The organism is Sphingomonas arabinosi (genome assembly GCF_036663715.1).
GTDB lineage: Bacteria > Pseudomonadota > Alphaproteobacteria > Sphingomonadales > Sphingomonadaceae > Sphingomonas.
Window position 1 is genome coordinate 115,344 of the sequence record NZ_JAXOJN010000005.1, and the last position, 56,308, is coordinate 171,651.

The 56,308-nt window shown below is 65.6% G+C and carries 52 protein-coding genes and 3 tRNA genes (1 of these 55 running past the window's edge); 30 read left to right on the top strand and 25 right to left on the bottom strand.

The features are described 5' to 3' along the window. Positions 1–193: 193 nt before the first annotated feature. The 3 genes from U1708_RS10445 to lon form a co-directional block, all read right to left on the bottom strand. A tRNA-Val gene (locus U1708_RS10445) sits at positions 194–268 on the bottom strand. Positions 269–476: 208 nt separating this feature from the next. After that, positions 477–773 (bottom strand): HU family DNA-binding protein, encoded by a 297-nt coding sequence (locus U1708_RS10450; RefSeq protein ID WP_268795398.1) that lies wholly within the window; start codon positions 771–773, stop codon positions 477–479. A gap of 103 nt (positions 774–876) precedes the next feature. Continuing rightward, a complete protein-coding gene (gene lon, locus U1708_RS10455; protein WP_332745366.1) occupies positions 877–3,270 on the bottom strand; it encodes an endopeptidase La in 2,394 nt (797 codons plus the stop codon). A 322-nt stretch (positions 3,271–3,592) separates the two neighbouring features. Between lon and U1708_RS10460 the strand changes: the two genes are divergently transcribed. The 3 genes from U1708_RS10460 to U1708_RS10470 are packed head-to-tail and all read left to right on the top strand — an operon-like array spanning position 3,593 to position 6,014. Further along, complete coding sequence (locus tag U1708_RS10460) at positions 3,593–5,317, top strand: M1 family metallopeptidase (protein WP_332745368.1); 1,725 nt, start codon at positions 3,593–3,595, stop codon at positions 5,315–5,317. Further along, on the top strand, positions 5,314–5,631 hold the full coding sequence (locus U1708_RS10465; protein ID WP_332745370.1) for a hypothetical protein: 318 nt from the start codon (positions 5,314–5,316) through the stop codon (positions 5,629–5,631). The genes U1708_RS10460 and U1708_RS10465 overlap by 4 nt, the downstream gene beginning before the upstream one ends. Continuing rightward, the gene (locus U1708_RS10470; RefSeq protein WP_332745372.1) at positions 5,628–6,014 is read left to right on the top strand and encodes a c-type cytochrome; all 387 of its coding nucleotides are present in this window, start codon (positions 5,628–5,630) and stop codon (positions 6,012–6,014) included. The genes U1708_RS10465 and U1708_RS10470 overlap by 4 nt, the downstream gene beginning before the upstream one ends. Before the next feature lie 2 nt (positions 6,015–6,016). On the opposite strand, the gene U1708_RS10475 is transcribed toward U1708_RS10470, so the two are convergent. Beyond that, complete coding sequence (locus U1708_RS10475) at positions 6,017–7,141, bottom strand: calcium:cation antiporter (RefSeq protein ID WP_332745374.1); 1,125 nt, start codon at positions 7,139–7,141, stop codon at positions 6,017–6,019. A gap of 100 nt (positions 7,142–7,241) precedes the next feature. Here U1708_RS10475 and U1708_RS10480 point away from each other — a divergent pair, with 100 nt between their 5' ends. Further along, positions 7,242–7,487 (top strand): hypothetical protein, encoded by a 246-nt coding sequence (locus tag U1708_RS10480; RefSeq protein ID WP_332745376.1) that lies wholly within the window; start codon positions 7,242–7,244, stop codon positions 7,485–7,487. A gap of 523 nt (positions 7,488–8,010) precedes the next feature. Here the strand turns inward: U1708_RS10480 and clpX are convergent. The 5 genes from clpX to U1708_RS10505 all read right to left on the bottom strand — a co-directional run bounded on the left by clpX (position 8,011) and on the right by U1708_RS10505 (position 13,293). After that, positions 8,011–9,276, bottom strand: a complete 1,266-nt coding sequence (gene clpX, locus U1708_RS10485; RefSeq protein ID WP_056048170.1) for an ATP-dependent Clp protease ATP-binding subunit ClpX — start codon at positions 9,274–9,276, stop codon at positions 8,011–8,013. 123 nt (positions 9,277–9,399) lie between these two features. Continuing rightward, positions 9,400–10,089, bottom strand: coding sequence for an ATP-dependent Clp protease proteolytic subunit (locus U1708_RS10490; RefSeq protein ID WP_332745381.1), 690 nt, complete (start codon positions 10,087–10,089; stop codon positions 9,400–9,402). A gap of 232 nt (positions 10,090–10,321) precedes the next feature. After that, on the bottom strand, positions 10,322–11,248 hold the full coding sequence (locus U1708_RS10495) for a glycosyltransferase family 2 protein (protein WP_332745383.1): 927 nt from the start codon (positions 11,246–11,248) through the stop codon (positions 10,322–10,324). A gap of 237 nt (positions 11,249–11,485) precedes the next feature. Further along, positions 11,486–13,141, bottom strand: a complete 1,656-nt coding sequence (gene tig / locus U1708_RS10500) for a trigger factor (RefSeq protein WP_332745385.1) — start codon at positions 13,139–13,141, stop codon at positions 11,486–11,488. Positions 13,142–13,208: 67 nt separating this feature from the next. Continuing rightward, a tRNA-Leu gene (locus U1708_RS10505) sits at positions 13,209–13,293 on the bottom strand. Positions 13,294–13,415: 122 nt separating this feature from the next. Here U1708_RS10505 and U1708_RS10510 point away from each other — a divergent pair. The 3 genes from U1708_RS10510 to U1708_RS10520 all read left to right on the top strand — a co-directional run bounded on the left by U1708_RS10510 (position 13,416) and on the right by U1708_RS10520 (position 14,491). Next, positions 13,416–13,571 carry a hypothetical protein gene (locus U1708_RS10510; protein ID WP_307085924.1) on the top strand — a complete coding sequence of 52 codons (156 nt, stop codon included), beginning with the start codon at positions 13,416–13,418 and terminating at the stop codon, positions 13,569–13,571. A gap of 2 nt (positions 13,572–13,573) precedes the next feature. Further along, complete coding sequence (locus U1708_RS10515) at positions 13,574–13,792, top strand: hypothetical protein (protein WP_332745389.1); 219 nt, start codon at positions 13,574–13,576, stop codon at positions 13,790–13,792. A gap of 135 nt (positions 13,793–13,927) precedes the next feature. After that, entirely contained in the window at positions 13,928–14,491 is a 564-nt protein-coding gene (locus U1708_RS10520; protein ID WP_332745391.1) for a retropepsin-like aspartic protease family protein, read from the top strand. Between the two features lie 335 nt (positions 14,492–14,826). On the opposite strand, the gene gatB is transcribed toward U1708_RS10520, so the two are convergent. The 3 genes from gatB to gatC are packed head-to-tail and all read right to left on the bottom strand — an operon-like array spanning position 14,827 to position 18,167. Then, positions 14,827–16,308 carry an Asp-tRNA(Asn)/Glu-tRNA(Gln) amidotransferase subunit GatB gene (gatB, locus tag U1708_RS10525; RefSeq protein ID WP_307085928.1) on the bottom strand — a complete coding sequence of 494 codons (1,482 nt, stop codon included), beginning with the start codon at positions 16,306–16,308 and terminating at the stop codon, positions 14,827–14,829. A 1-nt stretch (position 16,309) separates the two neighbouring features. Then, positions 16,310–17,806: an Asp-tRNA(Asn)/Glu-tRNA(Gln) amidotransferase subunit GatA gene (gene gatA / locus U1708_RS10530; protein ID WP_332745394.1), complete on the bottom strand. Its 1,497-nt coding sequence runs from the start codon at positions 17,804–17,806 to the stop codon at positions 16,310–16,312. 58 nt (positions 17,807–17,864) lie between these two features. After that, complete coding sequence (gene gatC, locus U1708_RS10535; RefSeq protein WP_332745396.1) at positions 17,865–18,167, bottom strand: Asp-tRNA(Asn)/Glu-tRNA(Gln) amidotransferase subunit GatC; 303 nt, start codon at positions 18,165–18,167, stop codon at positions 17,865–17,867. Between the two features lie 480 nt (positions 18,168–18,647). On the opposite strand from gatC, the gene U1708_RS10540 reads away from it, so the two are divergent. Beyond that, the gene (locus tag U1708_RS10540; protein ID WP_332745398.1) at positions 18,648–19,757 is read left to right on the top strand and encodes a DUF3089 domain-containing protein; all 1,110 of its coding nucleotides are present in this window, start codon (positions 18,648–18,650) and stop codon (positions 19,755–19,757) included. After that, the gene (gene ruvX, locus U1708_RS10545; RefSeq protein ID WP_332745401.1) at positions 19,754–20,221 is read left to right on the top strand and encodes a Holliday junction resolvase RuvX; all 468 of its coding nucleotides are present in this window, start codon (positions 19,754–19,756) and stop codon (positions 20,219–20,221) included. Before U1708_RS10540 ends, ruvX begins: the two co-directional genes overlap by 4 nt. Here ruvX and U1708_RS10550 read toward each other — a convergent pair. Beyond that, positions 20,218–21,741, bottom strand: a complete 1,524-nt coding sequence (locus U1708_RS10550; RefSeq protein WP_332745402.1) for a hypothetical protein — start codon at positions 21,739–21,741, stop codon at positions 20,218–20,220. The two genes, ruvX and U1708_RS10550, sit on opposite strands and share 4 nt — an antisense overlap. A 121-nt stretch (positions 21,742–21,862) precedes the next feature. Between U1708_RS10550 and U1708_RS10555 the strand changes: the two genes are divergently transcribed. Continuing rightward, entirely contained in the window at positions 21,863–22,849 is a 987-nt protein-coding gene (locus tag U1708_RS10555) for an aspartate carbamoyltransferase catalytic subunit (protein ID WP_332745404.1), read from the top strand. Further along, complete coding sequence (locus U1708_RS10560) at positions 22,846–24,066, top strand: dihydroorotase (RefSeq protein ID WP_332745407.1); 1,221 nt, start codon at positions 22,846–22,848, stop codon at positions 24,064–24,066. The genes U1708_RS10555 and U1708_RS10560 overlap by 4 nt, the downstream gene beginning before the upstream one ends. A gap of 406 nt (positions 24,067–24,472) precedes the next feature. Here U1708_RS10560 and U1708_RS10565 read toward each other — a convergent pair whose 3' ends face one another. Beyond that, entirely contained in the window at positions 24,473–24,880 is a 408-nt protein-coding gene (locus tag U1708_RS10565) for an SPOR domain-containing protein (protein ID WP_332745409.1), read from the bottom strand. A 138-nt stretch (positions 24,881–25,018) separates the two neighbouring features. Then, positions 25,019–25,798 (bottom strand): tetratricopeptide repeat protein, encoded by a 780-nt coding sequence (locus U1708_RS10570; RefSeq protein ID WP_332745411.1) that lies wholly within the window; start codon positions 25,796–25,798, stop codon positions 25,019–25,021. 378 nt (positions 25,799–26,176) lie between these two features. On the opposite strand from U1708_RS10570, the gene U1708_RS10575 reads away from it, so the two are divergent. The 3 genes from U1708_RS10575 (at position 26,177) to U1708_RS10585 (ending at position 28,006) form a co-directional block, all read left to right on the top strand. After that, positions 26,177–27,184, top strand: a complete 1,008-nt coding sequence (locus U1708_RS10575) for an SPOR domain-containing protein (RefSeq protein WP_332745413.1) — start codon at positions 26,177–26,179, stop codon at positions 27,182–27,184. Positions 27,185–27,226: 42 nt separating this feature from the next. Continuing rightward, positions 27,227–27,436 (top strand): hypothetical protein, encoded by a 210-nt coding sequence (locus tag U1708_RS10580; RefSeq protein WP_332745415.1) that lies wholly within the window; start codon positions 27,227–27,229, stop codon positions 27,434–27,436. Positions 27,437–27,523: 87 nt separating this feature from the next. Further along, positions 27,524–28,006, top strand: coding sequence for a hypothetical protein (locus U1708_RS10585; RefSeq protein WP_332745417.1), 483 nt, complete (start codon positions 27,524–27,526; stop codon positions 28,004–28,006). Positions 28,007–28,136: 130 nt separating this feature from the next. Here the strand turns inward: U1708_RS10585 and serB are convergent, their stop codons facing one another. Then, positions 28,137–29,018, bottom strand: a complete 882-nt coding sequence (serB, locus tag U1708_RS10590; protein WP_332745419.1) for a phosphoserine phosphatase SerB — start codon at positions 29,016–29,018, stop codon at positions 28,137–28,139. On the opposite strand from serB, the gene miaA reads away from it, so the two are divergent. The 6 genes from miaA (at position 29,011) to leuA (ending at position 36,501) form a co-directional block, all read left to right on the top strand. Beyond that, positions 29,011–29,958, top strand: a complete 948-nt coding sequence (gene miaA, locus U1708_RS10595) for a tRNA (adenosine(37)-N6)-dimethylallyltransferase MiaA (RefSeq protein WP_332745421.1) — start codon at positions 29,011–29,013, stop codon at positions 29,956–29,958. The genes serB and miaA overlap by 8 nt on opposite strands. Positions 29,959–30,040: 82 nt before the next feature. Next, a complete protein-coding gene (locus U1708_RS10600; protein ID WP_332745423.1) occupies positions 30,041–31,789 on the top strand; it encodes an acetolactate synthase 3 large subunit in 1,749 nt (582 codons plus the stop codon). Positions 31,790–31,932: 143 nt separating this feature from the next. After that, positions 31,933–32,448: an acetolactate synthase small subunit gene (gene ilvN / locus U1708_RS10605; RefSeq protein WP_254685964.1), complete on the top strand. Its 516-nt coding sequence runs from the start codon at positions 31,933–31,935 to the stop codon at positions 32,446–32,448. Between the two features lie 108 nt (positions 32,449–32,556). Beyond that, positions 32,557–33,576 (top strand): ketol-acid reductoisomerase, encoded by a 1,020-nt coding sequence (gene ilvC / locus U1708_RS10610; protein WP_332745429.1) that lies wholly within the window; start codon positions 32,557–32,559, stop codon positions 33,574–33,576. A gap of 466 nt (positions 33,577–34,042) precedes the next feature. Further along, positions 34,043–34,648, top strand: coding sequence for a YceI family protein (locus U1708_RS10615; protein WP_332745431.1), 606 nt, complete (start codon positions 34,043–34,045; stop codon positions 34,646–34,648). Between the two features lie 194 nt (positions 34,649–34,842). Further along, positions 34,843–36,501: a 2-isopropylmalate synthase gene (gene leuA, locus U1708_RS10620; protein WP_332745433.1), complete on the top strand. Its 1,659-nt coding sequence runs from the start codon at positions 34,843–34,845 to the stop codon at positions 36,499–36,501. Positions 36,502–36,618: 117 nt separating this feature from the next. On the opposite strand, the gene U1708_RS10625 is transcribed toward leuA, so the two are convergent. The 3 genes from U1708_RS10625 to folE are packed head-to-tail and all read right to left on the bottom strand — an operon-like array spanning position 36,619 to position 38,370. Continuing rightward, positions 36,619–36,969 carry a dihydroneopterin aldolase gene (locus tag U1708_RS10625; protein WP_332745435.1) on the bottom strand — a complete coding sequence of 117 codons (351 nt, stop codon included), beginning with the start codon at positions 36,967–36,969 and terminating at the stop codon, positions 36,619–36,621. Beyond that, positions 36,962–37,732, bottom strand: coding sequence for an SDR family NAD(P)-dependent oxidoreductase (locus tag U1708_RS10630; RefSeq protein ID WP_332745437.1), 771 nt, complete (start codon positions 37,730–37,732; stop codon positions 36,962–36,964). Before U1708_RS10630 ends, U1708_RS10625 begins: the two co-directional genes overlap by 8 nt. Further along, positions 37,732–38,370: a GTP cyclohydrolase I FolE gene (gene folE, locus U1708_RS10635; protein ID WP_332745439.1), complete on the bottom strand. Its 639-nt coding sequence runs from the start codon at positions 38,368–38,370 to the stop codon at positions 37,732–37,734. The genes U1708_RS10630 and folE overlap by 1 nt, the downstream gene beginning before the upstream one ends. 203 nt (positions 38,371–38,573) lie before the next feature. Between folE and U1708_RS10640 the strand changes: the two genes are divergently transcribed. Further along, a complete protein-coding gene (locus tag U1708_RS10640; protein WP_443030034.1) occupies positions 38,574–41,768 on the top strand; it encodes a TonB-dependent receptor in 3,195 nt (1,064 codons plus the stop codon). 109 nt (positions 41,769–41,877) lie between these two features. On the opposite strand, the gene fghA is transcribed toward U1708_RS10640, so the two are convergent. The 3 genes from fghA to U1708_RS10655 are packed head-to-tail and all read right to left on the bottom strand — an operon-like array spanning position 41,878 to position 44,212. Next, complete coding sequence (gene fghA / locus U1708_RS10645) at positions 41,878–42,711, bottom strand: S-formylglutathione hydrolase (RefSeq protein WP_332745441.1); 834 nt, start codon at positions 42,709–42,711, stop codon at positions 41,878–41,880. Continuing rightward, complete coding sequence (locus U1708_RS10650) at positions 42,711–43,094, bottom strand: VOC family protein (RefSeq protein WP_332745443.1); 384 nt, start codon at positions 43,092–43,094, stop codon at positions 42,711–42,713. Before U1708_RS10650 ends, fghA begins: the two co-directional genes overlap by 1 nt. A gap of 11 nt (positions 43,095–43,105) precedes the next feature. Then, positions 43,106–44,212: an S-(hydroxymethyl)glutathione dehydrogenase/class III alcohol dehydrogenase gene (locus U1708_RS10655; RefSeq protein ID WP_332745446.1), complete on the bottom strand. Its 1,107-nt coding sequence runs from the start codon at positions 44,210–44,212 to the stop codon at positions 43,106–43,108. 119 nt (positions 44,213–44,331) lie between these two features. On the opposite strand from U1708_RS10655, the gene U1708_RS10660 reads away from it, so the two are divergent. The 3 genes from U1708_RS10660 (at position 44,332) to U1708_RS10670 (ending at position 45,121) form a co-directional block, all read left to right on the top strand. Continuing rightward, entirely contained in the window at positions 44,332–44,535 is a 204-nt protein-coding gene (locus U1708_RS10660; RefSeq protein WP_307085981.1) for a hypervirulence associated TUDOR domain-containing protein, read from the top strand. A gap of 47 nt (positions 44,536–44,582) precedes the next feature. Beyond that, positions 44,583–44,843, top strand: a complete 261-nt coding sequence (locus tag U1708_RS10665; protein ID WP_056411383.1) for an SWIB/MDM2 domain-containing protein — start codon at positions 44,583–44,585, stop codon at positions 44,841–44,843. A 201-nt stretch (positions 44,844–45,044) separates the two neighbouring features. Then, positions 45,045–45,121 (top strand) — tRNA-Arg (locus U1708_RS10670). Positions 45,122–45,183: 62 nt separating this feature from the next. Here the strand turns inward: U1708_RS10670 and U1708_RS10675 are convergent. Further along, positions 45,184–45,840 (bottom strand): UPF0149 family protein, encoded by a 657-nt coding sequence (locus U1708_RS10675; protein ID WP_332745450.1) that lies wholly within the window; start codon positions 45,838–45,840, stop codon positions 45,184–45,186. A gap of 230 nt (positions 45,841–46,070) precedes the next feature. Here U1708_RS10675 and treF point away from each other — a divergent pair, with 230 nt between their 5' ends. The 3 genes from treF to U1708_RS10690 all read left to right on the top strand — a co-directional run bounded on the left by treF (position 46,071) and on the right by U1708_RS10690 (position 50,248). Beyond that, a complete protein-coding gene (gene treF / locus U1708_RS10680) occupies positions 46,071–47,597 on the top strand; it encodes an alpha,alpha-trehalase TreF (protein ID WP_332745736.1) in 1,527 nt (508 codons plus the stop codon). A 71-nt stretch (positions 47,598–47,668) separates the two neighbouring features. Beyond that, the gene (locus tag U1708_RS10685; protein ID WP_332745452.1) at positions 47,669–48,568 is read left to right on the top strand and encodes an exonuclease domain-containing protein; all 900 of its coding nucleotides are present in this window, start codon (positions 47,669–47,671) and stop codon (positions 48,566–48,568) included. Positions 48,569–48,676: 108 nt separating this feature from the next. Then, the gene (locus U1708_RS10690) at positions 48,677–50,248 is read left to right on the top strand and encodes a carboxylesterase/lipase family protein (RefSeq protein ID WP_332745455.1); all 1,572 of its coding nucleotides are present in this window, start codon (positions 48,677–48,679) and stop codon (positions 50,246–50,248) included. Positions 50,249–50,250: 2 nt separating this feature from the next. On the opposite strand, the gene U1708_RS10695 is transcribed toward U1708_RS10690, so the two are convergent. Both U1708_RS10695 and U1708_RS10700 read right to left on the bottom strand, forming a co-directional pair. Further along, on the bottom strand, positions 50,251–51,363 hold the full coding sequence (locus tag U1708_RS10695) for a lactonase family protein (protein WP_332745457.1): 1,113 nt from the start codon (positions 51,361–51,363) through the stop codon (positions 50,251–50,253). 67 nt (positions 51,364–51,430) lie between these two features. Then, positions 51,431–54,526 (bottom strand): glycosyl hydrolase family 28-related protein, encoded by a 3,096-nt coding sequence (locus U1708_RS10700; RefSeq protein WP_443030035.1) that lies wholly within the window; start codon positions 54,524–54,526, stop codon positions 51,431–51,433. A gap of 116 nt (positions 54,527–54,642) precedes the next feature. Here U1708_RS10700 and U1708_RS10705 point away from each other — a divergent pair, with 116 nt between their 5' ends. The 3 genes from U1708_RS10705 to U1708_RS10715 all read left to right on the top strand — a co-directional run. Continuing rightward, entirely contained in the window at positions 54,643–55,239 is a 597-nt protein-coding gene (locus U1708_RS10705; protein ID WP_443030036.1) for a gluconokinase, read from the top strand. A 71-nt stretch (positions 55,240–55,310) separates the two neighbouring features. Next, positions 55,311–56,195: an alpha/beta hydrolase gene (locus U1708_RS10710; protein WP_332745461.1), complete on the top strand. Its 885-nt coding sequence runs from the start codon at positions 55,311–55,313 to the stop codon at positions 56,193–56,195. Then, on the top strand, positions 56,195–56,308 hold the beginning of the coding sequence (locus U1708_RS10715; protein ID WP_332745463.1) for a Gfo/Idh/MocA family protein. 984 nt of this gene lie beyond the right edge of the window; the window shows 114 of its 1,098 coding nt (coding positions 1–114); its start codon is at positions 56,195–56,197; the stop codon falls past the right edge of the window. Before U1708_RS10710 ends, U1708_RS10715 begins: the two co-directional genes overlap by 1 nt.

Consider the following 56,308-nt stretch of genomic DNA (forward strand, 5'->3'; position numbering starts at 1 on the left):
GCGAGGGGTTGGGGGTGGGTAGGCCCGCTTGTGCCGCAACCGTCCGCCGATACGGAAGCCGACCCACCCCCAGCCCCTCCCTTTCAGGGAGGGGGGAAGAAGGAGCGCCTTCCTAGAAGCAAACGACGAAGGGTGACGCCGTGGCCAGAGACAGAAACGCCGGTCCCTTCGTGCGAAGGAACCGGCGTAAATCTGGTGGGCGCGACAGGGATTGAACCTGTGACCCCACCCGTGTGAAGGGTGTGCTCTACCGCTGAGCTACGCGCCCGAAACTCGTTCGGAAGCGGGCGTTTAGGCAGACGATGCCTGCCTGTCCAGCCCTTAAGTGGTTACCCTTTCGATCCGCCCCCACAAGGGGGCGCCGTAGGCGACGGAGGGGGAGGACATCGAACCTAAGTCGTCCGCTGCCCCCCCCCTTCCGTCTGGAAAGCGCCAGCAACCTTCCCCAGCCGGTAGAGGAATACGGGCGTGTCGCTTTAATTAACCGCGTCCTTCAGGCCCTTGCCGGCCTTGAACTTCGGCTGGGTCGAGGCCTTGATCGTCATCGGCTCGCCCGTGCGAGGGTTACGGCCGGTCGACGCTTTACGTTTCGAGATTGAGAACGTGCCGAAGCCTACCAAGCGAACCTCGTCGCCCTTCTTCAGCGATGCCTCAATGGCATCGAACACGGCCTCGACCGCCTTAACCGCGTCAGCCTTCACTAGTCCGGACGTGTCGGCAACCGTCGCGATCAGCTCCTGCTTGTTCATATAATCCCCCGGGAAAACTCGAATCAGCCGCGATGGACTCGCGGCCGCAATCAGCGCGCAATAATGCGGCGGCCCCGTCTGCTGTCAAACGAAACCACCGCGCTATCGCTTACGATCCAAACATGGATCAGTGGTGAAGGCCACCCCCGACCGGCGTAATCGGTGCCGGCGGCAGGGCCGCCAGCTCGTCGGCATCGGTCCACTCGATCGCTTCGAGCGGTTCGGTCAGTGCCAGCCGAAGCACCTCGTCGACATGCTTGACGGGAATGATCTTGAGCCCCGCTTTTATGTTCGCCGGAATCTCCACGAGGTCCTTCTCGTTCTCGGCCGGGATCAGCACCGTCTCGATCCCGCCCCGCAGCGCAGCCAGCAGTTTCTCCTTCAGGCCACCGATCGGGAGCACCCGGCCGCGCAGCGTCACCTCGCCGGTCATCGCCACCTCGCGCCGGATCGGCACGCCGGTCAGCGTCGAGACGATCGACGTGACCATGCCGATGCCCGCCGACGGACCGTCCTTCGGCACCGCACCTTCGGGCAGATGGATGTGGATGTCCTTGCGCGCGAACAGGCTCGGCTTAATCCCGTAGCTCGGCGCACGGGCTTTTACATAGCTGAACGCGGTCTCGATCGACTCCTTCATCACGTCGCCGAGTGTGCCGGTGAGCTTGGCCTGGCCCTTGCCCGCGACCGTCACACTTTCGATCGTTAGCAGCTCGCCGCCGACCTCGGTCCAGGCAAGCCCGGTGACCGCGCCGATCTGGTTCTCGGTCTCGCCAAGGCCGTGGCGATACTTCTGCACGCCCGCATATTCGCCGACGTTCTCGGGCGTGATCGTGACGCTGGTCGTCTTGTTCTCAAGGATCTGCCGCAGCGCCTTGCGGCACAGCTTGGCGATCTCGCGTTCCAGCGTACGTACGCCAGCCTCACGCGTATATTGCTGGATGAGCGTACGAAGCCCCTCCTGCGTCAGCGTGAACTCACCGGGCTTCAGGCCGTGCGCCTCGATCTGCTTCTCGATCAGATGCCGCTCGGCAATCTCGACCTTCTCGTCCTCCGTGTAGCCCTCCAGACGGATGATCTCCATGCGGTCGAGCAGCGCCTGCGGCAGGTTGAGCGAGTTCGCCGTGCAGACGAACATCACGTCCGACAGATCGATATCCACCTCGAGATAATGATCCTGGAACTTGCCGTTCTGCTCCGGGTCGAGCACCTCCAGCAACGCCGACGCGGGATCGCCGCGGAAATCCTGGCCGAGCTTGTCGATCTCGTCGAGCAGGAACAGCGGGTTGGACGTGCCGGCCTTCTTGAGATTGGTCACGATCTTGCCCGGCAGCGAGCCGATATACGTCCGGCGATGCCCACGGATCTCGGCTTCGTCACGCACTCCGCCCAGCGACTGGCGGATGAACTCGCGCCCGGTCGCCTTGGCGATCGACTTGCCGAGCGAGGTCTTGCCGACGCCCGGAGGGCCGACAAGGCACAGGATCGGCCCCTTCAGCTTGTTGGTGCGCGCCTGCACGGCGAGATACTCGACGATCCGGTCCTTGACCTTCTCCAGCGCGTAATGATCCTCGTCCAGCGTCACCTGCGCGGCGGCGATGTCCTTCTTGACTTTCGACTTCTTGCCCCAGGGGAGCCCGAGCAGCACGTCGAGATAATTGCGCACGACGGTTGCCTCGGCGCTCATCGGCGCCATCGTCTTCAGTTTCTTCAGCTCGGCTGTGGCCTTGGAGCGCGCTTCCTTGCTCATCTTGAGCGTGGCGATCTTCTGCGTCAGCTCGGCGATTTCGTCGCCTTCGCCCTCGCCGTCCTCGTTACCCAGCTCGCGCTGGATCGCCTTCAACTGCTCGTTGAGGTAATATTCGCGCTGCGTCTTTTCCATCTGGCGCTTGACGCGGCTCTTGATCTTCTTTTCGACCTGCAGGACGCCCAGTTCGCCCTCCATAGCCACCATCGCCATTTCGAGACGCTTCGACGGGTTGGTCTCGATCAGCATCGCCTGCTTCTCGGCGACCTTGATCGCGATGTTGGCAACGACCGCATCGGACAGCTTCGACGCGTCCTCAATCTCCGACATCTGGACCGCGGTCTCGGACGCAAGCTTGCGATTGAGCTTGGCGTAATTCTCGAACTGCTCGACCACCGATCGCATCAGCGCGGTGACCTCGGCGCCTTCGACCTCGGCATCGGCGACCGTCTCGACCGTGGCGGTCAGGAAGTCGCCCGACTCGTCCAGCGTTTCCAGCGTCGCACGCTGCTTGCCCTCGACCAGCACGCGGACGGTGCCGTCTGGGAGCTTCAGCAGCTGGAGGACGGTCGCGGTCACGCCCATCGAATACAGGTCGTCGCGCGCGGGATCGTCCTCGGCCGGGTCGACCTGCGCGACGAGATAGATCTCCTTGTCCGCCGCCATCGCCGCTTCGAGCGCGGCGACGGACTTATCGCGGCCGACGAAGAGCGGCACGATCATGTGCGGAAAGACGACAATGTCGCGAAGGGGAAGGACGGGGTACTGGGTCATGAACGCTCCGGTGGGTGCCTGCATGGGGGCATAGTCTGTAGCTTATATGGTGAGGATGAAGCGTCCATCAATTGGTTGGCGGTTGGAACGATATCTGGAGGGGGCGACAATGCCTCGCCCGCTCCGTCCCCCGGGTTTGTTCGATGCCCATGCGCAGCGTGCTTATACCCCGCCGTCATCCCCGCGAAGGCGGGGATCCATATCCTCAAGGGTGCGTGATCATGCTGCAAGGCCAGCCGGTATGGGTTCCCGCCTCCGCGGGAATGACGACGAATATGGGCTTACCGCTTGTATCGCTCCCACCTCCGCGCGAGGATACACCATGATCTCGCGTCTCCTCCTCGCCGCCAGCGCCACCGCGCTCCTCGCCGCCGCGCCACTCCCAAAAAAGGGCGAACCCGCGATCACCGCGCAGACGCAGCGGTCCGGCGGGGTGCTCACGCCCGAGCAGACCGCGCTCCGGTTCGACAGCGCCGACCTCGCGTTCGAGGTGCTGCCGGAGACCGAAAGCTTGAACGGGGTGGCAACGCTGGTCTTTACCGCCAAGGCCCCCCTCGCCCGGCTGCCGATCGACCTCGATCGCAATCTGCCGGTCCGTGCGATCGCGATCGACGGCGCGCCGCTCGCGCCGGCCGCGTGGAGCAATCCCGAGGGACGGCTCATGATCACGCTGCCCAAGCCTGTCCCCGCCGGCGGCAAGGTGACCGCGAAGATCACCTATGGCGGCACGCCGCACGTCGCGGTGAAGGCGCCGTGGGACGACGGCATGGTCTGGTCGAAGGCGCCCGATGGCCGCACCTGGTTCGCGACGACCGCGGAAGGCTATGGCTGCGACCTGTTCTGGCCGTGCCTCGACTTCCCGACCGGCGAGCCCGCGCTGGTGACGCTGCACATCACCGTGCCGAAGGGGTTGAAGGCCCCCTCGAACGGCGTGCTGCTCGGCGTCGATACGCTCGCCGATGGCCGGACGACGTGGAACTGGCGCGCCAAGCGCCCCAACACCTATGGTATCGCGCTGAACGTCGGGCCGTATGAGGAGATCAGCGGCACCTACAAGAGCCGCTTCGGCAACAGCATTCCGATGCATTACTGGTATCTGCCGGGCGAGAAGGCGCAGGCGGAAAAGCTGTTCGCCGAGTTCGCGCCGACGCTCGATTTCTTCGAAAGCATGATCGGGCCCTACCCGTTCGGCGACGAAAAGCTCGGTGTGGTCGAGACCCCGCACAAGGGCATGGAGCACCAGACGATCAACGCCTATGGCAACGACTACGCCAAGGCGCCTGAGGGCTTCGACTGGCTGTTCCAGCACGAATTTGCGCATGAATGGTTCGGCAACCAGCTGACCGCCGCCAACTGGGACGATTACTGGCTGCACGAGGGCTATGGCACCTACATGCAGCCGCTCTACGGCCAGTGGCGCGAGGGCCGCGCGCGCTATGCGGCGATGATGCAGGGCGAGCGCACCTCGATCATGAACCTCAAGCCGATCACGCAGCAGCGCGTCACCACCGAAGAGGAGGTGTACGAGCTCGACAAGGGCGGCGCCGGGCAGGACATTTATTACAAGGGCTCGTGGATGCTCCACACGCTGCGCGGGCTGATCGGGGACAAGGCGTTCTTCGACGTCACGCGGCTCGCGGTGTACGGACGCGCGGATCCGAAGCCGGGGAATTTCGCGCCGCGGTTCGGCTCGACGAAGGAGTATGAGGGGCTGGTGCAGAAGGTTACGGGGAAGGACTATAAGTGGTTCTTCGACGTGTATCTTCGTCAGGCGGCGTTGCCCGAACTGGTCGAGACGCGGACGGGGAATACGGTGTCGCTGGCGTGGAAGGTGCCGGGTAATGGACCGTTCCCGCTGCCGGTCGAGGTGCAGATCGATGGGAAGACGCGGACTTTGCCGATGACGGACGGGAAGGCGAGCCTGACCGTCCCGGCTGGCGCGCATATCGTGATCGATCCCGATGCGCTGGTCCTGCGGCGTAGTGTCGCGCTGGAAGACGTGGCCGCCTGGAAAGCCGCGCAAGCTGCGAAGGCCAAGCCACAATGACCTCTTCATCGTTCCCCGGCGAACGCGAGGGCCCAGGGTTCCAGGAGACGGCGCTCGAGACTCCCGGACTACCGCGGGCGCAGGAGAACGGCCCGTGGCCTTCCCGCGCGGCGGAAATGGCCGCGATCTTCATGGTCGGGGACGGCTTGATCGGCCTGCTCCAGCCGCGCCGGCACGTCGATCTCTGGAAGGACGATGCGCTTGGGACCGAAAAACTGGTCGCGCCGTTCGTCGATCGCCCCGGTCGGCGCCGGCTTTATGCGGTGGTGCAGATCGCCGCAGGCCTCGCCTTGGCGGCACGCCAAAGACGATGAAGGCGGCGGGCTGGCTCCTGCCGGTGCTAGCGCTCGCCGGGTGCGGTTCGGGCCCGGACGCCGGCACGACCGACCAGATCGCGCGGGGCAAACGCGTGTTCGGTCGCTGCACCGCCTGCCACACGATCGGGCAATATGCGGGCGATACCGACGGCCCCAATCTCTACGGGGTGATGGGCGGGCCGATCGGCGAGCGCCGCCCGCGCTTCTCGTACACCGCCGGACTGAAGGCGCTCGGCGGCAACTGGGACGCGGAGCGCATGGACCGGTGGCTCGCCAACCCGCGCCGGATGGTGCCCGGCACGACGATGGCCTTCGCAGGCGTGCCCGACCCGAAGGATCGCGCCGACGTCATCGCCTATCTGTCGACGCAAGGCCCCTGAGCTCAGGGCACCACCGTCGTGAACAGATAGGCGGCGAAGATCACGAGGTGGACGACGCCCTGCAACACCGTCGTCCGCCCGGTACCGAGCGACAGCGTCGCGACGAACAACGACAGCGCGAGCAGCGTCATGCTCTTCGCATCGATGCCGAGCGCAATCGGCAGGTCGAGCACCAGCGACACGATTGCGACGCTCGGGATCGTCAGGCCGATGGTGGCCAGCGCAGAACCGAGAGCGAGGTTGAGACTGGTCTGCAGCCGGTTGCGCCGTGCGGATTTGTACGCGGCGAGGCTTTCGGGCGCGAGCACCAGTGCGGCGATGATCACGCCGACCACGGTCAGCGGCAGGCCGGCGCCGATGACTGCGGCTTCGATCGTCGGCGACAGCGTCTTGGCGAGCAGCACCACCGAGACGAGTGCGACCAGCAACGCGGCGAACGCGATTCCGGTCGCGCGGCCCGATGGCGGCGCGGCATGATCGTCCTTGTCGTCGGTCGAGGGCAGGAAATAGTCGCGGTGGCGCACCGTCTGGACCAGCACAAACGTTCCGTAGAGGACCAGCGACACTACCGCGACGAAGATCAACTGCGACGATGCGTAGGTCGGCCCCGCCGTCGACGAGGTGTAGTTCGGCAGGATCAGCGATAGAACCGCCATCGCCGCGAGCACGCCGAGCGCCGCGGTCATGCCCTTCAACGTGAAGCGCTGCTCATGATGCCGAACCGCACCCGCCAGCAGGCAGAGGCCGATGATGAAGTTGAGGATGATCATGATCGCCGCGAACACCGTGTCGCGCGCGAGCGTGGCCGCGTCGCCGGCGTTGGACAGCATCAGCGAGACGATCAGCGACACTTCGATCACGGTGACCGCGATGGCGAGGACGAGCGTGCCGAACGGTTCACCGACCTTATGCGCGATGACCTCGGCGTGATGGACGGCAGCGAGGACGCTACCGATCAGGACAATCACGGCCGCCGCGGTACCGAGCGTGCCCATCTTGGCGAGCCCGATCAGGACCGCGACGAGGCCAAGCCCCGGGGCGATCAGCGTCCAGATCGGGAGCGCCAGGCGGTCCGGCATCGTCTCCGCCACGTGTTCTGTCGGTCGGTCGGCCACTTCGATCGTCATGCATGCTCCCTCGTTCCACTTGGATAACGAATGCGTGACGGGCGATAAGGGTCCGAGTCGGGGCGATTGCGGTTCCAGGGCGATTGGATAGGTTGCGGTGATGTTGGCTCCCGATCTTCGCGAAACGCTGGTCAAGGTGGCGGCGGCGATGCGTGAAGCGCAGGACCCGTGTTGGATAATTTCCAGCGCGGCGGTGGCGCTCCACGGTGTCGAGCCGGTCGAGGTTGGCGATGTCGATGTGGTGATGAGCGTGGGCGATGCCCGGCGACTCATGGATGGGCTCGGGGTCGCTCCGATCGAGGATGGCGCGAGTTCGCTTGTTCGGTCGACCCTGTTCGGGCGGTAGAAAACTCCGCCCTTGGTCGTCGAGATCATGGCGGGGTTCCATGTTGCTACGTCGGCTGGGTGGACGAAGGTTTTACCGAGGACGCGCGTACCGATCTTCGTCGAAGGGTGCGCTGTCTATGTGTAAGAGCGCGCGGAGTTAGCCGGGATGCTCAGGCTGTTCGGGCGTCCGAAGGATCTGGAGCGGGATCGGCTTTTGACCTGAGCACCGTAGTGGCGGCGCCGGCCGCACGCGGGTCACGACGTCGTCTCCGCGGACTCTACAAGGTCCCCTAGATAGAAGGGATGCCAATGGCGTTGTGGGTGAAGACGGAGCGTATCGACCGTTCTTCATGGGTCAGGTCACATCCTACCGTTCCCCCGCGAAAGCGGGGGTCCAGGAGTCACGACCGCTATCGCTTGGTACCCTGGGCCCCCGCCTTGGCGGGGGAACTGTCAGAAGAGTAGCCAGCACTTGAGCGGCAAAACGAAAAAGGGCGCCGATCGCTCGACGCCCTTTCCCGTATTTCGAACCAACCCCGCGCTTAAGCAGCGTCGCCGGTCTTCTTCTTCTCGGCATAGACGCGGATCGGTTCCTTGCGACCTTCGATCACGTCCTTGTCGATCATCACCTCGTCGACGCCGTCCATGCCGGGCAAGTCGAACATCGTGTCGAGCAGAATGCTCTCCAAGATCGAGCGAAGCCCGCGCGCGCCGGTCTTGCGTTCGATGCCCTTCTTGGCGACCGACACCAGCGCGTCGTCGGTGAAGCCGAGCGCGACGTCCTCCATCTCGAACAGCTTCTGGTACTGCTTGACCAGCGCGTTCTTGGGTTCCTTGAGGATCTTCACCAACGCGTCGACATCGAGATCCTCGAGCGTCGCGATCACCGGCAAACGGCCGACGAACTCGGGGATAAGCCCGAACTTCAGCAGATCCTCGGGCTCGACCGACTTCAGCGTCTCGCCCGTCTTGCGCTCGTCCGGCCCCGCGACATACGCGCCGAAACCGATCGACTTGCCCTGGAGACGATCGCCGATGATCTTCTCGAGGCCCGAGAACGCACCGCCGCAGATGAACAGGATGTTGGTCGTGTCCACCTGCAGGAATTCCTGCTGCGGATGCTTGCGCCCGCCCTGCGGAGGAACCGAGGCCGTCGTGCCTTCCATCAGCTTCAGCAGAGCCTGCTGTACGCCCTCGCCCGACACGTCGCGCGTGATCGAGGGGTTCTCGGCCTTGCGCGAGATCTTGTCGATCTCGTCGATGTAGACGATGCCGCGCTGCGCCCGCTCGACGTTGTAGTCGGATGCCTGGAGCAGCTTGAGGATGATGTTCTCGACATCCTCGCCGACGTAACCGGCTTCGGTCAGCGTCGTCGCATCGGCCATAGTGAACGGGACGTCGAGGATGCGGGCGAGCGTCTGCGCGAGCAGCGTCTTACCGCAGCCGGTCGGGCCGACCAGCAAGATGTTCGACTTGGACAGCTCGACATCGGCACCCTTGGCGCCGTGGTTGAGCCGCTTGTAGTGATTGTGCACCGCCACCGACAGCACGCGCTTGGCGCGCTTCTGGCCGATCACGTAATCGTCGAGGACGTCGCAGATCTCCTGCGGAGTCGGCACGCCGCCATCCTTCTTGGACACCAGCGCGGACTTCGTCTCCTCGCGGATGATATCGTTGCAAAGTTCGACGCACTCGTCGCAGATGAACACGGTTGGACCCGCGATCAGCTTGCGTACCTCATGCTGCGACTTGCCGCAGAACGAGCAATAGAGGGTGCTCTTCGAATCGCCACCGCTCAGCTTCGTCATTCAATCACCTCTCGCGCATGTCGGTGCACGTGCCGTTTCCGGGGCCGCTACCGTAACGCACCCCGGAGTTCCTACAATCAAATAAACCGGCAGGGTTTACGATTCGCCCCATGCCGGTGTCGGTTAAGCGGGTTTTGCCGCATCATCCGCTGGTGCCGGACGCTTGTCGAACACCTCGTCGACCAGGCCGAAATCCTTCGCTTCGTTCGCTTCGAGGAACGTATCGCGGTCCAGCCGGCGCTCAATCTCCTCGATCGGCTGGCCGGTATACTGCGAATACAGCTCGTTCATGCGCTTGCGGATTCGCAGGATCTCGCGAGCCTGAATCTCGATGTCGCTGGCCATGCCCTGTGCACCACCCGATGGCTGATGGATCATGATCCGCGCGTTGGTCATCGCGACGCGCATGCCGGGCTCGCCGCTCGCGAGCAGGAAGCTGCCCATCGAGGCTGCCTGGCCGATGCACACCGTGCCGACGCGCGGACGGATGTACCGCATCGTGTCGTGGATCGCCATGCCCGCCGTGACGACACCGCCCGGCGAGTTGATGTACATGAAGATGTCCTTCTTCGGGTTCTCCGACTCGAGGAAGAGCAGCTGTGCGGTGATCAGCGAGGCCATGCCGTCCTCGACGCCGCCGGTCACGAAGATGATGCGCTCGCGGAGCAGGCGCGAGAAGATGTCGAACGAACGCTCGCCGCGGTTCGACTGCTCGATGACGATGGGAACCAGGCCTGCTTGCGTCTGCTGCAGGCCGAGCCCGGCGCTGACCAATGGGCTCGCAAAGTCGCCGGTCTCGAACGGATTATGCATGAAAATCTCTCTTATGCCCCAATGAACCGCTAACATCGGCGGTCGCGGTGGGGAGTTCAAGCCCCGCTTAACCGTGTGCCGGGACAGCTTTCCCTTGCCCCTCTGGGGAGAGGGAGGGACCCGCACGCACTTGCGGGTGGGAGGGTGAGGGGATGTTGGGATCCGCCAACCACCCCTCACCCTCCCGTCGCCAACTGGCTCCTCCTTCCCTCTCCCCGCAGGGGCGAGGGACTTAGATGCCTGGTGCGGGGTGCCCCAGATAGGCGAGGCGCCGTACCTCGCGACGGCCGCGAACGACCGTGTCGAGAATCAGGCCGGTGAATACGTTGAGCGCCGCGAAGATGCCGAGGCCGGTGATCAGGATCGCGGTCGGGAAACGTGGCACCTGATGGATCTCGATATAGGTCAACACCAGCGGGATGCCGAGGATCAGCGCGAGCAGTCCGAACACGGTGCCAATCGCGCCGAAGAACCACAGCGGCCGCTCGATCCGGTACAGCGTCATGATCGTGCGGAGGATGCGCCATCCGTCGACATAGGTGCTGAGCTTCGATTCGGAGCCTTCTGGGCGCGCGTAATAGGGCGTCTCGACCTCGCCGATCGGCATTTTGAGTTCGAGCGCGTGGACGCTGATCTCGGTCTCGATCTCGAAACCGGCGGACAGCGACGGGAAGCTCTTCACGAACCGGCGCGAGAACACGCGGTAGCCGGAGAGGATGTCGGTGAAGCTGCGGCCGAACAGGCGCGCGAGCATGCCGGTGAGCAGCGCGTTACCGAAGCGGTGGCCGCGGCGATAGGATTCCTGGACCTGGCTGATGCGTGAACCGACGACCATATCAAGCTGCTCTTCGAGTACGCGCTCTACTAGGTTCGGGGCGGAGGCGGCGTCGTAGGTCGCGTCGCCGTCGGCCATGACGTAGATGTCGGCGTCGATGTCGGCGAACATGCGGCGGACGACCGCGCCCTTGCCCTGAATCCGCTCGGTCCGGACTACGGCACCGGCGGCGCGCGCGACCTCGATCGTGCGATCGGCGCTGTTGTTGTCGTAGACGTAGATGGTGGCGCCCGGCAGCGCGCCGCGGAAGCCGGCGATCGTCTGGGCGATCGCGGCTTCCTCGTTGTAGCACGGGAGCAGGACGGCGATTCTCGGTTCGGTCATGCCCTGCCCCACGGAGTTGAAAGACGACATCGGAGATCGAGCAGCGGTCGAAACGTCAGTCAACGCACCATCCCAAAACGCACTTCCCCGGCGGAGGCCGGGGCCCAGTTGGGGAGGGTCCATAACGGAGCATTGCGCGCCGTTACAGCTACCTTTCCAACTGGGCCCCGGCCTGCGCCGGGGAAGTAGCCCGATTAGGGGTCGAGCGCCTCAGCCATGAGGCGCTCGGAGAAGGCGTTAAGCCTCAGTCTTCGTCGCGGCCTTCTTGGCAGCTGGCTTCTTCGCGGCCGGCTTCTTCGCCGGTGCGTCGGCGGCCTCGGTGCCCTCTGCGTTCTCGGCAGCAACCGGCGACGATTCCGTCACGGCCGTCTCGGCCTCGACAGGAGCCGCCTTCTTCTTGGCAGGTGCCTTCTTCGCAGGCTTAGCGTCTTCCGCTGCGTCCGAGGCAGGCGCCTCTTCCGTCACGGCGTCGTCCGAAGCAGCGGTCTTTTTCTTGGCGGCAGCCTTCTTCTTCGGCTTGTGATTGTCGTGATCATGCGTGTGCGTGCCGCTCGCGAACCCGTCCTCGCTTTCGATCGCAGCCTCAAGCTCCTCGCGCGTGGCTTCGCGGTCGGTGATCTCGGCCTTCTCGAACAGGAAGTCGACGACCTTGTCCTCGTACAGCGGCGCACGCAGCTGGGCGGCCGCCATCGGCTCCTGCTGGACGTACTGCACGAACTGCTGGCGCTGCTCGGCGGGATACTGCTGAGCCGCCTGCGCGAGCAGACGCTGCATTTCCTGGTTCGAAACCTCGACGCCGTTCGCCTGGCCGATCTCGGACAGGAGCAGGCCGAGGCGCACGCGACGCTCGGCGATCTTGCGGTAATCGTCGCGCTCGCCTTCCATCTCGGCCATCGCGGCCTCGGGGTCGGCCTCGTGCGTGGCTTCGTGCTGGAGCTGCGACCAGATCTGGTTGAACTCGGCTTCGACCATCGACGGCGGAACCTCGAAGTCGTGCCCTTCCGCGAGCTGGTCGAGCAGCTTGCGCTTCATGTGCGTGCGCGTGAGGCCGTTATGCTCCTGCTCGATCTGACCCTTGAGCAGTCCCGTGAGCTGCTCAAGGGTCTCGAGACCCAGTGACTTGGCCAGATCCTCGTCGATCTTGCTCTCGCCCGCGGTCTTCACCGACTTGACGGTGATGTCGAACGTCGCCGGCTGGCCTGCGAGCGACTTCTCCTGATATTCCTCGGGGAAGGTCACGTTCAGGACCTTGTCGTCGCCGGTCTTCACGCCGACGAGCTGATCCTCGAAGCCGGGGATCAGACGCCCCGCGCCCAGCTCGACGCCCATGTCGGTGCCGGTGCCACCCTCGAACGCGACGCCGTCGGCGGTCTTGCCGACGAAATCGACGGTGACGAGGTCACCCATCTTGGCGACATAATCGTTAGCGGCGTCGTCCCACTTCTTCTGCTGATCGGCGAACTTCTGGAGCTGCTCGGTGACCGCCTCGTCGGCGACGGGCACGGTCAGGCGCTCGAGCTTCAGGCCGTCGATCGCGGGAGCGGGGACCTGCGGCAGGACCTCCATCTCGACCTTGACCACGGCGTCCTTGCCGAGGTCATAGCCGTCTTCCAGCTCGACCGAAGGCTGCATCGCGGGGCGAAGCTGCTTCTCGGCGACGAGCGACTGGACGCCCTCCTGGATCGCTGCGTTCAGCGCGTCCTGGGTCAGCGCCGGGCCGTGCATCTTGCGGATGAGGTTCGCCGGCACCTTGCCCGGACGGAAGCCCGGCATCTTCATCTGCGGCGCGAGGCGCTTCAGCTCGACATCGACCTTGGCATCGATATCCTTCGCGGTGATGGTGAGCGTAAAGGCGCGCTTGAGGCCCTCGTTCAACGTCTCGACAGTCTGCATGTCCGGCCTTTGTTATAAGAGCATTCGGGATAATTCGTCGGGCGGTCGCCTCGCCTGCGCGGCGGGCTGGTGCGGGCGAAGGGACTCGAACCCCCACATCTTGCGATACTTGGACCTAAACCAAGCGCGTCTACCAGTTCCGCCACGCCCGCACAGGACATCGCCGTAGCGGGCGCGTCTATACCAACGATGTATGCGGGGGCAAGTACATAGGCAACTTCCCGAGGCAACCGTGCTCGATTACGGGCGTTGAGCATCCAGAAGGAGAGACATCATGGCTACCCAACCCCCGGCAGAGTTTCCGACGCCCACGTCGCCCGTCGAGCCGACCGCGCCGCCGCCCGAGTTTAATCCGCCCGCACCGGACGTCGACTTTCCTGCGCCGGGCACGCCGTCGAACGATCCCGCACCCGTCCAGCCGGAGTTTTGACCGTGAGTGATCCGCATTCCGGCACGAACCCCGAAACGCTCCCCGAGGAGCGCGACGAGGATACCCGTAGCGACATCGAACAGGCGGTCGAGTCCCGCTCCGACGCGGTCGAGCGCGGCGAAGGCGGCGACGAACCCGAGACGTTCACCGACAGCGGCCTGCACGATGGCGTCGGTGGCACGGGCGGTGTCGTGAAGAACCAGGACAACGACGCGCAATAAGCCTGCGTCAGCAACCATACAGGCGGGAGTGGCTATCCATACGGCGTCACTTCCGCCAGTCAGGACCCGATAATCTCCCCCATTCCCAACTTCGCCGAGCACCAGAGCCTTTATATAGCGCTCGGGGTCGCCGTATTGCTGCTGATCGTAGCGCAGCGCATCCTCATCATCCGAACGCTCGTCAACGTCGCGATGACGCTGGTATTGGTCGGAATGCTGTTCATAGCAGTCGACCAGCGGCGCCAGTTCGATCCGTACATCGGCAAGATCGCCCGGTTCCTGAAGATCGAGGACCAGCAGGTGGTGGGCGGCGAGGTTCGCATCCGCATGTCGCCGGATGGGCATTTCTGGGCACGCGCGACGATCGACGGGGTGAGCCAAAGGCTGCTGATCGACAGCGGAGCGACGATTACCGCGATCTCGGACAAGACGGCGGAGGCTGCGGGGATCGACGCGCGGGTCGGGCTGGTGCCGATCGTGTTGCAGACCGCCAATGGGGCTATCGCGGCGAAGACGGGGAAGATCGCCGAACTGTCGCTGGGCGCTATCGTTGCGCGGGACTTGCAGGTCGTGGTGTCGCCGGCGTTCGGCGCGACGAACGTGCTGGGGATGAACTTTTTGTCGCGGTTGGCGTCTTGGCGGGTGGAGGGGGATACCCTGATCTTGGTGCCGCATCATCCTCAGAAGGTTGAGGGGTAAGGCTGGTTAAGCCCTGCCCTCTCCCTCGCCATCGTTTTGAATCCGACTGACCCAAGAGTACCACCACCCCGGCGGAGGCCGGGGTCCAATTGGAAAGGTCGTAGTAACGAGGCGTCGCCCTCCGTTAGCGACGTCCCCCATTTGGGCCCCGGCCTTCGCCGGGGTGGGGCGTGTTGGAGATAGGCGAACTACACTTTTGCTAGTTCCCTCGCGAACGCGGGGGCCCAGGAGTCAAGCAGCGCGGCGCGTCGTTACCCTGGGCTCCCGCCTTCGCGGGAGAACAGGGGGGGCGGGAAAGCGGAAGGGCGGGAGCGGTTGGGCCTCCGACTGCCGGCTTACGGAGCCACCGACTCCCCTAGCGCGCCCTTCAGTACCTCGTTCACCACGGCGGGGTTGGCCTTCCCCCCCATCGCCTTCATCGTCTGGCCGACGAAGAAGCCGAACAGCTTGTCCTTGCCGCCGCGATAGTCGGCGACCTTGTCTGCATTCGCCGCCATCACCTCGGCAATGACCTTCTCGATCGCGCCGGTATCGCTGGTCTGCTTCAACCCGCGATCCTCGACCACCTTGGCGGCGCCGTCGCCGGTTTCGAGCATCACTTCGAACACCTGCTTCGCCAAGCTGCCCGACAGCGTGCCGTCCGCGATCAGCCCCAGCAGTTCCGCTGCCTGAGCAGGCGAGACCGGTGAGTTTTCAATGTCCTTGCCGGTCCGGTTCAATGCTCCGAACAGCTCCGACGTCGTCCAGTTTGCGGCCGCCGCCGGCTTCGCGCCTGCGTCGAGCAATGCGTCGAACCAGCGTGCCGCCTCGACCTCGGCGGTCAGAACGGTCGCCTGATACGGCGCTATCCCGAGCGCCTCGTACCGCGCGCGCTTTGCGTCCGGCAGTTCCGGCAGCGACGCGCGGCACTCGGCGAGGAACGCGTCGTCGAGAACCAGCGGCAACAGGTCGGGATCGGGGAAGTAGCGGTAATCATGCGCATCTTCCTTCGACCGCATCGAGCGCGTTTCGTTGCGATCGGGATCGTAGAGCCGCGTTTCCTGGACGATCTTGCCGCCCGCCTCGAGCACCTCGACCTGGCGCTTGGCCTCCTGCTCGACCACTGCCATCACGAAGCGCACCGAGTTGACGTTCTTCGTCTCGGTCCGCGTACCCAGTTCGTCGCCGACCTTCCGCACGCTGACGTTGACGTCGGCGCGCATCGAGCCCTCTTCCATGTTGCCGTCGCACGATCCGACATAGCGCAGGATCGATCGCAGCTTTCGCAGGTAAGCGCCTGTTTCGGCTGGCGATGCCAGATCGGGCTTCGAAACGATCTCCATCAGCGCGACGCCCGAGCGGTTCAGATCGACATAGGACTGGGTCGGATGCTGGTCATGCATCAGCTTACCGGCATCCTGCTCGACATGGATGCGCTCGACGCCGATCCGCTTGCCGGCGGCGTCGGGGTTCTTGTCGTCGAGGCTGATGTCGATCGCCCCCTCACCCACGATCGGATGGTAGAGCTGGCTGATCTGATAGCCCTGCGGAAGATCGGCGTAGAAATAGTTCTTCCGGTCGAACCGCGACCATTTGTTGATCTGCGCCTCGATCGCCATGCCGGTGCGAACCGCCTGGCGGATGCACTCGCGGTTCGGCACCGGCAGCATGCCCGGCATCGCCGCATCGACCAGCGACACCTGGGTGTTGGGCTCCGCGCCGAACGCGGTCGCCGCGCCCGAGAAGAGCTTGGCGTTCGACGTCACCTGCGCGTGCACTTCGAGGCCGACCACGACCTCCCACTCGCCGGTTTCGCCCTGGATACGATAGTCGCTCATGTTACCACCAAGCCTCTGGTCGCGCGGTAAATCCTGCCCGCTGTTCGATCGCGAGCCCTGCGTTCAGCACGCCTTGTTCGTCGAGCGGCTTGCCGATGATCTGAAGCCCGAGCGGCAGCCCCTGCTTGTCGAGACCACCCGGCACCGACATCGCCGGCAGCCCTGCGAGCGACGACGGCACGGTGAAGACGTCGTTCAGATACATCGCGATGGGATCGGCCGACTTCTCGCCGAGCGCGAACGCTGCGGAAGGCGCGGTCGGGGTGAGCAGGACGTCGCATGTTTCCCACGCCCGTTCGAAATCGCGCGCGATCAGCGTCCGGACCTTCTGCGCCTGCGTATAATACGCGTCGTAGAAGCCGGCCGACAGCACGTACGTGCCGATCATGATGCGGCGCTTCACCTCGGGGCCGAAGCCGTCGGCGCGCGTCGCGGCGTACATGTCCTGTAGGCCGGCGCCGGTCGGCAGGTCGCGGAGCCCGTAGCGGACGCCGTCATAGCGCGCGAGGTTCGACGACGCCTCGGCGGGGGCGATGATGTAATAGGCGGGCAGCGCGTATTTGGTGTGCGGGAGCGAGACCTCGACGATCGTCGCGCCGGCGTCCTTCAGCCAGGCGATGCCCTGCTGCCAGAGCGCCTCGATCTCCTCGGGCATCCCGTCGACGCGATACTCCTTGGGAATGCCGACGCGCAGGCCATTGAGATTGGCGGACAATCCTGCTTCCCATTTCGGCACGTCGAGCTGCAACGAGGTGCCGTCCTTCGCGTCGAACCCGGCCATCGCCTCGAGCAGGATCGCGCAATCCTTGACGTCGCGTGCCATCGGCCCGGCCTGGTCGAGCGACGAGGCGAACGCGATCGTTCCCCAGCGCGAGCAGCGGCCATAGGTGGGCTTGATCCCCGAGATGCCGGTGAAGGCGGCGGGCTGGCGGATCGAACCGCCGGTATCGGTGCCGGTCGCGCCGGGGCAGAGCCGCGCCGCGACTGCCGACGACGAGCCACCCGACGAACCGCCGGGGGCGAGCGAAGCGTTGTCCCCCACTCCGTTGGCCCCGTTACGCTTCCACGGGCTGATCACGTTGCCGAACGCCGACGTTTCGTTCGACGAGCCCATCGCGAACTGGTCCATGTTCAACTTGCCGAGCATCCCCGCGCCCGCGTCCCATAGGTTCTGCGAGACGGTCGACTCGTAGGTCGGCGTGAAGCCTTCGAGGATGTGGCTCGCCGCGGTCGTCGTGACTCCCTTTGTGCAGAACAGGTCCTTCATGCCGATCGGCACGCCGGCCAGCGGCTTTAGCGTTTCGCCGGCTTCGCGCGCGGTGTCGGCGGCGGTGGCGGCGGCGATCGCGTGGTCTGGCGTCTCGACAAGAAACGCGTTCAACGCCTTGGCCTGGCTGACTTTCACGATGAACGCGTCGGCGACTTCGCGCGCCTTGAAGGCGCCATCGCGGACGCCGTCACGGATCCCTGCGATGCCTAGATCTGTGAGGTCGGTCATGCTTTTGATTCCTGGATCCCCGCCGGCGCGGGGATGATCGAATGATAACGTACCGTGATCATTCGATCACCTTCGGCACGGCGAAGAACCCGTGCTCTGCCAAGGGCGCATTCGCGAGGACCTGCTCGCGGATGCCGCCGCCGGTCAGCGGGTCGGCGTTGACGACGTCGTCGCGCAGCCGCAGCGTGTTGGGGATGACGGCGGTCATCGGCTCGACGCCGGTCGTATCGACCTCGCCCAGCATCTCGATCCAGCCAAGGATGTTTCCGAGTTCCGGCGCCATGCGGGCGGCGTCCTCGTCGGTGATCGCGATGCGCGCAAGGCTCGCGATCCGCTTCACGGTTGCAGTATCTACGGACATGGCCTGCGGCTAGCACCGCGCAGCGCGAGGGCGCAACATCTTTGGCGTGGGTGCTTCAGGCTGGCCGATTGAAATAGAGGGCGTTCGCAGTTCTTCTCCCCTCCCTGGAAGGGGGGCGGGGGTGGGTCGGCCCGCTCGTGTCGCCGACGTTCGATGATACGGAACCCTACCCACCCCCAGCCCCTCCCTTTCAGGGAGGGGAGAAGAGTTGCGACCATGATAACCGATGCGCGCGTGCAGAATGTTGCCGCCCTTCTGCGTATCCTCCCAGTTCGCCGGAGCGGCGCTCCCCTCCCTGGAAGGGAGGGGTTGGGGGTGGGTCGGTCCGCTCGTGTCGCCGACGTTCGATGATACGGAACCCTACCCACCCCCGGCCCCTCCCTTCCAGGGAGGGGAGAAAAACCGCGACAGAAACGCACCGATTGCAACCTTCACCCGCTTACGGCACGGGAGCCCCAACGCCTGCACGGAAGGTCCCGCTTGGCCCGCAAGTTTCTCTATTTCGTCGCCGCGATGATCGTTCTCGCGATCGCCGCTCTGCTCGCCTACCGCCTGTTCGGCACGCAATTGATGCGCGCGGTCATGGTCCCGAGCGAGACGTTCCAGGCGCAACGCGAAGCTCCGCGCAACATCTATGCGCGCAAGATCATGTGGCTCGCGCGTCCCGACGCGCCCGGCAATCCCGCGCTCTGGACGCCGCCCGGCTACACGGTCGGAACGCCCGGCAAGGGCGCGGCGATCTTCTTCATCCACCCGACCTCGTACATCAATCGCGACCACTGGAACGCGCCGATTGACGATCCGGAAACCAACGCGCGGGCGGAACTCTTCCTGCGAGGGCAGGCGAGCGCGTTCAACGAGGCCGGCGACATCTGGGCGCCACGCTATCGCCAGGCGACGTTCGGCGCGTTCCTGACGAGCGTCGCGGATAGCGAACGCGCGCTGGCGCTGGCGTATGGCGACGTCTCCGCCGCGTTCGACCGGTTCCTCAAGGAAGCCGGCCCGACGCGCCCGATCATCCTCGCCGGGCATAGCCAGGGCGCGCTGCACCTGACCCGCCTGCTCCGCGACCGCGTCGCCACCGACCCTAAACTGAAGGCGCGGATCGTCGCGGCCTATGTCGTCGGCTGGCCCGTCTCGCGCGCGACCGACCTGCCGCGCATGGGCCTGCCCGAATGCCGCGCCGTCGACCAGACCGGCTGCATCCTGTCGTGGGAAAGCTTTGCGGAACCGGCCGATCCGTCGCTGATCGTCGAAACCTACGACCAGACCACCGGCTTTAACGGCCAACCGCGCAAGGGCACGCCGATCGTCTGCACCAACCCGCTGACCGGCACCGCCGACGCGACCGCGCCCGCCACCGCGAACCTCGGCACGCTCGTTCCGTCCGCCGACCTCAGGACTGCGACGATGGCGGTCGGCAACGTTCCCGCCCGCTGCGCCGACCGCGGTTTCCTGCTGATCGGCGAAGGGCCGAACCTCGGGCCGTACGTGCTGCCGGGCAACAACTACCACGTCTACGACTACAGCCTGTTCTGGGCGAACATCCGCGCCGACGCCAACCGACGCCTGAAGGCTTTCGCGCAATGATTACGCTTTCCGCCGCGCAGTTCCGCGACGCGCTCCCGAACGGCGGCCGGCTGATCGGGCTCGATGTCGGCAGCAAGACGATCGGCACCGCGCTGTGCGACGCCGGGTGGTCGTTCGCGAGCCCCGCGCTCCTGATCCGCCGCACCAAGTTCCAGAAGGACAAGGCCGCGCTGGCGGAGATCATCAAGGCGCAGGCGGTCGTCGGGCTGGTCATCGGCCTGCCGATCAACCTCGACAGCAGCGAGAGCCCGCGGTCGCAATCGACGCGGGCCTTCGCACAGAATCTCAAGGACATGGGGCTCCCGATCCTGCTCCAGGACGAACGCTGGTCGACCGTTGCGGTCACCCGCACGCTGATCGAACAGGATGCGAGCCGCGCCAAACGCGCCGAACTCGTCGACAAGATGGCTGCCGCGTACATCCTCCAGGGCGCGATCGACGCGCTGGTGACGGCGCAGATCTAGCGGGCGACGCGGTAGAGCGTGGAGTTGCCGTTGGTCCATATCACGCGGAGATCGCGTGTTTTCGCGGCACCGGGCGGGAAGCCGATCGTCCATACGTGCGTGAACGCCGCGCGCGGGAAATGTGCGATCGCGGTCGCGAAGTCGGACCCGATCTCCGGACAGATCGACGGGTAGACGCTCTGGCTGGGGTCGACGGTATAGGGTGCGGCGACCGCGTATTGGATATGCAGCGCCTGCTGACCGTCGATCGCCCATTGCTCGTTGGTGAACGCGTCGCGTCGGACGATCGCAAGCCCGGGAAGATGATCGCGCCGCAGGTCGGTCCACGCACCGCCGCAGGGGCGCGCGACCAACGACAGCACCGCGGCGCCGTGGGGCATGGTTGCGATGGCGCCCAACTCGCGCTGTTGCTCGGCGGAGCGTTCGACGAAGCTCAGCGTCGTGCCGGCCAGGCGCAGCATCATGAATGCGGTGGCCATCACGGCCAAGGTGCGCGCCGCGGTGACGTCCCGCGGCGCGATCGCGATCAGTCCCAGCATCGCGGCCGTGGGGGCGATCCGCATGTCGACATAGGCGCCTCCCATCAGCACCCGCGGGAGAACGACGAACGCCGCCAGACACAGCAGAGCGGGTATGCCGAGCAGCGGCGAGAACCCCAGACGGGGACTGCGCATCCCGGCATACAGCATGCCGATCACCGGCAGCAGCGACAGCAGGTCGAACCACTGCCAGCGATCGCGGAACAGCGACAGGAGCCATATCATCTTCACCGGCGCGTCGAACCAGTCCTCGGCTCCGAGCCCGCCCCCTGCTCCCGCGGACATGAGCATGACGAGGAGCGGTGCCGTCAACGACAGGCACTGGACCGCCGCGCCGACCAGCGCCGCCGGCCAGCCACGCCCCGCCGCACGCAGCCGCGCGACATCGGCGCCTGCCGCCATCAAACCCAACAGACCCCAGCCGAAGCTGTGTGAAATCCACACGGCACAGGCGATCGGTACGAACGATATCGCTCGCGCGATCAGACGATCCTGCCGCCCCAGCCGGATCCACAGCGCCAGTCCGCAGAGCGCCAACGCCTGCGACAAGGCGAAATTGACGAAGCCGAACTGGAATGGCCATGCATAGGCGAGCGGCAGTGCGAACATCGCGGTCGGCGGCACGCGGCCATGCGCCTCGCGTGCGGTCCACAACAGTCCGCCGACAGTGAGCACCGGGATCGCGATCACCGCCAGCTTGGTCGCGACTTCGAACGGGAACAGGTGCGACAGCGCCGGGACGAGCAGGTCCATGCCGAGATTCGGGATCAGCGCCCAGCGATAGGCGTAATAGCGCTGGAGATCGGGCGAGGTCGGCAGCGCCATCGCGATATGCCAGCGGCCCATATGCCCCGGCAGGTCGCCAAGCGGAGGCAGCGCGGGCCATAGCAAGGGCACCGCGGACGCCATGACCAGCGCCAGCGCGAACCACCGCGTTTCCCACCATCGCCCCATCGTACGCGCCGCCGTATCGTGCATCATGCCCCCGTTCGCCTCCGCCGTGCCATGCCCGAGCTAAAATTCGGGTTAACCACGACGAATGGAACCGACCGCATCGGTGGCGCTTGCCCCCTGCCCCCGCCCCCACTATCCCGCAGCTTTAATGCGAACCTCAGATCACCGCCCCGCCGCCCTCATCGAAGGCGGCGCCGTCTTCCCGCACCGGCACCTCACCGGTATCGACGGGCTTCAGCCACACGAGATCGCGTTCCTGCTCGACGAGGCGGAGACGTGGGTCGAGGCGAACCGCACGCATGCGACGCCGGACAAGCGGCTCGCGGGTCTTACCCAGATCAACGCGTTCTTCGAAAACAGCACGCGCACGCTGCTGTCGTTCGAAATCGCCGGCAAGCGGCTGGGCGCCGACGTCGTCAACATGCACGCGGCGCAGTCGAGCGTGAAGAAGGGCGAGACGCTGATCGACACCGCGATGACGCTCAACGCGATGCGCGCCGACGTGATCGTGATCCGGCATATGTCGAGCGGCGCAGTGCGGCTGATCGCGGACAAGGTCGATTGTCCCGTCCTGAACGCGGGCGACGGGCGCCACGAGCATCCGACCCAAGCTTTGCTCGATGCGCTGACGATCCGCCGCCGTAAGGGCGCCATCGCCGGCCAGCGCGTCGTGATCTGCGGGGACCTGCTGCACAGCCGGGTCGCGCGGTCTAACATCCTGGCGCTCACCGCGCTCGCCGCCGAGGTCCGCGTGTGCGCGCCCTCGACGCTGATGCCGCCGATGATCGAGCGGATGGGCGTCACCGCGTTCACCGATTTTGACAAGGCGCTGGAGGGTGCGGACGTGGTGATGATGCTCCGGCTCCAGAACGAGCGGATGGACGGGGCTTACGTGCCATCGACGCGCGAATATCGTCTCCGCTACGGCTTGACGCTCGACCGGCTGGCGAAGGCCGCGCCCGATGCGTTGGTAATGCATCCCGGCCCGATGAACCGTGGCGTCGAGATCGACTCCGCCGTGGCGGACCACGCACGCTCGGCGATCACGGAGCAGGTCGAGATGGGGGTTGCCGTCCGCATGGCCTGCCTCGACGTGCTGACCCGAAGAGCACGCGGCGTGGAGGGTTGGGCATGATCCTCGCAATCACCAACGCAACGCTCGTCTGCCCCGTCGGCGGCGTGTCGAAGGGCAACATGCTCATTCGCGATGGCGTGATCGTCGCGACCGGTATCGTCGACATCCCGTCGGACGCCGAGATCATCGACTGCGCGGGCAAGACCATCGCCCCCGGGATCGTCGATCTCGGCGTGGCGAAGGTCGATCGTGCGGCTTTCCGCGCAGGCGGGATCGTGCGGATCGGCCTCATGCCCGATCAGTCGCCGGTGCTGGACGACCCCGGCATCGTCCAGCGCGCCGCGTTGATCGGCAAGCCCGACCTCTGGATCCACCCGATCGCCGCCGCCACGCGCGGGCTCGAAGGCCACGACCTTGCCGAAATGGCGATCTGTCTCTCCGCAGGCGCCAAGGCGGTCGGCACGGGCAAGCACTGGATCGCCGACAGCGGGGTGATGCGCCGCGTACTGGCTTATGCACACGACCTGGACGTGACGGTGATCGCGCACGCCGAGGATGGTGGACTGACGGCAGGCGCGGTTGCGACCGAGGGCGAGACGGCGACGCGGCTCGGCCTGCCCGCCGCGCCGGCGGTTGCCGAGGCGCTCGCGATCGCGCGCGACCTGATGCTCGCCGAGGATACCGGCGCGCGTATCCACATCCGCCAGGTGACCACGGCGGCCGGGTTCGACCTGATCCGTGCGGCCAAACGTCGTGGCGTCGCGGTAACGTGCGGCATCACGCCGGCGCACCTGCATCTATCGGAGATCGCGGTCAGCGACTTCCGGTCGTTCGCGCTGCTATCGCCGCCGCTGCGTGCCGAGCATGATCGACGCGCGGCGCTGGACGCCATCGCCGACGGGACGATCGACGTGCTGTGTTCGGGACACGAGCCGCGCGGCCCGGAGGAGAAGCGGCTGCCGTTCACCGATTCGAGCAGCGGGATGGCCGGTGCGGAGACGTTGCTGCCGCTCGCACTGATGCTGGTGCGCGACGAATTGCTGACATTGGAACGCCTGTTCGCGTTGCTGGCCAGCAACCCGGCGCGGGTACTCGGCCTCGATACGGGGACGCTGGAGGCAGGGAAGCCGGCCGACCTGATGCTGTTCGACCAGCAGGCTCCATGGCAGATCGTCGGGGATGCGTTCGAGGCCGAGGCGGGTAATACGCCGTTCGATGGCCTGCCGGTGCAGGGGCGCGTGTTGCGCTTGTGGAAGGGTGGACGCGAGGTTCGGTAAGGCCATACTAGACTTCAGCGCTGACGTGCCACCCCGGCGGAGGCCGGGGCCCAATTGGTGAGGCTGGAGTAACGGCACGCAGCGCTCAGTTAACAACGTCTCCCAATTGGGCCCCGGCCTTCGCCGGGGTGGTGTGAAGGGCGGGCGGTGCGTTCGAGGCGGAAGCGGGGAATACACCGTTCGATGGCTTGCCGGTGCTGGGGCGCGTGTTGTGCTTGTGGGAGGGTGAGCGCGAGGTTCGGTGGGGACACCCTCACGGGCCACAGTGCACCACCCCGGCGGAGGCCGGGGCACAATTGGCAAGTCGGCGTAACGATGCGTCGCCTTCTATCAGGGACGTTTCCCAACTGGGTCCCGGCCTTCGCCGGGGTGGTGTTGGTCGAAGCGGTGGGACGAACAGCCGCCCTTACCGCGACGCCATCTGTGCCATCTGCATCCCGGGTTTGCGCAACCACTGCGCCATTACGTCGCCCGCGCCCTGGCGGACGAAGCAGGCGCCGCCCTTGGCACGGTACTGGCGGCACAGGGTTTCCGCCGTCGAACGACTGAACCCTCCGACCGAGGGGCGGTAAACATCCTCGCCGTTCGCCTTGAACGTCATGCCGTTCGGCGAATGCCCGGTTAGCATCGGGAACCGGCGCGAGGCGCGGTTCCAGGCGTCCTTGGCCACGCTTGCGCTGTCGAACGCACCGCGCTGGACGTACCAGGTGCCCGTCTCCGGTGCCTTCACCTGGTATGCCGCGGTCGCCGTGCCGCTTCCGGGCGACGCGGACGCTGATGCGAGCTTGACCGGGTCACCCGCCGGACGGAGCATGATCGCGGGCAAGGCTTGGACGATCCCCTGTCGCGGTCCGAGCGATATTTTCGAAAGACCGGCAGCGGAGGCCGAAACGACCCCGACCGGGGCGGCTCCGACCTGCGCAACGACCGGATCCGCCGCCGCCAAGGCTTGTTACGGAACACTGGGCCCGGCCGGTGCACCGCGGTTCAACGCAAGCGCGACCGGCTGCCCCGTGTCCGCCACCGCCCGTACGCCGAGCAGGGATGCTACCTGATCCGACGCGGTCGTCGGCTGTGCGAACAGCGCCCATTGCTCGATGCGCGCATCGACGTCCGCGGGTGCCAGGTCGGCCTCCGCGACGACGCGCGCCTCCTGCCAGCGACCGGCCAGTGCATAGCTCAGCGCGAGATTCTGACGGACCTTCGCACTCGTTGCGGGCGAACGAGCGACTTCGGTCAGCAACGCGATGCCGCCCGCCGTATCCCCCGACAACGACAGCGCCAGGCCACGATCGATCGCCGGAACGGTCGCCGCGTTGGCCTCGAGCGTATGCCGGGCTGCCTGCCAATCCCCGGTTGCGACCTGCGACAGGGCAAGGTTGAGCGCGGCTTTGCCGTTGCCCGGCGATAGCTCCAGCGTATCCGCGAAGGCGCGCAACGCCGACGTGAAGCGGCCGCCCTGCAGATAGCTCTGGCCGAGCAGCATGCGATACGTCGCGGACAGCGGCGCATGCGCCACCGCGCGCTCGGCATAGCCGATCGCGACCGCAGCCTCGCGGCGGGCGAGTGCCGTCTTCGCCTTACCGGCGTCACGTGCCACGGCTCTGGCGGCAAGCGCGTTGCTGCGATCGCTGACCGATGCAATGCGGTCGCTATTGGCTGCACAGCCGACCATCGTGCCACCGAGCAGGAGGGCGGAAATGCCACCAAGAAGAAGCGCGCGCGTGTTCATCGGGAGGATCCCTGTTCTGACGAATAGGCCTGTCTGACGAATAGGCTTGGTCGGCGGCAGTAGCGCGACGCGCGAACCCATTTCCGGCAAGGATTGGAGAAGGACGTCGAGTGCCGTTCAAGCCGACGCTCTGCCTGGACCGCGAGATGACCGGTCATGTCTTGCGCGATCCTCCCCTGTACGATGCAAACGCCAGAACGCGCATAAGTCCCCGACCTCCGGTATTCTCACGCCGGTTGCCATGGCGGGGTCTAAGAAGCGGTTAACGCGACTTCATAACGACTTACCGACCGAAGATGGTCCGCGAGGGAACGGTCGCCCTTTGCCTTGCGGGACGAACGACGGCATGGTGACGGTCGGACGGTATGAGGGATGGCGATGACGGTTGGGCGTAAGCTTTTGGTGGGTGCGGTCGCGTTGAGCGGGATGCTGGCCGCCGTCCCTGCGTCTGCCGATGTGCAGGCTGGCGATGTGAAGGCTGGGGTCGATGCCTGGGCGAAGGGCGACTATCCGCGCGCGATCACCGAGTGGCGCCCGCTGGCGGTGGCGGGCGATGCCGATGCGCAGTTCAACCTGGCGCAGGCGTACAAGCTCGGTCGCGGCGTCCCGCTCGATCCCGCGCTGGCCGAGAGCTGGTTCCGCAAGGCCGCGCTGCAAGGCCATGTGCAGGCCGCCGACAATTACGGCCTTGCCCTGTTCCAGGCGGGCAAGAAGACGGATGCGCTGCCCTGGTTGCAGAAGTCGGTCGCGCACGGGGAGCCGCGGGCGCAACTCGTGCTGGGGACGATGCTGTTCAATGGCGATGCCGTGTCGCGCGATTTTCCGCGGGCCTATGCGCTGATGACGCGGGCCTCGGCGTCGGGGCTGCAACCCGCCTCCCAGGCGCTGGCGCAGATGGACGAGTATATCTCGCCGACCGACCGCGAGAGGGGCACTGCGCTGGCCCAGCAATATGCGGTGCAGTCGACGCCCCAGGGACCGGGCGAGGGACCGGCCCAGGGGACGGCTCGTGCGACGATCGGGCAGACGCCGGTGGCGCCCTCACGGATCGTCGACACGCCTCGCCCGTCCAAGCTGCCGCCGAGTTCGCTTCCTGCTCGCGTTCCCGGGCCTACGCGGGAGGCGGCACCGGCTAGGCAGGCGCAGTCCGGGCTTGCGCCTGTGCGTCCGACGGGCAATTGGCGCGTACAGCTCGGCGCGTTCCGGGATCAGGGCAATGCGGAGACGCAGTGGAGCAAGGTTCGCGGCAAGCTGCGCGGTGCACAACCCTTCTACGCAAAGGCCAACGGCGTCACGCGGCTCCTGGCTGGCGGTTTCGCGTCGAAGGCGGACGCGACGCGGGCCTGCTCGGCGGCGGGCGTGCCGTGCGTGATCGTCGCGCCCTGACGGGATGCGCTGGAATCTCATACTCATAGCGAGGATGTGCGAATGTTCTTCCTGACCCTGGCGCTGGTGTCCGCGTCACCGAGCTGTACCGAGATCAAGCAGCAATGCCGTGCCTGTCCGACCGAGGGTAGCGTGAAAGGATGTTCGACGGTCGGCATCGCCTGCCAGCCGACGCGCCGAATCTGCGAGCCTCCCGCGCCTGCGAAGGCTGCGGCACGAGCGGACCGCGGTGTCGGCAAGCGGGCGCGCTGACCGTCGGCCAATGAACGATCGGGTCTGGCAGGGATCGAAAGACGCGGACCGGTCGTTTCGTTTCGACATCGACCGGGAGCTAGATGAATGATTTCGAAGACCTTGGCGCTGGCACTTGCCGGCGCAACGCTGTTGGCCGCGTGTTCCGGCGAACAGCCTGCGACGACCAATACCGATACGATGACCGAAAACGGCGTGTCGTTGCGCAACCTTGCCGAGACCGATGTGGCGGTGCCAAAACCCGAGCAGATGACCGTCAAGGGGCGGCTGATCCCGACCCCGTCCGACCCGACCTCGCGCCATTTCCTGTTGCGTGAGCGCAAAGCCATCGGTGGCACGATCATCGCGATCCTGCGCCAGGAGCATGCGGGCAAGGTCGCTTATGCGCGGACCGAGACCGATTGCGCCAACCGCCTGTTCCATGTGCTGGGCGTCGGCCCGAACCGTGCGCTGGTCGAGACCAACATCGCGCATGACGGCCCGCTGCGGCCGATCAAGGGGCTGCCGTTGCGTGAGGAACTGGCGACGTATGTTTGCGAAGCGAGCGGTACGCCGTTGGCTAAGGGCTGACCTTCCCTTCTGCGCCCCTCCCTGGAAGGGAGGGGTTGGGGGTGGGTTGGCCAGATTGAGTCACTCCAGCTCGGGTAACGCGGAAGCCGACCCACCCCCTGCCCCTCCCTTCCAGGGAGGGGTGAAGATTTTAGTCCAGCACCCAGTCACGGCGTGCGATTCCTTGCGCATACAGCAGCGCCGTCAGGTCGCCGTGATCCACGCGTGCGGCCGCGGCCGCCGCGACTACCGGCTTGGCGTGGTAGGCCACCCCGAGTCCCGCCGCCTCGATCATCGCCAGATCGTTCGCGCCGTCGCCGACCGCGAGTGATTCCTCGACTGTAATTCCCCGCTCGGCGATTGCGGCTTGCAGCGTCGTCAGCTTGGTGTGCGATCCGACGATCGGCTTGGTCACCGTCCCCGTCAGCATGCCGCCGTCGATTTCCAGCACGTTGGCAATTGCGCGGTCGAAACCGATTTCCTTGGCGACCGGCTCGGCGAAGCGGGTGAAGCCGCCTGATACCAGCACCGCCAGTGCCCCGCGCGCGCGCATCGTCTGCACCAGCGCCTTGGCGCCCGGCATGATCGTGACGCGTTCGGTTAGGCAGCGTTCGATGTCGCTTTCGGCCAATCCTCTCAGCAGCGCCACGCGGGCATCGAGCGCTGCTTCGAAATCGAGTTCGCCGCGCATGGCGCGTTCGGTGATTTCGGCGATCTGCGGTTTGATCCCGGCGTAATCGGCGAGTTCGTCGATGCACTCGACGGTGATCATGGTGGAGTCCATGTCGGCGACCAGCAGCTTCTTGGTGCGCGTCAGACTGGACTGCACGACCACGTCCGCCCCGGCGAACGCGCCCTCTAGCGCGACGCGCGCCGCATCGGGTGCCATGCCGAAGATCAGGTCGGCGGCGTCGCCTTCGTCTATCCAGCCGCTTGCGCCCGGTGCGCAGCCGGCGTCGCGCAGGCGGTCCATCGCGGTCGAAATATCGCCTGCGGTCAGCGTGCCCGAGGCTATAAGCGTTGCCGTGAACATACCCATCTCCCAATCAACGGGCGCTCTCCCGAAGGTCGCGCTCATCGCAGGGCCGACCGCGAGCGGCAAGTCCGCGCTCGCGCTCGCCATCGCCGCGCGTCACGACGGCGTCGTCATCAACGCGGACTCCGCGCAGGTCTATGCCGACCTCCGCATCCTCACCGCGCGTCCCTCGCCGGAAGAAGAGGCCAGCGCCCCGCACAAACTGTTCGGCCATGTCGACGCCGCCGACGCCACCTACTCCGCCGCGCGCTGGGCGGTCGAGGCGACGCAGGCGATCCGCGATACGCTGGCCGAGGGGAAGCTGCCGATCCTGGTAGGCGGCACCGGGCTTTATGTCCGCACCTTGCTCGATGGCATCGCCCCCGTCCCCGCCATCGACCCGGCCCTCCGCGAGCAAGTCCGCGCCCTCCCCGTCGCCGAGGCGCACGCCGCACTCGCGCAACTCGACACACAAGCCGCGGCCAAGCTCAACGCCGCCGACACAACCCGCGTCGCCAGAGCGCTCGAAGTCGTCCGCGGTACCGGCCGCACCCTCGCCGACTGGCAGACGGAGAAGGTCGGCGGGATCGGCGATACGATCGACGTCCGTGCGCTGATCCTGATCCCCGACCGCGACTGGCTCAACGCGCGCATCGACCAGCGCTTCGCCGAGATGGCCGACACCAGCCGCGACGAGATCACCGCGCTGCTCGCCCGCACCGACATCCCTTGGGACGCCCCGATCCGCCGCGCGATCGGTGTGCCCGAGATCGCCGCGCTCGTTCGCGGCGAGACCTCGAAACCCGACGCCATCGCCGCTGGATCGCTCGCCACGCGGCGCTACGCCAAGCGCCAATACACGTGGCTCCGACACCAGCCGCCCGCCGCGTGGACCCGCACCGAAGCCCTCGATCTTCCAACGCGCCTGCAGCAATTTGAAACTATATTGCTCAAATGATGTTTGACACGCATCTTTTATATCGGTAGCCGGCCCCTCCACGAGACGCTAAAGGCAGCGTTCTCGCAAAGGATGATATGAAATGACCGAGAAGAGTGGGGCCGATATCCTGATCGAGGCGCTGTGCGATCTCGGCGTGGAGGTCGTCTTCGGCTATCCGGGTGGTGCCGTGCTGCCGATCTACGACGCGCTCTTTAGGAGCGGCCGGATCAAGCACATCCTCGTGCGCCATGAGCAGGCCGCGACGCATGCTGCCGAGGGCTATGCGCGCTCGACCGGCAAGCCCGGCGTGGTGCTCGTGACGTCGGGCCCCGGCGCGACCAACGCGGTCACCGGCATCACCGACGCGCTGATGGATTCGATCCCGATGGTCGTGATCACCGGCCAGGTGCCGACCGCGCTGATCGGCACCGACGCGTTCCAGGAGGCCGATACCGTCGGCATCACGCGCCATTGCTCGAAGCACAACTACCTCGTGAAGGATCCCGCCAAGCTCGGCGACGTGATCCACGAGGCGTTCCACATCGCCACCTCGGGTCGTCCGGGGCCGGTGGTCGTCGACATCCCCAAGGACGTGCAGGTCGCCACCGCGCGCTACAAGAAGCCGGGGCCGATCCAGCACAAGACCTATCGCCCGCAGGTGAAGGCCGACCAGTCGCAGATCGAGCAGCTCGTCGACATGCTCGCCGCGGCCGAACGTCCGATCCTGTATACCGGCGGCGGTATCATCAACTCGGGCCCGGCCGCGAGCCAGTTGCTGTGCGAACTCGTCCGCATCACTGGCGCACCGGTGACGTCGACGCTGATGGGCCTTGGCGCCTATCCCGCGTCCGGCCCGCAGTGGCTCGGCATGCTCGGGATGCACGGCACGTACGAGGCCAACATGGCGATGAACCAGGCCGACCTCGTCGTCGCGCTCGGTTCGCGCTTCGATGACCGAGTGACCGGGCGGCTCGATGCGTTCAGCCCGAACTCGCGGAAGGTGCATATCGACATCGATCGGTCGTCGGTGAACAAGACGGTGCGCGTCGATCTCGGGATCATCGCGGACGTCGGTCATGCGCTCGAGGACATGGTGCGGATCTGGAAGAGCCGCCAGCATCCCAAGCCCGACACGACCGACTGGCAGCGGCGAATTGCCGGCTGGCGCGCGGTAAAGTGTCTCGATTTCCCCGAGAACGATCCGAACGAGATCATGCCGCAGCGTGCGATCCGGGCGCTGTTCGACGCCACGCAGGCACGCTCGCCGATCATCACGACCGAGGTCGGCCAGCACCAGATGTGGGCGGCGCAGCATTTCGGGTTTGAGAAGCCGAACAAGTGGCTGACCTCGGGCGGTCTCGGGACGATGGGCTATGGCCTTCCCGCGGCGATCGGCGCGCAGCTTGGCAATCCGAACGCACTGGTGATCGACATCGCCGGCGAGGCATCGATCCAGATGAACATCCAGGAGTTGGCAACGGCCTCGCAATACCGGTTGCCGGTGAAGATCTTCATCCTCAACAACCAGTATATGGGCATGGTCCGCCAGTGGCAGGAGCTCACCTATGAGAGCCGCTATGCCGAGAGCTATTCGGATTCGCTGCCCGATTTCGTGAAGCTCGGTGAGGCGTATGGCTGGAAGGGCATTTTGATCGAGACGCGCGACCAGCTCGACAGCGGGATCGCCGAGATGTTGGCGTATGACGGCCCGGTGATCGTCGATTGCCGCGTGTCGCAGCTGACGAATTGCTTCCCCATGATCCCGTCGGGGGCTGCGCATACCGACATGATCCTGCAGGCGAACGAAGTGTCCGGCACGATGGACGACGAAGCGAAGGCGCTGGTTTGATGGTGAATTCACTTTTTCCCCCCTCCCGTGAACGGGAGGGGCCGGGGGTGGGCTCGCGCTCAATCCCGACCGGCATCGCCTGCGGCCATCCGCGCGCCCACCCCCTACCCCCTCCCGCAAGCGGGCGGGGGGGAGACTGAACCATGCACATTTCCCAGGAAAAGGCCGAGCGGCACACGCTCGCCGTCATCGTCGACAACGAACCGGGCATCCTCGCCAGGATCGCCGGCCTGTTCACCGCGCGCGGCTATAATATCGAGAGCCTGACGGTGAGCGAGATCACCGCGGACAAGTCGGTCAGCCGAATCACGATCGTCACCTCGGCGAGCGCGGCGACGATGGAGCAGATCATCGCTCAGCTCGATCGGTTGGTGCCGGTGCACAAGGTCACCGACCTCACCGCAATGGGCGCGCATGTCGAACGCGAGCTCGCGCTGGTGAAGGTCCGCGGCACCGGCGACCACCGGATCGAGGCGCTGCGCCTCGCCGACGTCTACCGTGCGCGCGTGGTCGATGCGACGACGTCGAGCTTCGTGTTCGAGGTCACCGGCGGCATCGACAAGATCGACAAGTTCGTCGAACTCATGGGCGAAGTCGGTCTGATCGAAGTCGCCCGCACCGGCATCGTCGCGATCGCCCGCGGCAAAGAGCCGGCCTGAATTTACCCCCGTCTTCCTGACGAAAGTCAGGACCCAGAGCCACAATCGGCGCCGCCTGGAACCCTGGGTTCCGGCGTTCGCCGGAATGACGAAAAAAGGAAGAATCCAATGCGTGTCTATTACGATCGCGACGCCGACCTGAACCTCATCACCGACAAGAAGATCGCGATCGTCGGTTACGGCTCGCAGGGCCATGCCCACGCGCAGAACCTCCGCGATTCGGGCGTCAAGGACGTCGCGATCGCACTCCGCGAAGGCTCGGCCACCGCCAAGAAGGCGATCGAGGCCGGTTTCGCGGTCAAGTCGAACAAGGAAGCCGCCGCCTGGGCCGACATCGTCATGGTCCTCGCGCCGGACGAGCATCAGGCCGCGATCTACGCGAGCGACCTGCACGACAACCTCAAGCAGGGCGCGACGATCGCGTTTGCGCACGGCCTCAACGTGCATTTCGGCCTGATCGAGCCGCGCGCCGATCTCGACGTCATCATGATCGCGCCCAAGGGCCCCGGCCACACCGTGCGCAGCGAATATGTCCGCGGCGGCGGCGTCCCCTGCCTGATCGCGATCGACCAGGACAAGTCGGGCAACGCACACGACATCGCGCTTGCGTACGCCTCGGGTGTCGGCGGCGGTCGCTCGGGTATCATCGAGACCAACTTCCGCGAGGAATGCGAGACCGACCTGTTCGGCGAACAGGCCGTGCTGTGCGGCGGCATCACCCACCTGATCCAAGCCGGGTTCGAGACGCTGGTCGAGGCCGGCTACGCCCCCGAAATGGCGTATTTCGAGTGCCTCCACGAGACCAAGCTGATCGTCGACCTGCTGTATGAGGGCGGCATCGCCAACATGCGCTACTCGATCTCGAACACCGCCGAATATGGCGACATCACGACGGGTCCGCGGATTATCACGTCGGAGACCAAGGCCGAGATGAAGCGCGTGCTGGCGGACATCCAGTCGGGGCGGTTCGTGAAAAACTTCATCCTCGACAACCGTGCGGGGCAGCCTGAGCTGAAGGCGGCGCGGAAGCAGGCGCTGGCGCATCCGATCGAGAAGATCGGGTCGGAACTGCGTGGGATGATGCCTTGGATCGGGAAGAATGCTCTCGTAGACAAGGCTAAGAACTGACGCGACGCGAGCGCGCGAAAGAGCGTGAGCACGGCCGGCACGACGGAGCCTGCCCATAGGGCACGGCTTCGCCGGCTCCGACGGGCTGGCGTGGGGAGCGCGTTTTGGTTGCTCCCATACCCCCACTCCACCCCGGCGAAGGCCGGGGCCCAATTGGGGGACGTTGCCGACTGAAGACAGCGTTCCGTTACTGGAGCCTTCCCAATTGGGCCCCGGCATTCGCCGGGGTGGTATTGTGCAGGTGGGAGCCGCTCTCCCCTCCTGTTCCCTCGCGAACGCGGGGGCCCAGGGTCTCGGGCGGTGATCGTGGTTTAGCTGGGCCCCCGCGTCCGCGGGGGAACTGGAACGGGGCAGCAGCCTCGCTGTCTCACCCACCGACCCAATCCTGAAACACAGCGTTGGCATAACGTCATTTGACGCGCCCCCTCACCTCGGCCAGCATCGCGCGATCAACAGGAGACCCCGCATGCGCCTAGTCCTAGCCACCATCCTCGCCCTCACCGCCGCGCCAGTCCTCGCCCAGACCGCCGCCGTCCCCGGCGCGCCCGTCAAAGCGCGCGTCACCGCCGGCACTTACGCGGTCGATCCCAACCACACGCAAGTGACCTGGCAGGTCAACCACATGGGCTTCTCGATGCTCGAAGGGCAGCTCGGCGCGTCGGGGGGTAGCATCACTATCGATCCCGCCAAGCCGAACGTCACCAAGGTCGAGGTCAATTTCGCGATCGACCAGCTATCGGTTACGTCCGCGCCGTTCGCCGGCCACCTGAAGTCGAAGGACTTCTTCGACGCCGCGACCTATCCGACCGCCAAGTTCGTCTCGACCAAGGTCGTCGCGACCGGCGACAAGGCGACGATCACTGGCGACCTCACGCTGAAGGGCGTCACCAAGCCGGTCGTGCTCCAGGCAACCTTCGTCGGCGCCGGCGCGAACCCGATGAACAAGAAGCTGAACTTCGGCTTCCGCGCTACGACCTCGATCAAGCGCAGCGACTTCAACATCGGCGCCTACGCCCCGGTGGTGTCGGACAAGGTCGACCTGACGATCAACGCCGCGTTCTCGGCGCAATAATATACCAAAATTCCTATCGCGCTGGACACGGGATGTGTCCGCGCGATAGGACACTATTAATGACGCATGGCCGCCTCCTGCTGCTTCGACTTACGCGCCCTTAGGCGCGCCGATCGTTTGCGCGGTGGCCATGCCCCGCGCCTCGCGCCTAAGGGCTGACCCGACCGCTCCCGACGACACGAGAGATACGAGCCATGCTGCGCGACCCATCGATCAAATACCGTCCCTTCCCGCAAGTCGACCTGCCCGACCGACAATGGCCGTCGAAGACCATCGTCAAGCCGCCGCGCTGGCTCTCGACCGATCTGCGCGACGGCAATCAGGCGCTGATCGACCCGATGGACGCGGAGAAGAAGACGCGCTTCTTTGACCTGCTCTGCAAGGTCGGGCTGAAGGAAATCGAGGTCGGCTTCCCGAGCGCGGGCGCGACCGAATTCGACTTCATCTCGGGCCTCGTGAAGACCGGCCGCATTCCCGACGACGTTGCGATCCAGGTGCTGACCCAATCGCGCCGCGACCTCATCAAGACGAGCTTCGCCAGCCTCGTCGGCGCGAAGTCCGCGATCGTGCACCTTTACAACGCAGTCTCCCCGGCATGGCGGAAGATCGTGTTCGGGATGGACCGCGCGCAGGTGAAGCAGATCGCCGTGGATGGCGCCAAGGTGCTGCGCGACGAAGCCGCCAAGCAGCCGAATGTCCGCTGGCAGTTCGAATACAGCCCCGAGACCTTCTCGACCGCCGAACTCGATTTCAGCCTTGAGGTCTGCGAGGCGGTGATGGACGTCCTGATGCCGACGCCCGAGAACCCGATCATCTTCAACCTGCCCGCCACCGTCGAGTGCGCCACGCCGAACATCTACGCCGACCAGATCGAATGGTTCGGGCGCAACATCCGCAACCGCGACGCGGTGGCGATCAGCCTGCACACGCATAACGATCGCGGCACCGGCGTCGCCGCCGCCGAGCTCGGCATGATGGCGGGTGCGGACCGCGTCGAGGGCTGCCTGCTCGGCAATGGCGAGCGCACCGGCAATTGCGATCTCGTGACCGTCGCGCTCAACATGTACACGCAGGGCGTCGATCCGAAGCTCGACCTGTCGGACATCGACGGGGTCGTGAACACGGTCAATTACTGCACCAACATCCCCGTCCACCCGCGCACGCCCTATGCCGGCGACCTGGTCTTCACCGCGTTCTCGGGGTCGCACCAGGACGCGATCAAGAAGGGCTTCGCGGCGCAGGAGGCGAAGAACGACACGTTGTGGGAGGTGCCCTATCTCCCGATCGACCCCGCCGATCTGGGCCGCAGCTACGAGGCGGTGATCCGCGTCAATTCGCAGTCGGGCAAGGGCGGCGTCGCCTGGGTGATCGAGCAGGACAAGGGACTGAAGCTGCCCAAGCGGTTGCAGGCGGACTTCAGCCGTCACGTCCAGGCTTATGCCGACGAGACCAGCCGCGAACTGAATGCGGCGGATATCTGGGGCCTGTTCGAGCGGACCTACATGCCACAGGCGGACGATAGGGTGGAGTTGCGCGATTACGAGGAAAGCGGTGCCTCGGGGCAGCGGGTGTTCATCGGTCGGGTGGCGATCGATGGCGAGGATCGGTCGATCTCAGGGCGCGGGAACGGGCTGATATCGGGGGTGATCTCGGCGATTGCGGAGTCGACCGGGCCTACTTTGGACGTTGTGGATTATAACGAGCATGCGATTGGCCACGGGGCGGATGCGCAGGCGGCGGCGTATGTCGAGTGCCGGACCGCTGAGGGGAAGACGGTGTTCGGGGTCGGGATGGACAGCGACATCGCCACCGCGTCGGTGCGTGCGGTGTTGTCTGCGGCGAACCGCGCGTAATGCGGCTCTCCCTCTCCCCTACGGGGAGAGGGTCGGGGTGAGGGGCAGCCAAGCAGTGCTTCGCCCGGAACAGCCCCTCACCCCAGCCCTCTCCCCGGAGGGGAGAGGGAGCCGAGATTAGCGCTCGCGCACGATCTCACAGCCTACGCGGGCGTCGGGGTAGACATCGGCCTTTACCGTGCGGACTTTTACCCGGCTGACCCGCTCGTCCGTCAGGCACAGCGCGGCGATCGCCTCGCAGAGGGTTTCCTGCAACGCGAACGGGCGGTCCGCTGCCATCGCCAGGATGCCCGCCCGCACGAAGTCGTAATCGAGCACTTCCTCGATCGCATCCTCGCCGAGCGGGGCGGGATACACGACCGTCATCTCGATCGACACGACCACGCGTTGCGGCGCGACCTCGTGTGGATGGATGCCGAGCCGCATCATGACCTCGAGCCCGTCGAGGATCGTCGTGAATTCAGCCATGTCGTCCCCCACGATCCCGGTCGAACATCACGTCGCTGTCGCGCGTCAGAAACCGCTGCCCGCAATCGACGAACACATTCTGTCCCGTCACGCCCTTCGCGGTCAGCAGCCAAGCGACCGCATCCGCGACAACCTCCGCGCCGACCGGTCGCTTGAGCAGGTTGTCGCTCGCCACCGCCGCAAACTCATCGTCGCTCTGGTCGCCGCTCGGCAGCGTCAGGCCCGGCGACACCGCGTTGACCGCGATGCGCGGCGCGAGCGCTTGTGCGAGCATCGTCGTCGCACCCTCCAGGGCGATCTTCCCGCAACTGTACGAGAAAAAGTCCGGATTGAGGTTCGCTACCTTCTGGTCGAGCACGTTGACCACCGCGCCGTCCGCGACATCATCCTGGGACGCGAGCGCAGAGGCCAGCAGCACCGGCGCGCCACAGTTGATCGCGCCAAGCTCGGCGAACAGCGCCGGATCGACACTTGGCGGCCGATCGAACTCGAACTTCGACGCGCAGTTCACCAACCCATCGATCGGGCCGCCAATCGCAGAGCGTGCCGCCGCGAACAGGTCGCCGATCGCGGCGAGGTCGCTCAGGTCGCCCGCCACCGCAGCAGCACGCCCGCCCTTGCCGACGACCTCCGCCACTAGCGCAGCCGCCTCATCCGGCGAATGGCCCTGGTGCACGATCACGGCATGACCATCCGCCGCAAGCCGTCGGACGATCGCAGCGCCCAGCCGCTTCGCCCCGCCCGTGACGAGCACGGTCCGCATCAGGCGCCGCGCCCCATCAACGCCAGCACTTCCTTTCGACTGCGTTCGTCGTCGCGGAACACGCCCATCATCCGGCTGGTGACCATCGTCACGCCGGGCGTCCGCACGCCGCGCGCGGTCATGCACGCATGGCTCGCCTCGATCACCACCGCGACGCCCTGCGGCTTGAGGTTGTCCCAGATGCAGTCCGCCACTTCCGCGGTCAGCCGCTCCTGCACCTGCAACCGCCGCGCGAACCCGTGCAGCACGCGTGCCAGCTTCGAAATGCCGACGACATGGTTGCGCGGCAGGTAGGCGATGTGCGCCTTGCCTATGATCGGCGCCATGTGATGCTCGCAATGCGACTGGAACGGGATGTCCTTGAGCAGCACGATCTCGTCATAGCCGCCGACTTCCTCGAACACGCGTTCTAGATGTTTCGCCGGATCGTCGCCATAGCCCGCGCAATATTCCTTCCACGCACGTGCAACACGATGCGGCGTATCGAGGAGCCCTTCGCGGGTCGGATCGTCGCCCGCCCACTGGATCAGCGTACGGATCGCCGACGCTACGTCTTCGGGCACAATCACCTTGCCGTCGGGCCCTAGTTCGTCGGCAATGGCCGACCGACCATCCGGCCCGCCCGTTTCATCCCGCATCGCAACACCCTTTGTCAGCATACCCAAACATCAGAACATGGGTCCTCTTTTGCAACTGTTTTATTTGAGCAACGCAGCATAAATCCCAGTAATCCGGGCTTCAAAAAGCGTTGACGGTAGATTTTTTTCGTCGTTACTTCGCCATACCTGAAAAACTAAATCGTGAATCGGCAAAGACCGGCACGATCGGGGAGAGGACTGACATGGCTAAGTTCGAATTGCTCGCCGCTTCGGCGATGATACTCCTGTCGATTGCGCCGGCAATGGGACAAACGGCCACTACGACGTCGGCTGAAGACACCGCACCGACCAATGGTCCCGGCCAGGAGGCTACATCGGCGCAGACCAACTCAACGCCAACTGGCCCAACGCCGACTGTCCCAACACAACCTGGCCCCGCCGATACCCCATCCAGCGTCTACGCGTCTCAGGATATCGTGATTACCGCGCAACGCCAATCGCAACGTCTGCAAGATGTTCCGATTGCTGTGAGCGCTTTTACCGCGGAAAATCTGGAGAAGCAGCAGATCGTCAATCCGATCGCGCTTCAGCAAACGCTGCCCAACGTGACGTTCACCAAGACCAACTTCACCTCGTCGAGCTTCACGATCCGCGGCATCGGCGATCTCTGTGTCGGCGCGTCCTGCGACAGCGCGACCGCGATCCACGTCAACGACATGCCGCTGGTATCGACGCGGCTGTTCGAGTCCGAGTTCTACGATCTCGAACGCGTCGAAGTGTTGCGCGGTCCGCAAGGCACGTTGTTCGGTCGAAACGCGACCGCGGGCGTGGTCAACTTCATCACCGCCAAGCCGGACCTCTCCGGGATCCACGCCGCGGGCGAATTCGAATACGGAAATTACGATTCGAAGCGTGTGAAGGGCATGTTCAATCTGCCGATCACCGACACGATCGGGATCCGCGTCGCCGGCCAGTATCTGAAGCGCGACGGCTACACCAAGAACCTGTTCGACGGCGGCCGGATCGACGACCGCGATCTCTATTCGGTCCGTGGAACGCTGTCGTGGGAGCCGAACAGCGCCACGCGCGTCGACCTGATCGGCTATTATTTCCATGAACGCGACAATCGCTCGCGCATCCAGAAACAGCTTTGCCACCGCGATCCGACCGGCGTGCTCGGCTGCCTCCCCGATCGGCTCGACTACGGCACGACGAACGGCAATTCCACGCTCGCCGCGGTGTATTCGTCGAGCGAATTCTACCGGTTCGCGCTCGGCGCCGCGTTCACGCCCTATGCGCTGCAGAGCCTGTATGGCCGCGACACCTATACCGGGGTCGTCAACCCGACCGACGTCCGCACCGTCAACATCGATTACAAGCCGACCTATTTCAGCGACGAGGAACAATACACCGCCAAGATCTTCCATGATTTCGGGCCGGTCTCGTTCAACTTCACCGGCGGCTATGCGCGCAACTCGGTGGATTCGACCAACGACTACAACCTGGCCGTCGAGAACCCGCTCGGCGCAAACGTCGGCGCGCTCACTCTGATCGGCACCGCGGCGGCACCCGGGGCTGCGTTCCCCGGCGGGGTCAATCCCTTCACCAACGCGGTCGCCGCGCTGTTTCCGAACGGCAATACCGGCACGATCTGCCAATCGGCGCCCGGCCCCGATCTGGGCGTCTTCAGCGGCAGCAAGCTGTGCGGCCCGAGCAGCCAGGACGTCGATCGTTCGAACGCACGCTCGCGGCAATTCTCGGCCGAGGCGCATCTCGACAGCCGCTTCGACGGGATGTTCAATTTTCTGATCGGCGGCATCTATCTGGACCAGAAGATCCGCGACAACAGCTATTACGTAACCGCCTTCCCGCTCGATTACGGTGCCGCGGTCATCGGCGCCGCCAACGTGCTGGGCGGGCGCGTCGCCGGCGCTACGTTGCCCAATTCCTTCGGATCGACGCCCTTTTATCGCAGCTTCACGGACTCGGTGCATCTCAAGTCGTACGGGGCCTTCGGCGAGACCTATTTCGACTTTACCGAAAAGCTCAAGCTGACGCTCGGGCTGCGCTACAATCACGATGAGAAGGAGGTTCGCGCGCGCACCTCGTTTATCTTCGACAACAAGACGCGTACCCTCGTCGGCGCAAGCGGTGCGCCGGTGCGCGATGCAGAGGGTAATGCGATCGTCGTCTCCGCGGTCACGACAGCGCTCAGCCCTTACGGTACCAGCGCGTTGGAGAACGCGATCAACTATGCCGCGCTCGATTACGATCCGTTCACCGCGGGCAACCAGCCGTTCGGCGTCGCCAGCGTGTCGTTCGGTCGACTGACCGGCCGCGCGGTCCTCGAATACAAGATCAAGCCCGATAACCTCGTCTACGCGTCCTATTCGCGCGGGTATAAATCGGGCGGCATCAACCCGCCGCTGTCGCCGGTGTTCGCGGTCGACCAGGCGTTCAGGCCGGAGTCGGTCGACTCGTTCGAGATCGGCTCGAAGAACAGCTTCCTGAACCGGACTCTGCAACTCAATCTCACCGGCTTCTATTACAAATACAAACAACTCCAGCTGAGCCGGATCGTCGCCCGCACCGCGGTCAACGACAATATCGACGCCGATATCTACGGCGTCGAGGCGGAAGCGATCATGCGGCCGTCGCCCAAGTTCACCGTCAACATGAACTTCAGCTATCTGAAGTCGAAGGTGAAGCAGGACAAGTTCATCGGCAATCCGCAGGATCCGTCGGGCGGTCGAGCCGATTCAGTGGTCATCAAGGACATCACCACCGCGTCGAATTGCGCGGTGCGGCCGACCACGCCGGGTAATGCGGCCGGGGTCAACGCGTTCGTCGGCGCGGTGAACTCGGCACTCGGGCTGCGGCCACCAACGGCATTGCTGACCAACGGTACTACCGGCGCGTATTCGTCATGCGACGCGCTCGCCGCCGCAACCGCGGGCGCACTGGCGAACTACAACCCGGCGCTGGCTGCGCTGCAGGCGCCGCTCAATGCGGGGTTCGGGACGAATGCGAGCGGCGCATTGCCGTTCGTGGTCGATCGCAGCGGCGTGCTGGTCAACATCCGTGGCAACGAACTGCCGCAAGCGCCGCGCTACAAATTCTCGGCGGGCGCGCAGTATGTCGCTGGCATCGGCGACTTCACGATCGTCCCGCGTGTCGATCTGGCCTACACCGGTGGCTTCTCGGCCAGCATCTTCAACGAGAACATCAACCGTGTTCAGGGCTATGAGGTCGTCAACGCGCAGATCCAGTTCAACGGGCCGGGCGAGCGCTATTACGTCCGCGGCTTCGTCCAGAACCTGACGAGCAACGACGCCATCACCGGCCAGTATGTGACGGACCAGTCGTCGGGGTTGTTCACCAACGTCTTCACGGTCGAACCGCGTCGCTATGGTGTGGCGGCTGGGTTCAGGTTCTAGTTTTTGGGTGGTCCGATCCGTCACCCAGCGGCAACTGGGGCTCTCACGTGGCACGTACGTTCGCCTTTAAAGAGATCCCAGCGTTTGCTGAGGTGACGGATTCGGAAGGCTATTTCAGGCGTTCGGCGTGCCAGGCGACATGATCCCCCATGAACGTCGATATGAAGTTGTAGCTGTGATCGTAGCCTGGCTGCATCCGCAAGATCAGCGCGATCCCTGCGGCCTTGCACGCTTCGGCAAGCAACGCCGGCTTCAATTGCTCGGCCAGGAAGCCATCCGCATCGCCCTGGTCGACCAGTATCTCCGCCACCCGCGCGCCATCCTCGATCAGCGCGCAAGTGTCATACGCCCGCCACGCCGCACGGTCCGGCCCGAGATACCCGCCGAGCGCCTTCTCGCCCCAAGGGCACTGCAACGGCGCCACGATCGGGGCGAACGCCGATACGCTCTTGAAGCGGTCGGGATTGCGCAGGGCCATCGTCAACGCACCATGGCCGCCCATCGAGTGCCCGAAGATCCCCTGCCGCGCCGTGTCCGCCATCGGAAACTCCGCCGCGATCAGTGCGGGCAGTTCGTCCTCGACATAGGACCGCATCTGGAAGTTCGTCGCCCAAGGCTCCTCGGTCGCATCGACGTAGAAGCCCGCGCCCTTGCCGAAGTCGTACGCATCGTCGTCGGGCACGCCGTCGCCGCGTGGCGAGGTATCGGGCGCCACCAGGATCACGCCGAGTTCGGCACAGGCGCGGCGGTACTCGCCCTTGTCCATGACGTTGGCGTGTGTGCAGGTCAGTCCCGACAGGAACCACAACACCGGCAATTGTGCGCCTTCGTCATGTGGCGGTACGTACACCGCGAAGGTCATGTCGGTGCCGGTTGCGGTCGAGGCGTGGCGGTACACGCCCTGCGTGCCGCCATACGCCTTGCTAGTGGAGACGGTCTCCATCACGCGATCCGGTGCAGCGCGCAGATCTTGTTCCCCGCCGGATCGCGCAGATACGCGAGGTACAGCTTTCGCCCCCCGGTAGCCTGGCGCACGCCCGGCGGATCCTCACAGGCCGTCCCGCCGTTCGCCAGCCCCGCGGCATGCCACGCATCGGCCGCTTCGGTCGAGGCCGCCGCGAAGCCCATCGTGCTGCCGTTACCGTGGCTCGCCGGCTGCCCGTCGATCGGCTTGGTCAGCAGGAAACGCCCGCCGTCATGCGCGTAGACGACGCGCCCCCAGTCATCGACGACACCCTCGGGAACGCCGAGCGCACCCAGCGCCGCGTCGTAGAACGCCTTCGACGCCGCGATGTCGTCGGCGCCGAGCATGATGTGCGTGAACATTGGCCCGCTCCTCAGTAGATCACGACGGAGCGGATGCTCTCGCCGGCGTGCATCAGGTCGAAGCCCTTGTTGATCTCGTCGAGCGTCAGGCGGTGCGTGATCATCGGGTCGATCTCGATCTTGCCGTTCATGTACCAGTCGACGATCTTCGGCGTATCGGTCCGCCCGCGCGCGCCGCCGAACGCCGTCCCGCGCCAGTTGCGCCCGGTGACCAACTGGAACGGCCGCGTCGAGATCTCCTTGCCCGCCTCGGCCACGCCGATCACGATCGAGGTGCCCCAGCCGCGATGGCACGCCTCCAGCGCCTGACGCATCACGGTCGTGTTGCCGGTCGCGTCGAAGGTGTAGTCCGCGCCGCCGTCCGTCAGTGCGACGATGTGCTGGACGATATCGCCGACATCCTTGGGATTGGCGAAGTGCGTCATGCCGAAGCGACGCCCCCATTCCTCGCGGTCGGGATTGATGTCGACGCCGACGATCATGCCGGCCCCTGCAAGCCGCGCACCCTGGATCACGTTGAGCCCGATCCCGCCGAGCCCGAACACGACGACCGTATCGCCCGGCTGGACCTTCGCCGTGTGCACCACCGCACCGACCCCCGTCGTCACGCCGCAGCCGACGTAGCACGACGTATCGAACGGCGCGTCCTCGCGGATCTTCGCCACCGCGATCTCCGGCAGCACGGTGAAGTTCGAGAAGGTCGAGCAGCCCATGTAATGGAAGATCGGCTGGCCCTTGTAGCTGAACCGCGTCGTCCCGTCGGGCATCAGCCCCTTCCCTTGGGTGGCGCGGATCGCGGTGCACAGGTTCGTCTTCTGGCTGAGGCACGACTTACACTGGCGACATTCGGGGGTGTAAAGCGGGATGACGTGATCGCCGACCGCGACGCTGGTCACGCCCGCGCCGATCTCGCGGACGATGCCGGCGCCTTCATGGCCCAGCACGCTCGGAAACAACCCTTCCGAATCAAGCCCGTCGAGCGTGTACGCATCGGTATGGCAGATGCCCGTCGCCATGATTTCAACCAGGACTTCGCCGAATTTCGGCCCTTCGAGGTCGAGTTCGACGATCTCGAGCGGTTTTTTTGCCTCGAAGGCTACGGCGGCGCGGGTCTTCATCGGTCGGTCTCCTTGATTGCCGCCCTGATGCCCCCGGCGCTCCGGCTCCGCAACCCGTAGGCGATGCAACCAATGCCGCGTTCCCGCGCTTGATCGTTGCTTATCAAGGAGATGCGACGATGAAGGATCCGAAGAAGGGCGACGAGGTCACCTGGAAATCGCACGGCGGCGAGGCGCACGGCACGGTCGAAAAGAAGCAGACCACCGACACCAAGATAAAGGGCCACACCGTCAGGGCGTCCAAGGACGAGCCCCAGTTCATCGTAAAGAGTGACAAGGGCGGCAAGGCAGCGCACAAGGCGGACGCGCTCACCAAGGCGTGACCACGCGCGCAGTGCCTAACGCACGCGCGCAACAGGAAGGAATGCTTATGGCTACAGCTCCCAAGACCGGCGGCATCCACGCCCCCGTCCAGCCCTCTCCCGAGCTCGGCGAGATCGTCGGCAACGACAAGCTCCCGCGCAGCGAAGTGATCAGCAAGGTTTGGGTCTACATCAAGGCCAACAACCTGCAGAACCCTGAGAACAAGCGCGAGATCCTCGCGGACGAGAAGCTGAAGAAGGTCTTCGGGCGTGACAAGTGCACGATGTTCGAGATGAACAAGTACATCTCGCAGCACGTCAAGGCCTAACCGCCCGCACTGCACGGCAAGCGGCGACGGGGCATCGCAAGCGATACCCGTCGCCCTTGATCGAACCGTGCGAGGGTTCACAATCCCGAGATTACCGTGGTTGCGCGAACGTGATCGTGAACAACCTGACGCAAGCGCAGAGCTTGCAAAGCTTTCCCACGCTTGATCGTCCCACCCGACGAGCGTAATGCGCGATCGGATGCCCCCGTAGCTCAGCCGGATAGAGCGACGGTTTCCTAAACCGTAGGCCGCGTGTTCAAATCTCGCCGGGGGCACCAGCTTTTCGTCCGTAGGCCGTTATTCGCTTTCGGCGCCCTAAAATTTTCAACGTACCGCGCTATCATCCGCAGCAGCGTTTGGATTTCTTTCCCGAGCCGCAAGGGCAAGGATCGTTTCTGCCGATTTTCGTCGTGGGTGCGGCCGCCGGTGTGGTTGATGTTGCGCCGGTGCTTCGAGCATGGAGTTTCAGGACCGCAGCGACGATCTGCGCGGGAGCGTGCGCGTCGAGGGCGTTGACCTCGATACTGTCGAGCGTTGTTTCGTTGGTGACGATCGCGATCAGCGCCATGATCTGCGCTAGAGCCCCTGCGGTATCCGGATCAGTGCCGTCACCCAACGCCGTCCAGCTTTCGGGCCTGAGCGCCACCGCTTCGGCGAAACCGTCGATCCAGCCTTCCCACAGCACGTCGCCATTGCGGTCGTCGGTATCGAAGATGGGCTGGGGCTTGCCTCGTGTCAGGTCGCGGACGATCTCGACGTGGCGCGCCATCACCGCATCGACGAACCACTGGACGTCAGCGGGATCATCGAACGGCGGTTCGTCGCTGTCGTCCGACCCCCAGATGCTCTGGAGCCACTCGCCCTGCGGGATCGTATCGGGGCCGACCGCCAAGGCCGTCAAGAATCCGTCGAGTTCGGTGAGCAGCATCGGCTCTTCGAGCGGAAGATCGGCGAGGGCGCCATCGAGACGTCGGAAACGGGAGGGAAGATTTTTCATCGGATCGGGTCGGTCGCCTTGGAGAATGGCGGCGTCATAGCCCGCCGATGACGGTCGCCGCCAGCGACGAGTGCCGCCAAGCCCTGCCTGAACCGGACAGGATTGGACGCGCGGGACGCTTGCCTCGTGCGGGCGATACTCTCATTGCTTCGAGATCGCCCACCGGACCGGGAAATTCGTACTTGATCAGAACCCTTTGCCGTTTCGCCGCACTGGCATCGATCGCGACGATGGCCCCTGCACAGACCATGTCGTCTTCGTCCGTTCGTTCGCCCGCCGACCTTTACGGCCCGTTGTTCGAAGCCGTGCAGCAGGGTCATGTGTTTGCCGATGGGAAGACGTTCGTCGACGCCGTGCCGAAGCGGGCGACGGCTGCGATCATGGCGGATTATGCGCGGACCAAACCCGCGGGCCCTGCCCTCAAGGCGTTCGTGCTCGCCAATTTCGTGGTGCCCGGCGAGAATGATCGTGGCTCGGGCGATCTCAGGACGCATGTCCGGAGGCTCTGGCCGCAACTCGTGCGCCAGCCGGTCGCGCCGGTCGCGGGCAGTTCCGCGCTGCCGCTTCCTGCCCCCTACGTGGTTCCGGGCGGGCGCTTCCGCGAGATCTATTACTGGGACAGCTATTTCACGATGCTGGGGTTGAAGGTCGATGGCCAGCAGCCGCTCGTGGAATCGATGATCGAGGATTTCACCAGCTTGATCGAGCGATACGGCCATATCCCGAACGGGACCCGGACCTATTATCTCAGCCGCTCGCAGCCGCCTTATTATGCGCTGATGCTCGATCTCTCGACCAACACCGATCCAGCGGTTGCCAAGCGGCGGCTGGCCGCGCTGCGGGCCGAGCACGCATTCTGGATGAAGGGCACGGCGTGTCTGAGCGGCAAGCCCGCCTGCCTGCGCGTGGTGCGGATGCCCGATGGCAGCGTGCTGAACCGCTATTACGACGACCGCGATACGCCGCGTGACGAATCCTATGCCGAAGACGTCGAGACCGCGGCGAAGGCGGCGCCGCGCCTTGCTGCCGATACGCAGCGCAATCTGCGGGCTGGTGCGGAGAGCGGGTGGGATTTCAGTTCGCGCTGGCTTCGCGATCCGCAGTCGCTCGCGACGATCCATGCCATCGACATCGTGCCGGTCGATCTCAACAGCCTGTTATGGGTGATGGAGCGCCGCATCGCCGAGCGCTGTCGTACGGCTGACGACACGCAGTGCGCTACCGCGTTCACGACGCTTGCGGCAAAGCGCAAGATCGCGATCGACCGCTACCTCTGGCAGGCTAATACCGCGCGCTACGCCGACTGGGACTTTTCAACACGCAAGCCGACCGCCAGCATCAACGCCGCTATGCTGCATCCGCTTTTCGTCGGTCTTGCCTCGCCTGCGCAAGCCAAGGCCGTCGCCGCGACGGTGCGCAAGTCGTTGGTGGCGGAGGGCGGATTGCGGACGACGACGCTGAACACCGGACAGCAATGGGACGAACCCAATGGCTGGGCGCCGCTGCAATGGGTGGCGATCGCCGGGCTCGAATCCAATAGCGAACCGGCACTCGCCAAGGACATCGCCAAGCGGTGGCTCGGGACCGTCGGCGCGGCGTATACCGAGACCGGCAAGATGCTCGAAAAATACAATATCGAGCAACGTACGCCGGGCGGCGGCGGGGAATATCCGGTGCAGGACGGCTTCGGCTGGACCAACGGCGTGACCAGCGCAATCCTCGATCGCTACCCCGATCTGGCGACACAGGCGAAGTAAGGGCCGGCCGCAAACGAACGTTCCGGCGGCAATGGTTGCTTAAGGCACCCGGCGCCACATATGGACCTGCAATGCTCGACCCCGCGCCCGCCAGCCAAACCGACGACGCCGACATGCTCGCGCCGGATTTCCTTGCGCCGGATTTCGTCGTGATCGACGTCGAGACGGCATGCTCGCGCGTCAGCAGCATATGCCAGGTCGGTATCGTCGGGTTTCGTGATGGCCGCGAGATGTTCGAATACGAGACGCTGGTCGATCCACGCGACGAGTTCAACGTGTTCAATACCCGCATCCACGGGATCACCGAGCATCACGTCACGGGCAAACCGTGCTTCGGGGACATCCACGGCATCGTCGACGGCCATTTGTCGCGCCGGACGACGGTGGCGCATTCCTATTTCGACAAGGGCGCGCTGGCCGCCGCGTGCCGTATTCATGACCGCCCCCCGATCCAGACGGTCTGGCTCGACAGCGTCCGCGTTGCGCAACGTGCTTGGCCCGATCTGGCGAGCCACCGGCTGGGTGGCCTCGCGCAGTACCTCGGGATCGCGCACAAGCATCACGATGCGCTGAGCGACGCGCGTGCCGCCGGCTGGGTGATCGTCAAGGCGATCGACCATACGGGCATCGCGCTCGACGAATGGCTGAAGCCACCGCGCAAGCCCGGCCCGGCCCCGCGCCCCGCTGCGGCCGGACCACTCGCTGGCGAACGCATCGCGCTTCTTGGCGAGCCACGCGATGGGCGGCTTGCTTGCGCGATTGCCGCGCTTGGCGGACGGATCGTGTCGGCGGTCGGTAATACGACGACGATGCTCGTCATCACCGGGCGCGCGCCGTTCAGCTATTCGGTGCGCAACAGTGGTGCGTATCGCCGTGCCGAGCAGTATCGGCGGCTTGGCGGCACGATCCGCGTGGTCTCCGAGGTGGAGCTCGATTTGCCGGCTCTCGCGGCCGGTTTCGCCTCAGCCTGATCGGCATTTCCTCGAAGACCTACTTTCGTCCCCGGTTCGGGTTTCCCACCGCCTTGGCAAATGACGGCCGAGGTGCGACCATCGTCGCAAACGATAAGGGAGAGCGATATGCGGTTGGCGACTTGGGGAATGGCGGTCGGCTTGCTGGCCGCACCGGCAACGGCGCAGCGTGTGCAGGTTGCGAGCGGCGCGCTCGAAGGCACGCACGTCTCGACCGCCGCGACGCCGGTGGATGCGTATCTCGGCATTCCCTATGCAGCGGCACCGGTAGGCCCATTGCGGTGGCAACCACCGCGACCGGCTGCGCAATGGACCGGCGTGCGTAAAGCCGACCGGTTCGGCGCGCGTTGCATGCAGCAGCCTTTGTTCGCGGACATGAAGTTCCGCTCGCCGGGTATCAGCGAGGATTGCCTGACGCTCAACGTCTGGACGCCGGCGGGCACGAAGCCGGGCGCGCGGCTGCCCGTGCTGTTCTACATCCACGGCGGCGGCGCGATTGCGGGTGACGGGTCGGAACTGCGCTATGACGGGGCGGCGATGGCGCAGAAGGGTATCGTCGTCGTGACGATCAACTACCGGCTCGGCGCGTTCGGGTTCCTGGCGACCAGCGCGCTGGCAGCGGAGTCGCCGACGCATTCCGCGGGGAATTACGGCCTGCTCGATCAGGCAGCGGCGCTGGCCTGGGTCCGGCGCAACGCCGCCGCGTTCGGGGGCGATCCGGCGCGGATCACGATCGGCGGGGAGAGCGCGGGATCGATGTCGGTCAGCGTGCTGATGACGTCGCCGCTCACCCGCACGCAGTTCGCGGGGGCGATCGGCGAGAGCGGTGGCGTGCTGCCGCCGACCTTCCGCCCGAAGCTGCTCGCGGTGGCGACGAAGGACGGCGACGCGTTCGCGGTCGCGGCGGGTCCGCCGTCGCTTGACGCACTACGCGCGATGTCGGCCGAAGCTTTGCTCGCGGCACAGGGTACGCAGCGGTTCCGCGCGGATTTCATCGTCGACGGGCAGTTCCTGACGGAGCCGCCGATCGATACCTACACGGCGGGGCGGGCTGCACGCGTGCCGTTGCTCGTCGGTGCGAACTCGCAGGAGGGAAGCTGGACGAGCATTCTTGCGGGCCAACCGCCGACGGTCGCGAATTATCGTGTGGGTGTTGCGAAGCTCTTTACCGACGCGGACAGACTGCTCGCCTTGTACCCGGCAAAGTCGGATGCCGACGTGCCGGTCGCGGCTACCGCGTTGGCAAGCGATGCGTTTCTCGGCGCGTCGACGTGGAAGTGGTTCGACCTGCACCGCGGCACGCGCCAGCCGACCTATTATTATCACTTCGCGCATCCCCGCCCGGCCGCGCTGCCGCCGCTCACCAATCCCGACGTGCCGCCGATCGGGGCGGTGCACAGCGCGGAGATCGAGTACGCGTTGGGTAACCTCGACACGAACCCGGCCTATGCGTGGACGGCGGACGATCGCCGGATCTCGACGGTGTTCCAGGGATATTTCACCGCGTTCATCAAGGCCGGTAACCCGAATGCTGCGGGGTTACCGGCTTGGTCGCCTGCGCCATCCGCGGGGGGTGTCATTCCGCGCCAGATCGTCGACGTGCAGACGCGTTCGGAACCGTTCGTCGAGCAGGCACGCTATGTCGCGGCGACGCCGTTGTTGGAGCGGCGAGTGCCTTGAGGCTAGACCTGGCCGACGAAGACCACTCCGGGCACCGACAAATTCTGTCCGGTTGTGGTCAGTCGGCCATCGGTTTCGATGCGGAATATCGCCAGCGTGCCGGACCGCTCGTTGCCGACGAGGACACGGCGTTGCGGTTCGAGGACCAGCAGGAAGCGGGGCCAGTTGCCGCCGCTCGGGATATGCTGGAGCAGGCTCGGCACGCCTGAGGCGTCGAGCGCGAAGACGGCGATGCTGTCATGCCCGCGGTTGGAGACGTAGAGCCGCCGCCCGGCCTGGTCGATCGCGATATGCGCGGCCTGAGACGCGCCCTTATACCCGCTTGGCAGTGTCGAGACCGTGTGGCGGGTCGCGAAACTGCCGTCTGCGCGGGCGTCGAGCATGATGACCGCGTTCAACAGTTCGCACACGACGTAGGCGAGCGGGCGGCGGGGATGGTGGACGAGATGGCGCGGCCCCGCTCCCGGCGGTGCACGCCAGGCGGCGACCGGCTCGGCCAGCGTACGCGCACGCGGATCGAAGCGATAGGCGAAGACCGTGTCCGTCCCCAGATCGACCGAATGCAGCCACCGGCGGTCCGGGCTGAAGCCGACCCAATGCGCGTGCGGTGCCTCTTGCCGGGCCTTGTCCGGGCCATGTCCCGTGTGGCGGAACACGACCGGTTCGCCGGGCACGCCGGTGTGCGCGTCGAGCCGGTGGAACGCGACGCTGCCGCTCGAATAATTGGCAACGGCGAGGCAGGCGCTGGCTCGGTCGATCGCGACGTAGCACGGGTCGGCGCCTGCCGTGGAGGCGGTACCGCGCTGCGACCAGTCGGCCGCGTAGGCGGCAATCTCGCCCGCCGCCTTCTCGCGAACGAAATAATATGCACCGCCTGGGCCGCCGCCGACGCCGAACGAGGCGTCGTCGATTCCGGATACCGGGCTGCCGACCTGCCATGTGTCGCGATCCAAGTCGTACGCGATCGGATATACGCCCTTGCCGCCTTCGCGGGCGTAGGTGCCGGCGATCAGCCGTACCCCCCGCCTGGCACCGTCGGCTGCCACCGCCGGGAAGGCGATCGTGGCCGCCATCGCGGTCAGGGCCGACCGTCGTGTCGTGGTCCAGTCGGTCATGCCCGTTCCTTTGCAGCTATCGGCGCGTGTCATGCGTCAGCGGTGCCGGCGAGGCAACGGACGCCGGTCAGGTCTCGACCGCGTAGAGTGCGTGGTGCGTCAGGATGAACAGGGTGCGCCCGTTCGTGCCGCCGAAGATCAGTTGCAGCGGGCGTTCGGGCACGTCGATACGTCCCGCCTCGCGACCGTCGGCGTCGTGGACGAACACTTGGCCGTTGGCGAGGTAGACGCGGCCGTCCGGCCCGACCGCGACGCTCTCGCCGCCGCGATTGGCGAACGGTTTCAGATCGGTGAGGCTGCCGCCTGCGCCGACCAGCCCGCTATAGGTCCTGGCTTCGGAGCCGTTGCTGACGAACACGCGCTCGCCGACCTTGGCCTTCACGAAGCCATAGGTGTCGAGTGCGTCCGAGAAGCGCCAGCCGAGATGGTTGGGCGGCCCCTGCTGGACGGTGCGATACGCGGGCAGGACCAGCGATCCGTCCGGCGAGACGTATTCGCGCGGCTTGGGCACCGCCATGTCGCGCACGAACATCTCGCCGAGCGTGGTGAACTGGTAGGTCTTCGGATCGATCTGATCCTTGAACTCGCCGTTGACCCAGAAATTGCCGGGCAGCGCGACGGCGGCATTGCTGTGCTTGGCAACCGGCGTCGGCGGGATCACGGCGATGCTGTCGGGGTCGCCGGGCTTGATGCTGTAGACCGTCCCCGCAGCGCCGTCGGACGACAGCACCATGAGGTTACCCGAGCGATCGACCGCTAGATTGACCGGATCGACGGGCGCGTCGGCGGCGACCGACAGCCCTTCGCCCGCCGTCCAGCCATAGATGCGGTGCGTATTATGCTCGACGAAGTAGAGCTTGCCCTTCGCATCCACTGCCGCGCCTGCGATCGAGTAGAACCCGTCTTCCAGCTTGCGAACGACTGGACCGGCGGTCGTAGCGACCGGCGTCGCCCCGCGCTTTACGTCCAGCACCGCGAACTCGCGTTCGCGCACCTCCAGCCCGGTGGTCATGTCCTGGATCGCGTTCTCGTACGGGAACTTGCTCGCGCGCAGATCCGTACCGCAGCCTTCCGCATCGCAGAACGCCAGCCCGCTCTCGCCGTTCACGTGCACGTTGCGAAAGCGGATGTCGTCGGAATTGTAGATCCGTACCGCCGATGGTGCCGGCTGGAGCGACCGCGTCACGCGGTAGGCGTGATAGTTCGCGAAGAGGATGTTGCTCGAATTGCGGACCTCGAGCGACAGCGCGTTGCGGCTCTCGCCCGCCTCTTCCTCGGTCTGCGGCGCGAGGAACTCCCAGTTCTTCACGCCGTCCAGCACGATCTCGGCACGCGCGTGATGCTCCGCGGACATCTCGTACACATGCCCCGGCGTGCTGGTGTTCGAGACGTGTAGTCCGGCGGCGGCGAAGGTGTTGGGAGTCCACAGATTGTTGAACGTGCCACCGCCGCCATCGGTAACGGACAGGCTGGCATATTGCCCGTCCCAGCGCTTGCGTGGATCGGCGTCGCCGGTGTGGTTGGCGTTGTACGGATCGATACGGGTGCCGTCGGCACGGCTGGTGCCGTGGCCGCCATGGAATCGGACGTCGTCGACCAGTGAGTCAGCGCCAGCCTTCCACAGCAACGCGGTCGCGCGCGGGTTGATGCCGCCTGTCGTCAAGCCGATTCCGGAAACGATCGCCGCGCCGCCCTTCGCGCTTTCGATCAGGCCCTTGGCGGCACCGATACCCCGAAAGCTTGGCGTGTCGTCGGCGAGCACGATCTGGGTCATGTCGGGATGCAAGCCGATCAGCACCGTGTCAGGCCGCAGCCTCAGCGTATCGGAGACGCGGTAGAAGCCGGTCGGGAAATAGACCACGCGGTGCGTGTCGATCGCGCGCTGGATCGCCGCGGTATCGTCGGTCGCGTCGTCGCCTTTCGCGCCCGCGGTCCGCACGTCGAACCATTGCGCGACGGGCGGCAGCGAGCGGATTGCCGGCGGTATCCGCTTGGGCATTGCCGGGATCGCCGCGGCATCGACGCGCGTCTCGTATTTGCCGGTTGCGCCGAGACCCGGGAGGGTCAGGCCATAGGTGAACGCCTTGACCCGGTATCGCGCGCCCTGCCCGGCCACGGTCTTCCCGCTATCGCGGAACCGCGCGAAGATCGGCACGGCGCTGGCGGTAGCGTCCTGGAAACCGATCTGCGTGTAGACATTGGCCTCGTTGCTGATGACGACGGCGGCGTCCGAGACGTTCTCGAACCGCACGTCGCGGCCCCATAGCCAATCGCCATAGCCGCGGTCGATCTCGATCCCGACGGGGACGTCGCGGATGCTGGTGTTGACGAGCGTCAGCCCGGCTTCATGCTCGCGGATCGCGGCATCGCGCTGGCCCTCGAACGACGAATCGAGCAGCGTATATTGCCATGCGGGCGAGGTCTTCTCGCTGAGGATGCCGTACCGCCCGCCGAAGAAACGCAGGTCCTGCCCGACATTGCCGACCTGGTAGATACCGGCCAGCCCGGAGCCGATGTGGAAGTCGACATGGCTCAGATACGCATGCTGCGCCAAGTGGAACCGGACCGCGGTCGCAGCGGGATTGCCGTCGCCGATCTCGAAATCGACGTTGCCGAGTGCAGAGTAAAATGTGCCCGAATTCGCGTCGGCGATCGAAGCATCGAACGGTACGCTGGTCGGCGGCGGCACGGGCACCCTTGGTGGTGCAGCCCGAGTGTCGGCCCGCGTGCCGGTGAAGAACAGCATGTTCGCCACGCCGGTCTGGAAACCGGGTGTCGCGGCGCCGAGCGTGATGACGGGGCGCGTCTTGCCGGTTCCGAACACGCGCACGCCCGGCCAGACGAATATCGTCCGCGAGATGCGGTAGCGGCCGGCGGGGAGGAAGACGATGCCCTCGCCGCCCTTCGCGCTCGCCGCGCTATCGATCGCGGCCTGGATGGCGGCGGTATCGTCGGCGCGTCCGTCACCGCGGCCCCGAACCGTCACCGCACGCGGATCCGCCGGCGCGGTGAGAAATACCGATCGAGATGGAGAGGCCGAACGAGGAGCTGCAAGAGCTGGAACTGCCGTCCCGAGAAGCGCGATCGCGGTGGTTAGCGTCAGTTTCACAGGCTCACCCGAGATTGTTGTGGGACGCGCCGGACGATGTCCGCCGGTCTGCATCGCAGGTAGTGCCGCATGCGACCATAGGCGATCACGACCAAGGTCGTAGTAGCCGATGCCGCGCGCACGGACGATAGACGGTGACGAACCGACCGCGCGCAGCTTATGGAGAGCCAGTGCCTCCTTCCCCCGAACCGACCCCAAGTCCGGCCGACGCGCCACCCTATGCCATTATCGTGATGGGCGTCAGCGGTAGCGGCAAGTCGACGCTGGGCGCCGAGCTTGCACGACGTCTGCGTTGCGCGTTCCTCGAAGGCGATGATTTCCACAGCGCGGACAGCGTCGCGAAGATGCGGTCGGGCCAGCCGCTCGACGACCAGGATCGCTGGCCCTGGCTCGACCGGATCGCAGCAGGGTTGCGCGATGCAGCCCGCACGGATGGTACTGCGGTTGCAGCGTGTTCGGCGTTGAAGCGTGTGTATCGCGATCGACTGGCGGAGGCCGTCGGCATGCCGTTGCTGTTCGTGTTCCTCGATACGAAGGACAGCGGCGAACTTGCACGACGTCTGGCCCACCGCACGGAGCATTATATGCCCGCCAGCCTGCTCGCGAGCCAGCTCGACACCCTGGAGGAACTCGGCCCCGACGAGCGTGCCGTCACGCTCGATGCGGAGGACGCGCCCGATCGGCTTTGCGCCGAAGCGCTTGCCTGGATCGGACACGAGATGCCCAGCGCTGCCGAGATACCCGCAGACGCACGACGAAGGTCGTAATAGCCACGGCGACGGACAACGCCGACACTCGGCAGCGAACACTCGTGCACGAGTGCGGTCGAGGATCGTCGATGTCGTTACGCGTAGCTTTCGCCCTGATGCTGGTCGCAGCGCCCGCCGTCGCACAACAGGCCCCGAGGATCGCGCTCTGGCCGAACGGCGCACCCGGATCGGAAGCGCGGCGGACCGACGCCGAGACGGTGAAGGACAGCTATGTCAGCAACGTCCACAACCCCTCTCTGACGATCTACCGCCCCGCGCCGAGCCATGCCAACGGCGCGGCGGTGATCGTGGCGCCCGGCGGCGGTCATCGTATGCTGGTGTGGATCAACGAGGGCGAGGTGCCGGCGAAGGCGCTCAACCGCTACGGCGTCACGACGTTCATCCTGAAATACCGCCTCGCGCGTGATCCCGGCTCGCCTTACGATATCGAGCGCGATGCGGCGGCCGACCTGCGGCGCGCAGTCCGGTGGGTCCGTGCGCATGCAAGCGACTATGCGATCGACCCTGCCCGGATCGGCGTGATGGGCTTCTCGGCGGGCGGCGAACTCCTATCGCTTGTCGCCAACAACCCTGCTCCGGCACAGACGCCGGCGGATGCGATCGACCGGGTGAGCGCACGCCCGGACTTCCAGGTTCTCGTCTATCCCGGGCCGCTCGGTACACCGGCCAAGGCTCCCGCCGGTGCGCCGCCGGCGTTCCTCGTCGCGGGCTCGCTCGACCAATGTTGCGCGACTTCAGCGATGACGCTGTATTCACAGCTTCGTACCGCGGGCGTTTCGGCGGAGCTGCACCTTTACGCGGACACCGATCACGGGTTCAATCTGGGCACGCGATCGGAGCGCATCTCGATCCAGCATTGGCCCGATCGATTGGCGGACTGGCTCGCCGATGGAGGCTGGCTCATTCCGCATGGATCGGCGAAGATACCCCAAGTTTCTCGAAAGGAACCCTGATGGAATTCGGCAGGCGTGATCTCCTGGTCGCCGCGGCAACGCTGGCCGCCACATCGAGCGGCGTGGCCTGCGCTGCTGCCGATCGCAAGCTCGGCTATGCGATCGTCGGGCTC

Excerpts from the sequence above, each read along its gene's own strand:
- lon (WP_332745366.1), bottom strand. The coding sequence starts at position 3,270 with ATGACCCAGTACCCCGTCCTTCCCCTTCGCGACATTGTCGTCTTTCCG.
- U1708_RS10460 (WP_332745368.1), top strand. The coding sequence starts at position 3,593 with ATGATCTCGCGTCTCCTCCTCGCCGCCAGCGCCACCGCGCTCCTCGCC.
- U1708_RS10465 (WP_332745370.1), top strand. The coding sequence starts at position 5,314 with ATGACCTCTTCATCGTTCCCCGGCGAACGCGAGGGCCCAGGGTTCCAG.
- U1708_RS10470 (WP_332745372.1), top strand. The coding sequence starts at position 5,628 with ATGAAGGCGGCGGGCTGGCTCCTGCCGGTGCTAGCGCTCGCCGGGTGC.
- U1708_RS10475 (WP_332745374.1), bottom strand. The coding sequence starts at position 7,141 with ATGACGATCGAAGTGGCCGACCGACCGACAGAACACGTGGCGGAGACG.
- U1708_RS10480 (WP_332745376.1), top strand. The coding sequence starts at position 7,242 with ATGTTGGCTCCCGATCTTCGCGAAACGCTGGTCAAGGTGGCGGCGGCG.
- clpX (WP_056048170.1), bottom strand. The coding sequence starts at position 9,276 with ATGACGAAGCTGAGCGGTGGCGATTCGAAGAGCACCCTCTATTGCTCG.
- U1708_RS10490 (WP_332745381.1), bottom strand. The coding sequence starts at position 10,089 with ATGCATAATCCGTTCGAGACCGGCGACTTTGCGAGCCCATTGGTCAGC.
- U1708_RS10495 (WP_332745383.1), bottom strand. The coding sequence starts at position 11,248 with ATGACCGAACCGAGAATCGCCGTCCTGCTCCCGTGCTACAACGAGGAA.
- tig (WP_332745385.1), bottom strand. The coding sequence starts at position 13,141 with ATGCAGACTGTCGAGACGTTGAACGAGGGCCTCAAGCGCGCCTTTACG.
- U1708_RS10510 (WP_307085924.1), top strand. The coding sequence starts at position 13,416 with ATGGCTACCCAACCCCCGGCAGAGTTTCCGACGCCCACGTCGCCCGTC.
- gatB (WP_307085928.1), bottom strand. The coding sequence starts at position 16,308 with ATGAGCGACTATCGTATCCAGGGCGAAACCGGCGAGTGGGAGGTCGTG.
- gatA (WP_332745394.1), bottom strand. The coding sequence starts at position 17,806 with ATGACCGACCTCACAGATCTAGGCATCGCAGGGATCCGTGACGGCGTC.
- gatC (WP_332745396.1), bottom strand. The coding sequence starts at position 18,167 with ATGTCCGTAGATACTGCAACCGTGAAGCGGATCGCGAGCCTTGCGCGC.
- ruvX (WP_332745401.1), top strand. The coding sequence starts at position 19,754 with ATGATTACGCTTTCCGCCGCGCAGTTCCGCGACGCGCTCCCGAACGGC.
- U1708_RS10550 (WP_332745402.1), bottom strand. The coding sequence starts at position 21,741 with ATGATGCACGATACGGCGGCGCGTACGATGGGGCGATGGTGGGAAACG.
- U1708_RS10555 (WP_332745404.1), top strand. The coding sequence starts at position 21,863 with ATGCGAACCTCAGATCACCGCCCCGCCGCCCTCATCGAAGGCGGCGCC.
- U1708_RS10560 (WP_332745407.1), top strand. The coding sequence starts at position 22,846 with ATGATCCTCGCAATCACCAACGCAACGCTCGTCTGCCCCGTCGGCGGC.
- U1708_RS10565 (WP_332745409.1), bottom strand. The coding sequence starts at position 24,880 with ATGCTCCGTCCGGCGGGTGACCCGGTCAAGCTCGCATCAGCGTCCGCG.
- U1708_RS10570 (WP_332745411.1), bottom strand. The coding sequence starts at position 25,798 with ATGAACACGCGCGCGCTTCTTCTTGGTGGCATTTCCGCCCTCCTGCTC.
- U1708_RS10575 (WP_332745413.1), top strand. The coding sequence starts at position 26,177 with ATGACGGTTGGGCGTAAGCTTTTGGTGGGTGCGGTCGCGTTGAGCGGG.
- U1708_RS10580 (WP_332745415.1), top strand. The coding sequence starts at position 27,227 with ATGTTCTTCCTGACCCTGGCGCTGGTGTCCGCGTCACCGAGCTGTACC.
- U1708_RS10585 (WP_332745417.1), top strand. The coding sequence starts at position 27,524 with ATGATTTCGAAGACCTTGGCGCTGGCACTTGCCGGCGCAACGCTGTTG.
- serB (WP_332745419.1), bottom strand. The coding sequence starts at position 29,018 with ATGTTCACGGCAACGCTTATAGCCTCGGGCACGCTGACCGCAGGCGAT.
- U1708_RS10600 (WP_332745423.1), top strand. The coding sequence starts at position 30,041 with ATGACCGAGAAGAGTGGGGCCGATATCCTGATCGAGGCGCTGTGCGAT.
- ilvN (WP_254685964.1), top strand. The coding sequence starts at position 31,933 with ATGCACATTTCCCAGGAAAAGGCCGAGCGGCACACGCTCGCCGTCATC.
- ilvC (WP_332745429.1), top strand. The coding sequence starts at position 32,557 with ATGCGTGTCTATTACGATCGCGACGCCGACCTGAACCTCATCACCGAC.
- U1708_RS10615 (WP_332745431.1), top strand. The coding sequence starts at position 34,043 with ATGCGCCTAGTCCTAGCCACCATCCTCGCCCTCACCGCCGCGCCAGTC.
- leuA (WP_332745433.1), top strand. The coding sequence starts at position 34,843 with ATGCTGCGCGACCCATCGATCAAATACCGTCCCTTCCCGCAAGTCGAC.
- U1708_RS10625 (WP_332745435.1), bottom strand. The coding sequence starts at position 36,969 with ATGGCTGAATTCACGACGATCCTCGACGGGCTCGAGGTCATGATGCGG.
- U1708_RS10630 (WP_332745437.1), bottom strand. The coding sequence starts at position 37,732 with ATGCGGACCGTGCTCGTCACGGGCGGGGCGAAGCGGCTGGGCGCTGCG.
- folE (WP_332745439.1), bottom strand. The coding sequence starts at position 38,370 with ATGCGGGATGAAACGGGCGGGCCGGATGGTCGGTCGGCCATTGCCGAC.
- U1708_RS10640 (WP_443030034.1), top strand. The coding sequence starts at position 38,574 with ATGGCTAAGTTCGAATTGCTCGCCGCTTCGGCGATGATACTCCTGTCG.
- fghA (WP_332745441.1), bottom strand. The coding sequence starts at position 42,711 with ATGGAGACCGTCTCCACTAGCAAGGCGTATGGCGGCACGCAGGGCGTG.
- U1708_RS10650 (WP_332745443.1), bottom strand. The coding sequence starts at position 43,094 with ATGTTCACGCACATCATGCTCGGCGCCGACGACATCGCGGCGTCGAAG.
- U1708_RS10655 (WP_332745446.1), bottom strand. The coding sequence starts at position 44,212 with ATGAAGACCCGCGCCGCCGTAGCCTTCGAGGCAAAAAAACCGCTCGAG.
- U1708_RS10660 (WP_307085981.1), top strand. The coding sequence starts at position 44,332 with ATGAAGGATCCGAAGAAGGGCGACGAGGTCACCTGGAAATCGCACGGC.
- U1708_RS10665 (WP_056411383.1), top strand. The coding sequence starts at position 44,583 with ATGGCTACAGCTCCCAAGACCGGCGGCATCCACGCCCCCGTCCAGCCC.
- U1708_RS10675 (WP_332745450.1), bottom strand. The coding sequence starts at position 45,840 with ATGAAAAATCTTCCCTCCCGTTTCCGACGTCTCGATGGCGCCCTCGCC.
- treF (WP_332745736.1), top strand. The coding sequence starts at position 46,071 with ATGGCCCCTGCACAGACCATGTCGTCTTCGTCCGTTCGTTCGCCCGCC.
- U1708_RS10685 (WP_332745452.1), top strand. The coding sequence starts at position 47,669 with ATGCTCGACCCCGCGCCCGCCAGCCAAACCGACGACGCCGACATGCTC.
- U1708_RS10690 (WP_332745455.1), top strand. The coding sequence starts at position 48,677 with ATGCGGTTGGCGACTTGGGGAATGGCGGTCGGCTTGCTGGCCGCACCG.
- U1708_RS10695 (WP_332745457.1), bottom strand. The coding sequence starts at position 51,363 with ATGACCGACTGGACCACGACACGACGGTCGGCCCTGACCGCGATGGCG.
- U1708_RS10700 (WP_443030035.1), bottom strand. The coding sequence starts at position 54,526 with ATGCAGACCGGCGGACATCGTCCGGCGCGTCCCACAACAATCTCGGGT.
- U1708_RS10710 (WP_332745461.1), top strand. The coding sequence starts at position 55,311 with ATGTCGTTACGCGTAGCTTTCGCCCTGATGCTGGTCGCAGCGCCCGCC.